47 protein-coding genes and 2 pseudogenes (1 of these 49 running past the window's edge) are annotated in these 57,671 nt (G+C 57.3%); 29 read left to right on the plus strand and 20 right to left on the minus strand.

What is annotated here, in order from left to right:
* Together P3T20_RS36355 and P3T20_RS36360 are read left to right on the plus strand one after the other, a co-directional pair.
* Positions 1-1,782, plus strand: a 1,782-nt coding sequence (locus P3T20_RS36355; RefSeq protein WP_429289438.1) for a xanthine dehydrogenase family protein molybdopterin-binding subunit, incomplete at its 5' end; no start/stop codon positions are given.
* A 139-nt stretch (positions 1,783-1,921) separates the two neighbouring features.
* A pseudogene (locus P3T20_RS36360) lies at positions 1,922-2,391 on the plus strand (IS5/IS1182 family transposase); the annotation flags it as partial.
* Between the two features lie 118 nt (positions 2,392-2,509).
* On the opposite strand, the gene P3T20_RS36365 reads toward P3T20_RS36360, so the two are convergent.
* Positions 2,510-4,273, minus strand: coding sequence for a tannase/feruloyl esterase family alpha/beta hydrolase (locus P3T20_RS36365; RefSeq protein ID WP_254368978.1), 1,764 nt, complete (start codon positions 4,271-4,273; stop codon positions 2,510-2,512).
* Positions 4,274-5,254: 981 nt separating this feature from the next.
* On the opposite strand from P3T20_RS36365, the gene P3T20_RS36370 reads away from it, so the two are divergent.
* The gene (locus P3T20_RS36370; protein ID WP_074267498.1) at positions 5,255-6,013 is read left to right on the plus strand and encodes a FadR/GntR family transcriptional regulator; all 759 of its coding nucleotides are present in this window, start codon (positions 5,255-5,257) and stop codon (positions 6,011-6,013) included.
* A 115-nt stretch (positions 6,014-6,128) separates the two neighbouring features.
* Here P3T20_RS36370 and P3T20_RS36375 read toward each other — a convergent pair whose 3' ends face one another.
* From P3T20_RS36375 to P3T20_RS36385, 3 genes are all read right to left on the minus strand, one after another.
* Positions 6,129-6,536 (minus strand): cupin domain-containing protein, encoded by a 408-nt coding sequence (locus P3T20_RS36375; RefSeq protein ID WP_429289439.1) that lies wholly within the window; start codon positions 6,534-6,536, stop codon positions 6,129-6,131.
* Positions 6,537-6,600: 64 nt separating this feature from the next.
* Positions 6,601-7,734 carry a mandelate racemase/muconate lactonizing enzyme family protein gene (locus tag P3T20_RS36380; RefSeq protein ID WP_074267500.1) on the minus strand — a complete coding sequence of 378 codons (1,134 nt, stop codon included), beginning with the start codon at positions 7,732-7,734 and terminating at the stop codon, positions 6,601-6,603.
* 35 nt (positions 7,735-7,769) lie between these two features.
* Entirely contained in the window at positions 7,770-8,876 is a 1,107-nt protein-coding gene (locus P3T20_RS36385) for a hydroxyacid dehydrogenase (protein ID WP_429289440.1), read from the minus strand.
* Between the two features lie 156 nt (positions 8,877-9,032).
* Between P3T20_RS36385 and P3T20_RS36390 the strand changes: the two are divergent.
* Positions 9,033-9,131 (plus strand): annotated as a pseudogene (locus P3T20_RS36390) (3-hydroxyacyl-CoA dehydrogenase NAD-binding domain-containing protein); the annotation flags it as partial.
* Positions 9,132-9,408: 277 nt separating this feature from the next.
* A complete protein-coding gene (locus P3T20_RS36395; RefSeq protein WP_290439562.1) occupies positions 9,409-10,230 on the plus strand; it encodes a 3-hydroxybutyrate dehydrogenase in 822 nt (273 codons plus the stop codon).
* 1,190 nt (positions 10,231-11,420) lie between these two features.
* Here P3T20_RS36395 and P3T20_RS36400 read toward each other — a convergent pair.
* From P3T20_RS36400 to P3T20_RS36425, 6 genes are all read right to left on the minus strand, one after another.
* Positions 11,421-12,899, minus strand: a complete 1,479-nt coding sequence (locus P3T20_RS36400; RefSeq protein ID WP_074267504.1) for an aldehyde dehydrogenase — start codon at positions 12,897-12,899, stop codon at positions 11,421-11,423.
* Between the two features lie 103 nt (positions 12,900-13,002).
* Positions 13,003-13,797 (minus strand): crotonase/enoyl-CoA hydratase family protein, encoded by a 795-nt coding sequence (locus P3T20_RS36405; RefSeq protein WP_074267505.1) that lies wholly within the window; start codon positions 13,795-13,797, stop codon positions 13,003-13,005.
* A 2-nt stretch (positions 13,798-13,799) separates the two neighbouring features.
* The gene (locus P3T20_RS36410; RefSeq protein ID WP_429289441.1) at positions 13,800-14,825 is read right to left on the minus strand and encodes an acyl-CoA dehydrogenase family protein; all 1,026 of its coding nucleotides are present in this window, start codon (positions 14,823-14,825) and stop codon (positions 13,800-13,802) included.
* 22 nt (positions 14,826-14,847) lie between these two features.
* A complete protein-coding gene (locus tag P3T20_RS36415; protein ID WP_074267507.1) occupies positions 14,848-16,014 on the minus strand; it encodes an acyl-CoA dehydrogenase family protein in 1,167 nt (388 codons plus the stop codon).
* 27 nt (positions 16,015-16,041) lie between these two features.
* The gene (locus tag P3T20_RS36420; RefSeq protein WP_074267508.1) at positions 16,042-17,286 is read right to left on the minus strand and encodes a CaiB/BaiF CoA transferase family protein; all 1,245 of its coding nucleotides are present in this window, start codon (positions 17,284-17,286) and stop codon (positions 16,042-16,044) included.
* A gap of 132 nt (positions 17,287-17,418) precedes the next feature.
* Positions 17,419-18,189, minus strand: a complete 771-nt coding sequence (locus tag P3T20_RS36425; protein ID WP_074267509.1) for an SDR family NAD(P)-dependent oxidoreductase — start codon at positions 18,187-18,189, stop codon at positions 17,419-17,421.
* Between the two features lie 1,688 nt (positions 18,190-19,877).
* Between P3T20_RS36425 and P3T20_RS36430 the strand changes: the two genes are divergently transcribed.
* From P3T20_RS36430 to P3T20_RS36480, 11 genes are all read left to right on the plus strand, one after another.
* Entirely contained in the window at positions 19,878-21,989 is a 2,112-nt protein-coding gene (locus P3T20_RS36430; RefSeq protein WP_074267512.1) for a hydantoinase/oxoprolinase family protein, read from the plus strand.
* Complete coding sequence (locus tag P3T20_RS36435) at positions 21,986-23,614, plus strand: hydantoinase B/oxoprolinase family protein (protein WP_074267513.1); 1,629 nt, start codon at positions 21,986-21,988, stop codon at positions 23,612-23,614. The genes P3T20_RS36430 and P3T20_RS36435 overlap by 4 nt, the downstream gene beginning before the upstream one ends.
* Positions 23,615-23,729: 115 nt before the next feature.
* The gene (locus P3T20_RS36440) at positions 23,730-24,902 is read left to right on the plus strand and encodes an NAD(P)/FAD-dependent oxidoreductase (RefSeq protein ID WP_074267514.1); all 1,173 of its coding nucleotides are present in this window, start codon (positions 23,730-23,732) and stop codon (positions 24,900-24,902) included.
* Between the two features lie 125 nt (positions 24,903-25,027).
* Positions 25,028-25,777 (plus strand): electron transfer flavoprotein subunit beta/FixA family protein, encoded by a 750-nt coding sequence (locus P3T20_RS36445; protein ID WP_074267515.1) that lies wholly within the window; start codon positions 25,028-25,030, stop codon positions 25,775-25,777.
* Positions 25,778-25,790: 13 nt separating this feature from the next.
* Positions 25,791-26,729: an electron transfer flavoprotein subunit alpha/FixB family protein gene (locus P3T20_RS36450; RefSeq protein ID WP_074267516.1), complete on the plus strand. Its 939-nt coding sequence runs from the start codon at positions 25,791-25,793 to the stop codon at positions 26,727-26,729.
* 195 nt (positions 26,730-26,924) lie between these two features.
* On the plus strand, positions 26,925-27,632 hold the full coding sequence (locus P3T20_RS36455; protein WP_074267517.1) for an SDR family oxidoreductase: 708 nt from the start codon (positions 26,925-26,927) through the stop codon (positions 27,630-27,632).
* An 87-nt stretch (positions 27,633-27,719) separates the two neighbouring features.
* On the plus strand, positions 27,720-28,040 hold the full coding sequence (locus tag P3T20_RS36460) for a pyrimidine/purine nucleoside phosphorylase (RefSeq protein ID WP_074267518.1): 321 nt from the start codon (positions 27,720-27,722) through the stop codon (positions 28,038-28,040).
* A gap of 301 nt (positions 28,041-28,341) precedes the next feature.
* Positions 28,342-29,484 carry a Re/Si-specific NAD(P)(+) transhydrogenase subunit alpha gene (locus tag P3T20_RS36465; RefSeq protein WP_074267519.1) on the plus strand — a complete coding sequence of 381 codons (1,143 nt, stop codon included), beginning with the start codon at positions 28,342-28,344 and terminating at the stop codon, positions 29,482-29,484.
* A gap of 12 nt (positions 29,485-29,496) precedes the next feature.
* Positions 29,497-29,826 (plus strand): NAD(P) transhydrogenase subunit alpha, encoded by a 330-nt coding sequence (locus tag P3T20_RS36470; protein ID WP_074262435.1) that lies wholly within the window; start codon positions 29,497-29,499, stop codon positions 29,824-29,826.
* Positions 29,823-31,277, plus strand: coding sequence for an NAD(P)(+) transhydrogenase (Re/Si-specific) subunit beta (locus P3T20_RS36475; RefSeq protein ID WP_074296375.1), 1,455 nt, complete (start codon positions 29,823-29,825; stop codon positions 31,275-31,277). Before P3T20_RS36470 ends, P3T20_RS36475 begins: the two co-directional genes overlap by 4 nt.
* Before the next feature lie 13 nt (positions 31,278-31,290).
* Positions 31,291-31,491, plus strand: coding sequence for a hypothetical protein (locus tag P3T20_RS36480; protein WP_143787663.1), 201 nt, complete (start codon positions 31,291-31,293; stop codon positions 31,489-31,491).
* A 457-nt stretch (positions 31,492-31,948) separates the two neighbouring features.
* Here the strand turns inward: P3T20_RS36480 and P3T20_RS36485 are convergent, their stop codons facing one another.
* Positions 31,949-33,109, minus strand: coding sequence for a porin (locus tag P3T20_RS36485; protein ID WP_083611622.1), 1,161 nt, complete (start codon positions 33,107-33,109; stop codon positions 31,949-31,951).
* A 369-nt stretch (positions 33,110-33,478) separates the two neighbouring features.
* Here P3T20_RS36485 and P3T20_RS36490 point away from each other — a divergent pair, with 369 nt between their 5' ends.
* Positions 33,479-33,799: a hypothetical protein gene (locus tag P3T20_RS36490; protein ID WP_429289442.1), complete on the plus strand. Its 321-nt coding sequence runs from the start codon at positions 33,479-33,481 to the stop codon at positions 33,797-33,799.
* Positions 33,800-34,114: 315 nt separating this feature from the next.
* Here the strand turns inward: P3T20_RS36490 and P3T20_RS36495 are convergent, their stop codons facing one another.
* Positions 34,115-34,954: an IclR family transcriptional regulator gene (locus P3T20_RS36495; protein ID WP_167379437.1), complete on the minus strand. Its 840-nt coding sequence runs from the start codon at positions 34,952-34,954 to the stop codon at positions 34,115-34,117.
* 446 nt (positions 34,955-35,400) lie between these two features.
* On the opposite strand from P3T20_RS36495, the gene P3T20_RS36500 reads away from it, so the two are divergent.
* The 7 genes from P3T20_RS36500 (at position 35,401) to P3T20_RS36530 (ending at position 43,370) form a co-directional block, all read left to right on the plus strand.
* Positions 35,401-36,267, plus strand: coding sequence for an NmrA family NAD(P)-binding protein (locus P3T20_RS36500; protein WP_074296373.1), 867 nt, complete (start codon positions 35,401-35,403; stop codon positions 36,265-36,267).
* A 449-nt stretch (positions 36,268-36,716) separates the two neighbouring features.
* Entirely contained in the window at positions 36,717-37,487 is a 771-nt protein-coding gene (locus P3T20_RS36505) for an SDR family NAD(P)-dependent oxidoreductase (RefSeq protein ID WP_074267523.1), read from the plus strand.
* A gap of 82 nt (positions 37,488-37,569) precedes the next feature.
* Entirely contained in the window at positions 37,570-39,258 is a 1,689-nt protein-coding gene (locus P3T20_RS36510; RefSeq protein WP_074296372.1) for a thiamine pyrophosphate-binding protein, read from the plus strand.
* 200 nt (positions 39,259-39,458) lie between these two features.
* Entirely contained in the window at positions 39,459-39,821 is a 363-nt protein-coding gene (locus tag P3T20_RS36515) for an AraC family ligand binding domain-containing protein (protein WP_429289443.1), read from the plus strand.
* 250 nt (positions 39,822-40,071) lie between these two features.
* The gene (locus tag P3T20_RS36520) at positions 40,072-40,203 is read left to right on the plus strand and encodes a hypothetical protein (RefSeq protein ID WP_253190147.1); all 132 of its coding nucleotides are present in this window, start codon (positions 40,072-40,074) and stop codon (positions 40,201-40,203) included.
* A 462-nt stretch (positions 40,204-40,665) separates the two neighbouring features.
* The gene (locus P3T20_RS36525; protein WP_074267525.1) at positions 40,666-41,835 is read left to right on the plus strand and encodes a branched-chain amino acid ABC transporter substrate-binding protein; all 1,170 of its coding nucleotides are present in this window, start codon (positions 40,666-40,668) and stop codon (positions 41,833-41,835) included.
* A gap of 335 nt (positions 41,836-42,170) precedes the next feature.
* Positions 42,171-43,370 carry a PLP-dependent aminotransferase family protein gene (locus P3T20_RS36530; RefSeq protein WP_074267526.1) on the plus strand — a complete coding sequence of 400 codons (1,200 nt, stop codon included), beginning with the start codon at positions 42,171-42,173 and terminating at the stop codon, positions 43,368-43,370.
* A 121-nt stretch (positions 43,371-43,491) separates the two neighbouring features.
* Here P3T20_RS36530 and P3T20_RS36535 read toward each other — a convergent pair whose 3' ends face one another.
* The 5 genes from P3T20_RS36535 to frmR form a co-directional block, all read right to left on the minus strand.
* The gene (locus P3T20_RS36535; protein WP_074267527.1) at positions 43,492-44,406 is read right to left on the minus strand and encodes a LysR family transcriptional regulator; all 915 of its coding nucleotides are present in this window, start codon (positions 44,404-44,406) and stop codon (positions 43,492-43,494) included.
* A 367-nt stretch (positions 44,407-44,773) separates the two neighbouring features.
* Positions 44,774-45,604: an S-formylglutathione hydrolase gene (gene fghA / locus P3T20_RS36540; protein ID WP_074267528.1), complete on the minus strand. Its 831-nt coding sequence runs from the start codon at positions 45,602-45,604 to the stop codon at positions 44,774-44,776.
* Between the two features lie 57 nt (positions 45,605-45,661).
* The gene (gfa, locus tag P3T20_RS36545; protein WP_074267529.1) at positions 45,662-46,237 is read right to left on the minus strand and encodes an S-(hydroxymethyl)glutathione synthase; all 576 of its coding nucleotides are present in this window, start codon (positions 46,235-46,237) and stop codon (positions 45,662-45,664) included.
* A gap of 74 nt (positions 46,238-46,311) precedes the next feature.
* Complete coding sequence (locus P3T20_RS36550; RefSeq protein WP_074267530.1) at positions 46,312-47,421, minus strand: S-(hydroxymethyl)glutathione dehydrogenase/class III alcohol dehydrogenase; 1,110 nt, start codon at positions 47,419-47,421, stop codon at positions 46,312-46,314.
* Positions 47,422-47,489: 68 nt separating this feature from the next.
* Positions 47,490-47,765: a formaldehyde-responsive transcriptional repressor FrmR gene (gene frmR / locus P3T20_RS36555; RefSeq protein ID WP_074267531.1), complete on the minus strand. Its 276-nt coding sequence runs from the start codon at positions 47,763-47,765 to the stop codon at positions 47,490-47,492.
* A 329-nt stretch (positions 47,766-48,094) separates the two neighbouring features.
* Between frmR and P3T20_RS36560 the strand changes: the two genes are divergently transcribed.
* Both P3T20_RS36560 and P3T20_RS36565 read left to right on the plus strand, forming a co-directional pair.
* Complete coding sequence (locus P3T20_RS36560) at positions 48,095-49,228, plus strand: aromatic ring-hydroxylating dioxygenase subunit alpha (RefSeq protein ID WP_167379438.1); 1,134 nt, start codon at positions 48,095-48,097, stop codon at positions 49,226-49,228.
* Positions 49,225-50,193, plus strand: coding sequence for a PDR/VanB family oxidoreductase (locus P3T20_RS36565; protein ID WP_429289444.1), 969 nt, complete (start codon positions 49,225-49,227; stop codon positions 50,191-50,193). Before P3T20_RS36560 ends, P3T20_RS36565 begins: the two co-directional genes overlap by 4 nt.
* Before the next feature lie 146 nt (positions 50,194-50,339).
* Here the strand turns inward: P3T20_RS36565 and P3T20_RS36570 are convergent, their stop codons facing one another.
* Positions 50,340-51,263: a LysR substrate-binding domain-containing protein gene (locus P3T20_RS36570; protein ID WP_074267533.1), complete on the minus strand. Its 924-nt coding sequence runs from the start codon at positions 51,261-51,263 to the stop codon at positions 50,340-50,342.
* Positions 51,264-51,299: 36 nt separating this feature from the next.
* Positions 51,300-52,205, minus strand: a complete 906-nt coding sequence (locus P3T20_RS36575; RefSeq protein ID WP_074267534.1) for an amidohydrolase family protein — start codon at positions 52,203-52,205, stop codon at positions 51,300-51,302.
* Positions 52,206-52,352: 147 nt separating this feature from the next.
* Here P3T20_RS36575 and P3T20_RS36580 point away from each other — a divergent pair, with 147 nt between their 5' ends.
* Both P3T20_RS36580 and P3T20_RS36585 read left to right on the plus strand, forming a co-directional pair.
* The gene (locus tag P3T20_RS36580; RefSeq protein WP_074267535.1) at positions 52,353-53,021 is read left to right on the plus strand and encodes a glutathione S-transferase family protein; all 669 of its coding nucleotides are present in this window, start codon (positions 52,353-52,355) and stop codon (positions 53,019-53,021) included.
* Positions 53,022-53,155: 134 nt separating this feature from the next.
* Entirely contained in the window at positions 53,156-54,073 is a 918-nt protein-coding gene (locus P3T20_RS36585; RefSeq protein WP_074267536.1) for a DMT family transporter, read from the plus strand.
* Between the two features lie 64 nt (positions 54,074-54,137).
* On the opposite strand, the gene P3T20_RS36590 is transcribed toward P3T20_RS36585, so the two are convergent.
* Positions 54,138-55,016 (minus strand): LysR family transcriptional regulator, encoded by an 879-nt coding sequence (locus P3T20_RS36590; RefSeq protein WP_074267537.1) that lies wholly within the window; start codon positions 55,014-55,016, stop codon positions 54,138-54,140.
* Positions 55,017-55,297: 281 nt separating this feature from the next.
* On the opposite strand from P3T20_RS36590, the gene P3T20_RS36595 reads away from it, so the two are divergent.
* Positions 55,298-57,671, plus strand: partial view of a trifunctional serine/threonine-protein kinase/ATP-binding protein/sensor histidine kinase gene (locus P3T20_RS36595; RefSeq protein WP_083611626.1) — the 5' end (the start) only. Its footprint extends 3,185 nt past the window's final position; the window shows 2,374 of its 5,559 coding nt (coding positions 1-2,374); its start codon is at positions 55,298-55,300; its stop codon lies off the right edge, out of view.

Below are 57,671 nucleotides of genomic sequence, written 5' to 3' on the forward strand. Positions count from 1 at the left end.
CCGCCTGCGCCGGAGCGGGGTGGCTATTCCCATTCGAGTGCTTTGGAATTTTGCAAGGGTGATGCGGCGTCGGCTATCGCCGCCGCACCGCTCAGAACGGGTGCCGAGTACATACAGCCGTCTCGCCACGCAAACCCGATGGAGCCGTGCGCCATCCTGGCAGTCTGGAAGGACAAGCAGCTTACCGTTTACGACTCGGTGCAACACCTGCCGGCGGTTCAAAACACGCTCGCTGCCGCGTTCGGCATCGACCCGGCGTGGGTCCGGGTGGTTTCCCCGTACACGGGCGGCGGATTCGGTGTTAAAGCGTTCGTCTGGCCGCACGAAATCCTCGCCAGCATGGCGGCCCGGGTGACGCGTCGGCCAGTCAAACTGGTGCTCAGTCGGCAGAACATGTACGACATGGTCGGATTTCAGCCGCAGATGACGCAAAACGTCGCGTTGGGTGCCAGCGAGGACGGCAAACTGCTTGGCATTGTCCACGCGGTCACCAACATCACGAGCGTTACGGAAGATTATGTCGAGTTCGGATCGATCCCGGGACGGTCCTTTTATGCATGCGATAACATTTCGACCAGCCAGAAGGTTCGCCGTGGGAATGTCGTGCTGCCGACCTTCATGCGCTCTCCATGGGACGGCCCAGGTTCATGGTCGCTCGGCTCGGCCATGGACGAACTGGCACGCACGTTGAAGGTCGATCCGCTGGAGTTGCGGCTCGCCAACTACGCTGAAACCGATCCTGAAAGCGGGAAGTCGTGGTCGTCGAAAAAATTACGAGAGGCCTATAACGAAGGCGCGCGCCGCTTCCGTTGGCAAGACAGGCCAAAGGGCGGTACGCGCGACGGACATTGGCGCATTGGCTGCGGCCTCGCCGATTGCAGCCAGGGGCAGGCGCGATTCCATACCACCGCGCGAGTACGGCTCAACGCACACGGAATGGCGCGACTGGAATCCAGCTTCTGCGACATCGGCACTGGTCCCGCCACGGTCTTTCCGCAGATAGTCGCAGAAATCCTGGGCCTGAAGCCAGAGGAAGTCAGCGTTCTGGCAGGTGACACCTCACTGCCTTATTCGGGGCCGACTTATGGCTCGGGGACGACGATCAGCACAGGCGCGGCGTTGCAGCAGGCGGCGCAAGGGGTGCGCGCGAAGCTCGCGCGGCTGGCCGGTTGGCCGACGGAAGAGGTGACCATGCGCAACGGGCACATTCTCTATGGCGAAAGGTCGCGCAGCATCCAGTCCGTGTTGGACGAGGCAGGCGTCTTTGAACTTGTTTGCGACGGCGCCTTCGACCTGCCTGGCGGGGCGCCCGTTGATATGGGTGCTCCGGAGTTTCCTGCTCGTACGTTTGGCGTGATCTTCGTTGAAGTCGCCGTCGATCCGGATCTGGGCCTGCTGCGTTTGCGGCGGGCAACAGGAATCTATAGCGCCGGCCGTATCATTAACCCTCGGACTGCGCGGTCACAGATGATAGGCGGCATCGTCTGGGGCTGGGGTATGGCGGCGATGGAGGGTAGCCACTTCGAGCCGGCTCTGGGCCGCTGGATTTCGAAAGACCTGGCCGGCGTTGCGCTGCCCGTGAACGCAGACATTCCGCCGGCCATCGATGTCGGGTTCGTCGACGAATACGACGCCAACTCCGGACCGCTCGGCGCCAAAGGTATCGGAGAACTCTGCGCCACAGGGGTTGCCGCCGCCGTCGCCAACGCGGTCTACGACGCCATCGGCGTGCGGGTGCGCGAATTACCGATCACACCCGATAAGTTGATGGGCGGTTTGTAGAAGCTGCCGGTTCCCCGATATGGACATGGGGAGCACGGAGGCCGTTGCGACCCGCCCGCCGTTAGCGACTCATTCCGGCCGAGGGCGTGCGAAAACGCATTCATCACCTAAACTGAATCAACGCATTGAGACCGGGTGACTCCAGCGATACCTCGACATGATTGAAACTGCAGACCGAACCAGTCCGACAGGTTTCGATGTGAAGACCGTGCGCCTGTACGAGACGATCGCGCTCCTGCGCCAGCACCAGCGGTGCAAGAGAACCGGTACCGTTGGCTACAACGTCCAGACGTTCCTGATACGAAGCATCATCAGATCGTCGAACACGAGGTGAAGAATATCGGAAGCGATCACGGGTAACTCAGCAGGAGGGCTTTGTCGGCGAAGAGCGCCATGGGCAAGCCGAAGCTAAAGGTGCTGGCTGACCGGGGGTACTTCAGCGGTCCGGATATCCGTGCGTGCAAACTGGCCGGGATCAAGGCGTATGTCCCGAAACCACTTACCTCGGCATCAAGGAAGAAAGGACTCTTTACCAAGCGCGACTTCGTCTACGTTGCAAGGAACGATGAGTATCGATGCCTCGCCGATCACGGGCAACAGATCGCGCATATCCAGAAGGAGATGCACGCGGTCGATGCAGGCACACCAGCGCTATAGATTGCGGCTGATGCGCGACGCGCGGCGATAACGGGCGCGGTAGCCATTCGCGCGTCGCGGCTTGCGTTCGCTATCCCTGTACGCAGGTAAACGACGTCGCGCTGTTCACGTCACCCGCGCCGTTATAGCTAGGCCACGCCGGATACTGGCACAGCGGCCGCGTGCGTCCCGGCACGCCCGCGGTATCGGTGTCCACCTGATGTACCGGCGGCGTCCCGTGCTCGACCCAGTTCTCCAGCGCCGCGAGCGAGTCCCATGACGCGTTGAACTCGGTGCCGATCCCGTGCTGCATCCCCGGAATCTCGTAGAAGCGCACGAACGACTCGACGGCGCTAAAGCCCATCGTGAACAGCAAGCGCTGATAGTAGATCTCGGTGGCCCGCGTGCTGACGGTCTGGTCCACGGTGCCGTGCGCCATCAGCAACTTGCCACCGCGTCGCATGAAGGGCGTCAGGTTCGCATCGGTCGCGTCGAGTCCCGACAGCATGCTGATCCGCCCGGACCATTGACCGGCGAGCGCCGGATTGAACGTCAGTGAATCGAAGTTCGGGTTGCCCATCACCGTGTAGCGGACGAACTGGTCGCTGATCTGTCCGTCGAACATCGCAGTGCTCTGCAGCGGATACGACGGCTGCGTCGTACCGAGCGCGAGCTCCGTGATCGTCGCCTCGAGCGGCGAACTGCTGCCCACCCCCAGATCGGCGCCATACACGTTATAGCCCGGATACTGCGTTTCGCCGTTTTCGAGCGGATACCCAAAGACGAGCGGGGTGTTCATCGTGTTGAGCGCCGCGATCTGCCGGTCCGACAGGCACGTGTCTCCCCGTGCCGCACCGCCGGCGCAGCGCAATGGCTTGCCGTCGACATGGGCCGTCGCCGGATTGAACGTCGAGTTGCACGCCTGCACGTTGCTGATCAACCCGTCCTCGACGCCGTCGAGCCCATCGCACACCTGCATCACCGCTTTCAGGAGCAGCGCGCGCTGTGCTGTGTCGAGGTACGCGCCCGGCGCGGTGAAACCTTCCGTCGCGCGCAACTGCTGCAGGCTCAGCGTCGTGAAGTCATACGCGGGGTAGAAAGCGATCACACCGTTCCAGTCCTGTGGCCAGCGCTGCGCGACGGTCAGCGCCTCGCGGCCGCCAGTCGAGCCGCCCGCGAAGTACGCCTTGTACGGATGCGTGCCGTAATGCTTGTCGATGATCACGAGCGCGGCGTCGTGCGTCTTCTTCAGGGCTTCGCCCATGAAGTTGTCGTACGCCTCGGCGTTGACGGAGAACGCGCCGTTCACCGAGCCGTTCGTCGCCTCGTGCCCGGAATCGCTCGCGAACACCGCGTAGCCGCGCGACAACGGTCCCGGCAGATTGGCCGGCGCGCTCGGCACGTTCCCGGTCACGGCTGGAATCGAGCCGTCGAACCCGCCGCCGCCGAGCATCAGGATCTTGCCGTTCCACTGGTCCGGCAACGCGACGTTGAACAGGATATCCGGGGCGGACGGATCGACCGGACGAATCGCGCCGGCCACGAGGCAGTATGACCCGGTAGCTGTCGCTCCGGTGCCGCTCGCCGCCACCTGTGTCGTTGATGTGACGATGGCACCGGTTGTCGGCAGGCCGATCTCGCGGGCCGGGATGGTCAACCCGTTTAGTTGCGGACAGCTTGTTTTTGACGGCGGAGGTGGCCCGTGTGGTCCGCATTCCGCGTCCCGGCATGGACCATCCGTCGTCTCCGAATACGTACCGCCGCTCGACATGGCGCACAGTACAAGCACACAGAATGCACCCAGCCACGACGGCGCGCGCCCACGCGTGCGCCACAGCCTGCTTCTCGAGTTCATCGTCTTGTCTCCTTCCAATGAGGCCTGAAGACGGTGCCGGACGTTGCGGCATCAGGCCCATGCCGTAGCGTACACACGACCCTTATCCATCCCGGGTCAACTGCGCGACCACCGCGTGCACCACCATCAGCAGCGTGCTGCGCGCGATTGCCGCCCGGCCCCGCATACTCGAACCTGCCGTCAACCTGATGGAAGACCTTCGACGGCCCGTCGACGTAATGCTCGAAGGCCGTCGCATTCGCACTCTCGCCGCGGTCCGGCAGAGCCCACTGGGCTCCGTTGTTGCAGGCTAAACGGCGACGGCTTGCCCAGCATGCCCGCCGCAACGCTCGCGAAGGAGACTGTTCAATACATGATAGTCGCTAACGCGTGCGGCAAGCGGCCAAGAACGGTCCGTCGGCTCTACCGTACGAATCGTCGACAATGACTGTGTCGAAACAAACCCAGGCAGGCGCACGGCGAGCGGGAGATGAACGAGGTACTCCAGCCGATATTTATCGCTGTTGCATGGATACACGATTTCGAGACGGTTGGGATGGATACACCGTAACCGGTCTTTTAACCACGTCCCTCAGAGGTTGGGAGCAGCAGACAGTGCCCATGGCATGAACGTCTTCGCGATTACGTCCGCGAACAACTTTTCCCGTGACGCATTCTGCTCTAGGAGACGCTTTGTGGAGGGACCGGCCTGCGCGCTTCTGTTTCTCGTGCCGCATCGCGTGAACCCGATCGCACAGTAGTTGAAAACTATGTGGCCGGCGGCCGGATTCCTGCGACGGCCCGCGGACTGACCAGCATGGGCAGTTAGACGCAGCGTAAGGCCTGATCTGGTTTGACCAGATTGGGCCTTACGCGTAAGCTACATGGCGCGCTGGGTGCTTGCCCTGCGAAGCGGTGCAAGGCCCGTGAATGGTGGCTGTTGCGCCAGTCCGATGCACCTAAAGGCAATAGTGCCAGTTCTGCATATTGAGCGGTGACTGCATGATGGAAAACGTTCGTCAACTCGTCCGTCTGATTCAGGAGCGTGGTTTTGGACCGGGCGACAAGCTGCCGTCTGAACGCGAGATGTCGGAAATGTTTCGCATGAGTCGTGGAGCGCTGCGGGAAGCACTCATCCGGCTGGACACTTTGCGAATCGTCGACGCGCGGCCGAAATCCGGCATTTTTCTTCGCGCCGACTCAGCCGAAACAAGCATTGAAGCGATGGTTTTATTTGCCGAGGCCGATACGCCCCTGAGCCCTGACGAGGTGATCCAGTCCGTGGAGTTGCGGCGATTGCTTGAGGTTCAGGCGGTGAGACTCGCGTGCGAGCGCCGAACCGATGCGGACCTGAACAAGCTCTCCGCGATTCTCAAACGTTGCATCGAGGCACGTGGCGACGGTCACGCACTCGCAGCACTCGACGCGGAGTTCCATCTGGCAATCGTATCGGCCACTCAAAACGACGTCTTCGTGCGCTTCGTAAACGTCTTCTATCTGATGTCGAAGAAGCGTCGCGAGGTCTACTTTTCGTCAGACGAGCATTGCCGCAAGTCGGTTGCCGATCACCGCAAGTTGCTTGGCGCGATCGCCGCGAGAAACATTGAAGAAGCCGAGACGATACTGCGGCAGCACATTAAAGGTGTTGATGTGTACTTCCGCACGTTGTTTGCAACGGAGAATGACGAAGAACAAGGTGCGGACAAACTTGCGGCGCCGGGTCGAAAGCGCAAACGTGCCGCTACGAAAGAGTTCGCCTGAGGCAACAGACCGCCTGTCAACGGGGCAGGCAGCGCGTTTCAGCCAGACTCCGCCCGCAATCTACCTGAAGTAGAGAGTGCCGGAGGTCAAATCTTATCTGGCTCTGCGGGGTCGCTCAGGGTTTTGACGCAGGGTTCGTCGCGAAATCGCTAGGTGAAACGATTTCCAGCTGTTCGAAATCGTCACTGTTGCCTAATACCTGATGTCGCACCCCGGACGGGAAATAGCACGACGATCCCGGTACAAGGCGCACAACACCAATATCTTCGAACTCGAAGTCGATCCATCCGCGAAGTACAAACACCAGTTGGAAGGTTGTTTCATGGGTGTGCCATTCTGCCTCCCCCTGTTTGCCCGGCACCGCCCGAATTACGTGCGCAGTGTAAGCGCCGGACGTAGCCTCCTTTAAGCCTGTGTCGCGATATGTAAAATATTCTCTTAATCCATGTTCGATATCCGAACCATCTGCAGCGACGTGCCGCACCGAGGTCCTGCCAACGACGGCTTGAATTTGCTCTGACATGCTTGCTCCTTCGATTGTTGGAAATAAAATGAATCGATCACGTTGACACATATTGCCGTGAACATTAAACGAAGCTAGGCCCAGTCGAGCCGCTATGGTGGCGGATAAAATCTTCGTCAACTTCAATGCCGATTCCAGGGCGCTCGCCAGGCCGTAGCGTACCTTGGTGATCAATGTCGAAACGGAAGTCGACGAGCTGATCGCGAAGCGGATTGTGAACGGAACAGTCGGCCTCGAAATATCCTGCATTGTCGATGGAACACAGTACGTGTAGCGTGGCCGCCATGTTGATGCCCATGCTCGAGTGGCAGTGGATGGGGAGTTTTTGCGCAGACGCCATCGCAGCCACCTTTAGCATCTCCGAAACGCCGCCCACCTTGGAGAGATCCGGCTGGAGGACCGTCACGCATTCTGCGTCAATCAGTTGTGCAAACTCATATCGGGTGAAGTGATTCTCGCCGGCGGCAAGCTCGAAGCGCGACATTCGTTTCGCATCCCGGTAGCTGCGATAGTCGTGTGCAGGAAAGGCTTCTTCTAACCAACGAATGCGCGCCTCTTCAAAGTACGGTGCGACCGCATAAAAGTCCGACAGTGAATACGCAACGTTCGCATCGGTAAGTATCTCTACATCTGCGAAATGCGAGCGCACGGCTCTCACGCGGTCAATATCGGATCTCGGTGAATCCCCAATGCGGAGTTTGACGGCGGAAAATCCCCGTTCAATCATGAGGGCGACCTCTTCAACCAGCGCTCCTGGATCCTGAAATCCGAGGCAGATACCGCCCGCATACGCACGCACGTCCCGCGCGGCACCGCCAAGAAGACGGTATAGAGGCCACCCGACGGCTTTGCCGCGGATGTCCCACAAGGCGATATCTATGCCGCTCATCGCCGCGGCACAAGCCGCTCCCATGCCATGCGACGCAAGCTGATAGCGGTAGATTTGCGACCAGACGCCGTTTACGTCAGTCGCGTCAAACCCGAGTACAAGTTGCTTTAACGTCGTGTTAACCAGCGTGGCGACCGCCAGATGCGCGCGCGCATGATGGGATTCTCCCCAGCCGACGATCCCCTCATCAGTTGTGACTTTCACGACGACCGTGTCGCGCTTGACCATTTTGCCAATACCGAGGCGAACTTGATGTGCCTCCGGCACGGGCGAAGTGACCGGATATGCAATGATGTCTGTGATTTTCATATTTTTTAAGTAGCTGACAGAACAGGGCTGACTGCTCAGCGTGGGGAGCGCAGATTCCAGCGCTCCAGGTAGTGGTCCCAGATTTCCGGATTGACCAGATTCGTGGGACACCGGCCATGCAAGACATCGAGCACGGCCTGCGCCGAGCCCACACTCATGCGCGCGACACTCTCCTGGGTAAGCGCTGCTGTATGGGGCGTAACGAGCACATTGTCGCGTTGCAGGTAGGGATGGTCTGCGGCGAGTGGCTCAGGTTCGAACACATCTAGCGCTGCTCCAGCGAGCCGATTTTCACTCAGTGCCTCTAGCAATGCGGAGTCGTCGACGAGACCGCCCCGTGCGGCGTTGATGAGATAAGCCTGTGGTTTGACCAGACCAAGAAGTTGTGCATTGACCAGATGTTGCGTGGACGGCAGGAGCGGTGCGTGTAGCGTAATGAAATCGGACTCGCTGAACACGCTCTCAAGAGACGTCTGTACGATGAAATCAGGTAACGTGGCTTGGGTCGCGACGTCGTACCCGAGCACTCGCATGCCGAAACCATGGTGCAGTGCTGTTGCGACACCGAGACCGATGCGTCCAAGTCCAACGATCCCCACGGCTCGGCCCCGAAGTTCCAAGCCGTGATACGCCTGCCTGACGGACCAACCCTCGCGTTTGAGCAGGCCGGGTATGCGGTGAAAGTCGCGCGCAAGCGCGAAGAGCGCGCCGACTACATGCTCCACCACCGCCTGCGTATTCGAGTCTGGAAGATTGGCAACAGGAATGCCGGCTTCAGTCGCCTGACTAACCGGGATGAAATCAAGCCCGACGCCGTGGCGCACAATAGCCTTTAGTCGCGCGGCCTTCGTAAATATGTCATCGGGCAGGCGAACGCGCACGATCAGCGCGTCGATATCCGCCATGTATCGTCGCAGCGTGTCCGCCCGGTCATCTGGTGGAACTATCAGCTCGCACAAAGGAGCCAGCATTTCAGACCCGAGCGGATCGATTTTGCTCGTAGAAAGAACGCGAAACTTGCGATGCATGTTTATCCCTCGGTGAAGCCGCAGAAAAATGTCCTCGCACGCAAATATACGTTGTCCCATTTTTTGCCATATCTGGTACAACCAGATGGTAGTTTCAAAAAACGGCGAAGTCAATTTATCGCCCCAATCCCCTCAGGCCTCGACCCACGGACGAATCGTTGCAATCCATGCAATGTATCAGCCTGACCCGGGAAATCGAAAATTGACCTCTCAGGTCCGACCATGTAAGTTCTGGTACAACCAATATGGGGCGTGCGAAAGGAAATTGCCATGCAACGAAAAGTGGGGGTGGTTGGCTTGGGCGCGATGGGAAGGGGAGTGGCCACCTCCCTTTTGCGGGCGGGGTTTGACGTTTTCGTCAAGGACCTCGGCCTGGTCCAGCAGATAGTGAGAAGCGCGAATTTCAGCGCGGTACTCGCCGAACGTGCTTTCGGGCTTTTCCAGTCAGCGGCCGATGCTGGGCACGGGGCTGATGACGATACCGCCGGTAGTCCAGATGTACGAAGGCGCCCGAACGCCCGTGTAGCGGCAAGAGGTGCATTACGATCGGGCGGATCGATTTAGTCTTTACGTCTCACGCACCGCAATTCCGATGCAAAGTGACCGCAGTGGTCTGTACGCACTGCAATGCCGGGGCGATATCCCCATGTTTTCCCACTACTGTCTAACACTGCATATGAAAATTTCTGATTCCAGATTCCTCGCAGGCAAAGCGGCCGTCGTTACCGGATCGACGAGTGGCATCGGGCTGGGAATTGCAACCGCCTTGGCCCGTGCGGGTGCGAACCTGGTGTTGAACGGATTCGGCGACGTTAAAGAAGCCGTTGCCACGGTCGAAACGTCGGGCGTGAACGTCGTGCATCACGCCGCTGATATGACGAGGCCGGCCGAAATCGAAGCAATGATAAATTTTGCAGTCCAAACGTTTGGCGGTGTCGACATACTGGTCAACAATGCCGGAATCCAGTTTGTCGAGCGGATCGATTTGTTTCCTGTGGCAAGCTGGGATTCAATCATCGCCATCAACCTGAGTTCGGCATTTCACACAATGCGGCTCGCACTACCAGCGATGCGCGAACGGGGTTGGGGACGGGTCATCAATATCGCGTCGGTTCACGGCCTTGTCGGCTCTGTTGGGAAATCTGCATATGTAGCAGCAAAGCACGGCGTCGTTGGATTGACAAAGGTCGCCGCGCTGGAAAGCGCACGCTCAGGTGTCACGGTGAATGCTATTTGCCCCGGTATGGTGTTGACACCTCTATTGCAGAAGCAAATCGACGATTTCGCTGTGCGTGAATCGCTGTCGCCAGACGAAGCAAGTGCGAGATTTCTTGGAGAAAAACAACCCTCTCAGCAATTTGTAACTCCTGATCAAATCGGCGATCTCGCCGTATTCTTGTGCTCCCCATCCGCCAATGAGATGCGAGGATCCGCGCTGCAAATCGATGGCGGATGGAGCGCGCAATAAGGTCGCATCGAAGCGCGCATGTCATGCCACAAAATTCCGCGATGCTTCACGTCTCCCGGGTGCACTCTTCGAGACTGAAAACAAACGACTCGTAGGGTCATCCGGTGACGTGTCTCAAACCCATTTCGCACGTGCGGTTTGAGGAGACACACGCGTCGGCCGTATTCATCTCCACGTATGCATCTTCTTCCCTTGTGGCCGAGGCTACGAGTTCCGGATGTAGCCCCTCTGTCACCCACGGCGCCGCAGCAGGTAGCGCCAATCGGAATGGCAACCTCTTGCGCCACGACCGCTTCACCACTCGAGTCTTCCGCCTTCGGCGGAAGAAAGTGGATCACAAGGGCCTCGCTGTCGATCCGCTCCCACATCAGCGACTGGGGCAGTTTTGCACGGGTGCTAACAGTTAGTTACCGGTTTAGGAATTCCTTTTCATGAGTAATAAAAATACACTGCGGAGGAGATACGGTCACTTTGACAACCGGAGATAAACAGGGCCATCGAGTTGTGGGCGATCAAGGCGACAATCGATCCGCTGATAAAAAATGGTGATCAGGAATCCATAAAAGTTTAGATTTAAAAAATGCGACTAACATTACCCATACTTTATGCTATCGCGCTTGCGGGATGCGCGACCAGCTCGGACGTAACTTCGACAGAGCACGGGCACTGGGCCGTGTCGGCGCGCGGCAACCTTAACTCGGAATTTATTTCATGGGCAAGTGTAAAGAATTCGGCCACGGGCCGTGCCAAAGCGTACTGTAGTAGCCAGGGCAAGCAGGTGAGGGAAGTCGACACATCCACTGACGGCATGATGCGTTTATCGCGTGACCAGGTCACAGTCGTCTTTGACTGTGTTTAGGTAGCGCGCGGCGGCCCTTGACGTCAGTGCCACACACTTCCCGTTGCTCGCGGTCTATCGCCACGTGAAAGGTCTGGCCCTTGTCATCGAGGTTACCTCTTCCGGCCAGGTCTGATTCAAGGGGCGCAGCCGTTATATTTCATTGACTCGCGCAGGCCGTACACGCAGCCAGAAGTCGTATCCATCAAAATGAGCTCATCGTAGGAAGGGGTACTTCAGCATCCGAATCCCGGGAAGCTGTTCGAGCCCATGTCGTTTCGCGGTTGGCTAGGATCACTCGCCATCTCGAACTGATGAACTGGGTCTCGCGTGCAACCTGGTCTCACTAGATTCAGCGCAATATGAACGGGTTTGTCGTCTTGACGCCGCTGTTGATCCAGACACTCTTGGTTTGTAGGTATTCCCTGATCGCGTCGATACCGTTCTCACGGCCCAGACCGGACTCTTTGTATCCCCCAAATGGCGACATGTAGCTGACAGCGCGATAAGTGTTCACCCACACGATGCCAGCTTGAATCTTCTCTGACATGCGAATTGAGCGACCGATGTCTTTTGTCCATACCCCCGAACCCAAGCCGAAACGGACGTCGTTTGCGATCGAAACGGCCTCGTCCTCGTTCTTGAACTTGATAACAGAGAGAATCGGGCCAAAGACTTCTTCCTGTGCAATGCGCATACTGTTGCTGACATTTCCGAAAATGGTAGGCTCAACGAACCATCCATTCCCACATTCAGGCGCGGTGCCCGGCTTGCCGCCCAGCAGCAGTGTCGCACCATCCTGCTTTGCTATATCGATATAGGAGAGGACTTTCTTATACTGCGGTCGAGTGGTCACGGGGCCAACTTGTGTATCCGGGCTTGACGGATCCCCCATTCGCGCAGTGCGAGCGAGGGTCAGCAGCCTATCTACAAATTCGTCGTAAATGCTTTCCTGAACAAGAAGACGTGATCCAGCGATGCACGTCTGACCCGTTGCCGCGAAGATGCCGGACACCGCACCGTTCACAGCATCTTCGAGGTCCGCATCCTCGAATACGATATTCGGAGATTTACCGCCGAGTTCAAGGCTGACGTGCTTGAACTGACGTGCCGCTGCTTCGTTAACGGCTCTGCCGGTCGTCTCGGCACCGGTGAACGTGATTTTCTTGACCAGCGGATGTTCGACCAGGGGGGCTCCGACATCGGCGCCAAAGCCGGTGACGACGTTGATTACTCCCGGCGGAAAACCAGCTTCCTCGAACAGCTTCGCAAATTCAATCGTTGAGACGGATGTGAATTCCGATGGCTTGATGACAACAGTGCAGCCCGCAGCAAGTGCGGGAGCGATTTTCCAGGATGCCAAAAGGAGAGGCGAGTTCCATGGCGTGATGGCGGCAACCACGCCCAGAGGTTCATGACGAGTAAAGTTGAAAAAGCCCTTTTTATCGAGCGGAATAACGCTTCCCTGAATCTTGTCGGCGAGGCCGCCAAAGTAATAGTACCACTGCGGGATGTACTGGCATTGGGCATACATCTCGGCCATGAGTTTGCCGTTATCGCGTACCTCAAGTTCGGCGAGCCGCCTGGCGTCGCGTGCGATCAGGTCACCAACACGGTGTAGCAGCATGCCTCGTTGACTTGCAGACATTTGCGCCCATGGCCCTGAGACGAATGCGGCGTGAGCCGCATTCACGGCATGATCGACATCAGTGCGGCTTCCTCTGGCGACCTCTGCCCAGGCTTCACCTGTAAAGGGGTTTTCTGTTTCGAACCATTCGCCGTTCACCGAAGCGCGGGACTCACCATTGATGTACATTTGGTAACGTTGCATAACTTCTTCTCCGTATGAGATGGCCCCTTGCTCAGTGTGTCGTCGCGGGGACTTAGCGATAGTAAATTTGCACTTGGCGGTTATTTCTCGGCGTACGCAGAGGTCACTCCGGGAATCGAGGGGCGCGTTTCTCGATGAACGCCGTCACTGCCTCGCGGTGCTCCGGTGACTTGTGCGCCAGGGCCTGCATAGTCGCCGACATTTCGAGTATCGTATCCAGTCCACTATCTTGACTTTCGCGCATCAGCCGTTTGGTCATTCGCAGCGTTGCCCCGGGGTGGCGAACGATTCGGGCAGCAAGCTTTTGGGCCGCTTCCAGCAGGTCCTCCGATGAAACGACCTGAGAAACGAGGCCAATCCGTAGTGCCTCATCGGCGCTGAGCATGTCGCCAGTGAAAGCCATTTCGGCCGCGCGAGAACGACCGATAGTTCGGGTCAACAACCATGCACCGCCATCCCCCGGAACAATTCCGACCTTGATGAAGCTCTCGGCGAAAGTTGCTCTCTCCGAAGCGATGCGGATATCGCACATACAACTAAGGTCGCAGCCAGCACCAATGGCTGGGCCGTTCACTGCGGCAATGGTTGGGACATCCAGACCGTAGATGGCGCGCGTGAGGCGCTGTATTCCGGTGCGATACTCGATTGCGATCTGCGCTTGAGTGAGCTCGTCATCGAAATATCGCCGCATGTCCTTGAGGTTACCCCCGGAACAGAACATACCGTTATATCCGGTAATGATGACTGCCCGTATGGACACGTCGCTGTTGATCCGATCGCATTCAGCAAGAAACTCCGGTATGGCCGTATTGCCCGTGAGCGCGTTGCGCGTGTCTGGCGCATTCATTGCCAAGGTAAGCACTGCACCGTCGCGTGTGACTTCAAGAAAGTTGGTCATGGTCATAACTCACTGGTTGAGTCGGCGTACGACGCACTGGGCGGAATTGCGTTTCGAACAAAATCGAGAGCAGAATCGTTGCCACCAAGCCAAGCCGCGCCGATCTCGGCATACCAGGCCGTTTCGGCTCCGAATGCGCGACGCCACGCGTGCAACCTGCGCGTGTATAGATTCAGGTCGTGTTCAGCCGTAATGCCGATTGCTCCATGGACGGCGTGGGCGATACTGGCAGCAGTAGCTGCGGCCTGACTCGCGTAAGCTTTAGCTATTGCGACGCCGCTGGCGATTGGTGTCGCACTCGACGGAGAACACGCCAATCGGGAAGCCATTCGTGCTGCAAAGGTCAGTTCTGCCAATACACTGACCTGTTGCTGGATTGCCTGAAACTTGCCTATGGGGCGACCGAACTGTGAGCGTTCGTTTGCATGGGAAATCGTCATTTCCAGCACTTTTTCCAGCGCGCCGGAGATCAACAGCGCGGTGACAGCGGCACCAGAAATTCGCGTTCCGTTGCAGAAAAGAGGGATCGAGCGAGGCCGCTTTGACCACGTCGCCGACGCGTCGAGACTTCCCTCAATGCCGTCACTTTCGACATCGGCGGCTTCAAGTGACCACAACTGGCAAAGCCCGCTTTCCTCCACCATGATCCATTCACTGACGTGACCGAACGGTACATTGTCACAATGGAACACGTCTCCGGTGTGCCTGACAGCGCTTGCCGCAATCGTAACGGGGCCCGCGAGCGTCTCGAGGTTTTTGCGGTCGAGCAACGCACGCACGAGCATGGTGTACGCCAAAGGCACGGGAAGGGCATATCGGCCGCATGCAGCAATCAGTGGTGATGCATCGAGCAGCGATAGTCCGGCGCCGCCGGCGCTCTCGGGCACTAGCAGGTCTGCAAAGGCGCTCTCGGTCAGCGCTTCCCAGAGGCCGGAAAAGCTTTCTCCTGACTCGATTTGCCGGACGGTACTTGCCGGGCACTCGCCCGCGAGAAGGCGATCAAATGAGTCTGCAAAAATATCGTTCATGCGAGGTCTCCTTCCGGCAGATTTAGCGCAGACCCAAACCACGGGCAATCATTCCGCGCAAAATCTCGCGCGTACCGCCCCGGAGAGAGAACGAGGGCGCGACGTGTGTGATGTATGCGAGTGTCTGAAGCAACTCCGGGGATGGCGGCCCGTCGTGTCCGGTTCTGCTGTCTACTGCCGACACGAGGTCGGCGATCACAGCGGGCACTAGCTGTTCGAACTCCGTGCCGAGGTCTTTCGTCAACGCGGCCACGGTCGCCGGACTTTCACCTGCCTGAAGTTTCGCGACGATTGAAATGGACATTGCCCGAAGCGTGACAAGCGAACTCAGAAGTCGGCCTGCTGCGACGTATTCGAGACGATCGATTGCTCCACACCGCCGCAGATAGCTAGCCCACTCATTCAGCAGCACGATGCTGGAATAGATCCGTTCAGGACCGCTGCGCTCAAAGGCCAGTTCGGCGGTCACCTGTCGCCACCCATCCCCTTCTGTTCCAATGAGGGCGTCTCCGCCAAGATGCACATCGTCGAAAAACACTTCACAGAAGTGGCTGTCGCCTGTTAGATCCCTGATTGGCCGCACGACCACCCCTGGAAGCGAAAGATCGACAATGAGCTGCGAAAGACCTTTCTGGCGGTCCTCCGGCGATCCCGAGGTCCGCACTAGTGCGATCATGTAATGTGATCGATGCGCCTGCGTTGTCCAGATTTTTTGCCCAGATAGAATCCAGCCGTCACTCGTGCGGCGTGCCTGGGTACGGACACTCGCCAAATCGGATCCAACATTGGGCTCGCTCATGCCGATGCAAAAGAACGCTTCGCCTCGGCTAATGCGGGGCAGATAAAATTGCTTCTGGGCTTCAGTTCCGTACGACAAGATGAGCGGGCCGCTTTGACGGTCGGCAATCCAGTGGGCACCGACCGGTGCCCCCGCGTTAAGTAGTTCTTCTACAAGAACAAAGCGAGAAAATGCACCCAGTTCTGCGCTTCCGTAGCTGCGCGGCAACGTTAAACCGAGCCAGCCACGGCGGCCCAAGGCTCGACTAAATTCTGCGGAGAAGCCCATCCAAGAGCGGGCACGTTGGTTCGCCGGAACATTCATGAGGTGCTCGGCCAGGAAGGCGCGAACCTCGCTGCGTAAGGCTTCCGCTTCGTCCGGGAGACAGACATAGTCAAGTGATTCGATCATGGTTTCACCGTCGGGTTTGGATAGTCCTCAGATAACGTTTTCGGAGGTGAGACGGGCCAGCACTTCAGGGGTGAGATTGAGGACCGTTGAAAGCACGTCGTTGGTGTGCTCGCCCAGGAGGGGCGGGGGCAACCGATATTCCACGGGCGTGTCCGACAGCCGCACCGGGCTGGCAAGGAGGGGGAGAGGCCCCGCCTGGGTATGCTCCATTTCGATTTTGAGGTTGCGGTGGATGACCTGAGGATCGCGGAATACGCGATCAAGCGTGTTGACGGGTCCACTTGGCACACCAGTCGATTCGAGTTGGGCGAGCCAGGTGTCTGTCGTACGTTGAACGGTAATGTCGCGCAGGGTCTGGACTAGCTCGTTGCGATTCGCGACGCGAGCGGCGTTAGACGCGAAGCGACTGTCGGACAGCAGTTCCGGCCGTTCAAGCACCGCACAGAGCTTTGCAAACTGGGTGTCGTTACCGATAGCCAGGATCATGTTCCCATCGGCAGTCGGAAAGTCCTGGTAGGGAACTACGTTCGGGTGAGCGTTGCCGAGGCGTCCTGGAATGACACCGCCATGAAGGTAGTTCATAGCCTGATTAGCGAGGCAGGCCACCTGGACATCGAGCAGACTCATGTCGATGTGCTGACCGCGACCCGTGCCGCTCCGGGCGGCAAGTGCACCCAAGATTGCGATGGCTGCATATAGCCCGGTCATAACATCCGTCAAAGCCACGCCGACCTTCATCGGGCCACCACCCGGCTCGCTATCGCCATGACCGGTGATGCTCATCAGGCCACCCATGGCCTGGATCAGAAAGTCATAGCCTGGCCGAGGCGCGTAGGGGCCAGTTTGTCCAAAGCCAGTAATCGAGCAATAGATGAGACGTGGATTAATAGCGCTTAGGGACGCGTAGTCGAGACCGTACTGCTTGAGGCCACCTACCTTGAAGTTCTCGATAACAATGTCCGATTTCGCTGCTAGTTGCCTCACAAGCTCCTGACCTTCGGGGCGGGTGAAGTCGATAGTGACGGACTTCTTGTTGCGATTCGTGCACATGAAATAGGCCGACTCTCGGGTCAGTTCGCCGTTTGCGTCCTTCACGTAAGGCGGCCCCCAAGTGCGCGTGTCATCACCAGTATTGGGACGCTCAACTTTGATGACTTCTGCACCCATGTCTCCAAGCGTCTGAGCCGCCCATGGACCCGCCAACACGCGCGACAGGTCTAATACTCTAATCTCAGACAATGCACTGGCCATTTTGTCTCCTCCGTCCTTCATACTCAGTATTGAAATTTTCTGCTTTGGCTGCGAGCTACCTGTTGCGTGGCTTCGGACATCATGGTGGCGCTCCCTTCCTGTCGGCAGACCGTCACGTCAACATGCGTGTCAGACGACAGTGTCTAGCCACTGTCAGCAGGTGTAGTTGAGACCCATACGGCCGCCATCTGCGAAGATGATTTGTCCGGTGATATAGGATGACTCATCACTCGCGAGGAACACGGCGATCGAGGCCATTTCCTCCGGTTGGCCGAGCCTACCCATCGGTGTGCGTGACATGATCTTCGCCATGGCTTCTTCGGACGACAACACGGTCGATCGCACGAGCTCAGTTTCGATGGTGCCAGGACCGATTGCATTCACGCGGATGCCATGAGGAGCTAGCGTGACCGCCATGTTTCTCGTCAGCTGGTTGATGCCGCCCTTCGAGACGTTGTAGACCAGGATGCTGGGAATCGTCATGACGGAATTGACCGAGGACATGTTGATGATCACCCCCGTGCTCTTATTGGCCAGAAGGTGGCGTGCCACTTCCTGACTCGCCACAAATGCCGATTTCAGATTGACGTTGAGCGTCCGGTCATATTCCTCTTCGGTGATGTCAAGCAGATCCTGCGGCGTTGCCACGCCTGCACTGTTAAGCAGAACATCGATGGTGCCCATCGTGTCAATAGCCGACTTCACCAGTTCCCGGACCTGTTTCGAATCACCCGCATCTGACACGAAGAAGCTTGCCTTATAGCCGGCCTCCTGAAGTTTTTCAGCGAGCGCAAAGCCGGCCTGGGCGTTGATATCGGAGAAACAGACTTCTGCTCCAGCAGCGGCAAATCGTTCTACACACGCCTTGGCAATGCCCTTCGCACCCGCAACCACGAGTGCCTTTCTACCTTCGAGGGATTTCATCTTCGTGCTCCCGATTCGGTGAATTTTCCTGTCGCGGGTCGCGACGACTCGACTGGAGGTTCTCGGAGTCGTTGTCGCGAAAGTTTCTGGCAGAGAATATTTCGCAATGAATTTGTTCTCATGCGAGACTAATGGTCTGAATGGAGAACAGTCTATTTCACCCAATCAGGGATGTCAACGCGCAAGAAATGTGCGGCGTCGACGCGGGAAACGCGGGCACCCGATGTATGGTGGGGAGGAGTGCGAGACAAAGGACCACGACGAGACCGTGGGGCAGGGTCATTACCAGGGCGGGTAAACCGCAGGCGCGGGAGTCTGATAGCGGAAAAAGCGGTAGCGGGGTAGCTGTTGACGCACCGCTAGGGCATATCCAAAGCCAGCGTGTCCTGAAGGAAGCGGATACGTAAGGAATGTCCAAGGAATATAAACACTCGGTTTTGAAGGATTCAAGCTGGCGTCTGCCGTCGTTGCCCACCGACGGTGTCCGGAAGTCGCGCAACCCGCGATGGATGCGCGTACCCGTCGCTAACCAAGCGTAGATCGCGGTTTCCGACACCTCTTGCCGCGATGTGGCTCTAGCGATGCAGTGCCTTTGCCCTAGGCGGCGATTGGTGTGGTTGACACCCGACGGCGATGTCTTTCGGTGGGAGTGGTTTGGATGCGTTCAGGATTGGGGATTTCATATCATGAAATTTATCGGCATCTTGAATTATTACTTCGCACTCCTCTATAAATGCCACGCGCATATAGGTTGCCGAAAGTCGTTTTAGACGGGACTCTGGCGCCAGTCCGACAACCCCACCGCGGCCCCTAACAAAAGCCAGACCAGGACTGTCCGGATCTCCGGGCATTGGTGCCTTGTTTTGTCAGTCGAATCGGCCCGCCGGGGTAGCGTGCCAGCCACAACGCTGTCACGAGCGGCGCATCTATGTGCGCTCGAGTCGTATTCTAGGGGTATCCCCCTGACGCTGTATCTACCGCGAGGCCATATCGTCACAACGTTAGGGTTTGCGCTGACCTTTACAGAATTTAGTTGTTTTCAGAAAAATTCCCCGCCTATAATTGAATTGTGGTCCGATATGAAACTTATGGTCCGAATACGGAACATCATCGTCGGTACTCACGAGGTAGGCCGCATCGTTCCGAGCTTGAGCTTGAGCCCGCGCTTTCCATTGACCATCAGGCTATTCGAGGGATTCGCAAAATGTCCGAGTTCTCGCAATTCCGCAGGCGACTTTTGGTCGTTGGCGTCGCGTTATCAGCGCACTCCGATACGTAAGTTTCCTGCCCCGAGTTGAAAATTGGCAGTTGAAGGAGACGAAGGTGAATGTAGCAGCGAGATCATTGCGTTTGCAGGTCGAGAAATGGCTTGTGCCGACTCTTTCGACACCGGTTCGGGTGACCCGATTCAGTCGCACGCGCTCGAATCAGAGGTGCTATGTGCGTGTCGAAATACTCCGACCTGCAGGCTCGGTTGGACTCTTTTTTTTCAGGCACGACGACGGCGCATGGTGTGTGTTCCCGCCTGAGACCGGACGCGTGGCGATGCGCTCGGCGCCATGAGCTATCCGGTAGCGGTGACTGTACGACATGCATTCGCGTGGTGGTTCTCGAAGCCAGTATTGACGTGAGTACATGCGCTTCAATCGCGAGCTTTTGAGAGTCAGCCAACCTATTAAGGGCATTACATGAGCACGAAAGACAGAAAATCTCGCGTGAGATTGTCATCTGATATAGGCGGTACTTTTACAGACATCGTAGTGGAGCGTGATGGCGAGCGACTCACAAGCAAGGTGCTGACGACGCCTGGCGAGCCGGAGCGAGCAGTGATCGACGGCACACTTTCCTTGCTCGCGGAGCATGAAATCTCCCCGTCTGACGTCGATCTTTTCATTCACGGAACGACACTCGCGACCAATGCGATTATCGAGCGCAAGGGTGCATTGACCGCTGTTATCGGCACGGAAGGTTTCAGGGACACCCTGGACATCGCCGACGAAGGACGCTTTGATCAATACGACATTTTCATCGACAAACCCGCGGCGCTGATTCCGCGGTCGCGTCGATTCACAGTGATTGAGCGTGTCAACGCGCGCGGCGACGTCGTATTGCCACTTGACGACAAGTCGGTTCACGCATTGGCTCCCGAGCTCAGGCGTATGGGGATCAAGAGCGTCGCGGTTGCGTTGCTGCATTCGTATGCCAACCCGCAGCACGAACAGCGCGTTCGGGAAATCCTTGCAGAACAGTGTCCCGACATTGCCGTCACTCTCTCGTACGAAGTTTGTCCCGAAGTGCGCGAATACGAACGGACCTCGACAGCAGTTGCAAACGCCTATGTGCAGCCGCTGATGGCGGGGTATCTGCAGCGGCTCGGAAAGGAGCTCGTAACACGTGGTTTCGATTGCCCGGTGTACCTGATGACGTCGGGTGGTGGCCTGACGACCCTTGAGACTGCCGCACGTTTCCCGATCCGCCTGGTGGAGAGCGGTCCGGCGGGCGGTGCCATCCTTGCGTCGTACGTTGCGGCCCAATGTGACGAGCACAAGGTCGTCTCGTTCGACATGGGTGGTACCACGGCGAAGATCTGTCTCATCGAAGATCAGAAACCTCAATCGTCCCGCACCTTCGAAGTCGACCGCGCAGCGCGATTCCTGCGTGGTAGTGGACTGCCGTTGCGCATTCCCGTGATCGAAATGATAGAGATCGGTGCAGGGGGGGGGTCCATTGCCCATGTCGACACATTGAAGCGCATTGCGGTCGGGCCCGAGAGCGCAGGCTCCGAGCCGGGGCCCGCCTGTTATGGTCGCGGTGGAGAAGAGCCAACGGTCACGGATTCGAATCTTTGCATCGGTCGAATCGATCCCGATCGTTTTGCTGGCGGCAAGATGAAGCTCTATCCGGACCGCTCGGCAGCCGCCCTGACACGAGCGATCGGGCAGAAGCTCGACCTTTCCGTGCACCACTCGGCCTACGGTGTCCTTGAAATGGTCGATGAAAACATGGCCAATGCTGCACGAGTGCACTCTGTGGAACGCGGCAAAGACATCGCGACACATACGATGATTGCCTTCGGCGGTGCGGCACCCCTGCACGCGGCTCGTCTTGCCGAGAAGCTGGGAATGAGAAGGGTGATCATCCCGGCAAACGCCGGTGTGGGATCTGCGGTCGGGTTTCTCCGGGCGCCGATTGCTTTCGAGGTCGTACGAAGCCGCTACATGACGTTGTCGACATTCGATGCGGGTCAGGCCAATCGACTCATCGACCAGATGCGTCAGGAGGCCAGTGCAGTTGTGCGCGCCGGTGCGGGCGACAGCGAACTTGTGGAAGTATGCGAAGCATTCATGCGCTACAAGGGCCAAGGACACGAGATCGTGGTGCGTGTGCCGGCGCGCGAGTTGACGGCAGGCGATGCGGAGTCGCTTAGAGATGCTTTCGAAAAGGAATATATCGCATTGTTCTCGCGTGCAATTCCACACGCAATTGTCGAAATACTGACTTGGACGTTTTCGGTTAGCACGATAGCGGAAAAGCCCGATATCACGCGAAGGGGACCGGTGACGGCGACAGAGGCAACACCGGTCGGTGAACGAACCCTGTTCGACCCGGACTCGGACAAATCGATCACCGTTCCGGTCTATGCGCGAGAACAGATGGAAGTCGGCAACACGCTTACTGGGCCGGCCATTATCGCTGAATATGAGACGACGACGTTCGTGCCAGCGACCTTTAGCGCGTCCGTCAACGATCGACTCTGCATTGTGCTCGAGAAGAGCGTCTCCCAGGGAGAGTCAAGATGAAATCGGAAGTCAGGCAAGGTGGACTGTACGAGATCCGCCGTCAGATCATGTGGAACAGACTGCTGGCGGTCGTCGAAGAGCAGGCGCAGACGCTGCTGCGAACTGCGTTCAGTACGATTGTGCGCGAGTCAGGAGACCTCTCGGCAGGCGTATTTGATCTTCAAGGACGCATGCTGGCGCAGGCTGTGACGGGTACCCCTGGCCACGTCAACTCAATGGCCGAATCGGTTGGCCACTTCCTAAAGGCGTTCCCCGCAGATAGCATGAAGGCAGGGGACGTATATTGTACGAACGATCCATGGAAGGGAACGGGCCACCTGAATGATCTCGTGGTGGTGACGCCAGCCTTCCACGACGGCACCTTAGTCGCATTGTTCGCGTCGACAAGCCATCTGATGGACATTGGGGGAATCGGGACGGTTCCAGACGGGACAGATGTCTTCATGGAAGGGCTTGCAGTGCCATTCATGAAGCTTTTTGACGCGGGTGTGCTCAACGAGACGTTGATGGCTATTTTCAAAGCCAACACACGTACACCGGTCGACACGGAGGGAGATATCTATTCCCTTGTGAATTGCAATGCAATCGGTGCGCGGCGGCTTTCGGACATGATGCGGGAGTTCAACCTGGACAGCCTTGACGAACTCGGCCGACATATTCTCGAAAGCTCGCGTGCCGCGGTGCTGGCCGCAGTCAAGGAGCTGCCGAAGGGGTCATGGACAAGCTCCATGACGATCGACGGGTACAGCGAGCCTGTTACGTTGACTGCGAGGACGACGATCACGGAATCGGGAATTGCTGTTGACTTTGCCGGCTCCTCGCCAGCATCGGGAAAGGGCATCAACTGCCCGATGTCCTATACCAAAGCTTATGCAATTTTTGGACTGTCTTGCGCGGTTGCGCCGCATATACCTAACAACGCGGGCTCACTATCCTTGTTTGACGTAGTTGCGCCAGAAGGTTCTATTGTTAATGCGCTGAAACCTTCACCCGTAGCGTCACGGCACATTGTTGGCCAGATGCTTCCTGATGTCGTGTTCGGCTGTTTGCACCAGGCGATTCCCGACCGCGTTCCCGCTGAAGGAACATCGTGCATTTACCTTATGACTTTCCGTGGACGCGACGGCGGTAGCAACGGCGCTTTCGCCAGTAGCATTGTGACAAACGGTGGCGTCGGCGCGCGTCCGGGTAAAGACGGGCTAAGTGCGACTGCGTACCCAAGCGGCGTTAAAGGCACGCCGATCGAGATTGTGGAAACCACGACGCCGTTGATGTTCTGGAAGAAAGAGCTGCGACCCGGTTCCGGGGGGGCAGGTCAATGGCGCGGCGGTAACGGCCTCGATATCGAAATCGAGAATATTTCTTCCAGCCCTATAGAACTTCTGGCTGCTTTTGACCGGATAGAACATCCTCCTCGTGGCCGTAACGAAGGTCAGGACGGTGCAAGCGGATACCTTGGCATGCGTGACTCTGACAGGGTGATGGCAGGAAAGGGAACGCAGGTCATCCAGCCCGGCGAGGTTATTCAATTACGCACGCCGGGTGGCGGGGGCATTGGAAACCCGAAGTTGCGGGACAAAACCGCAGAACGGCTCGACGTTGAAAACGATCTCGTGATCCGGTAGTGGCCTTGGTAGACGAGTCGGCGACTCGCTGTCTCTTGCGCAATAGGGGACGGCTGATCGCAATCGCCCACGTAATCCGGAATCACCACTTAGTTAGCAATAGGAGGAAGCGAAAGTGGCTCAGAAAGTCGTAATCATTGGCGGCGGAGTGATTGGCAGTGCAGTGGCCTATTTTCTATTGGCGAATGAACCCGGCCTCTCCGTCACGGTCCTGGAGCGCGATCCGAGCTATGCTCGCTCGTCTTCTGCGCTTTCTGGATCCGGGATTCGCCAGCAGTTTTCGACTGCGGTGGCTGTTCAGATGTCGGGCTTCGGGCTCGAATTTCTTCGGTCCATGCCAGAACTTCTTGATGTGAACGGATCGAAACCGACGGCCAGTCTGCATGAAGGCGGATATCTGTTTCTTGCGGGTCGGCAGGGGGCCGATGTCCTGCGAGAGAACTGCGCAATGCAGAATAGTCTTGGAGCCAACATTGCGTTTCTGGATTGCAAGGGCCTGGTTGAGCGGTTTCCGTGGCTGAACGTGGACGATCTGGAAGCGGGTTCGTACGGGGTCTCAGGTGAAGGCTGGTTCGATAGCTACGGTGTGCTTCAAGCACTAAGGAAAAAGGCCCAGGCGCTAGGTGCCCGCTACTTTCCATTGGAAGTTGTCGCTGTGCGTAGGCAAGCTCGCCGGGCCACCGGAGTCGCGACGTCCTCCGGCGAGGAGTTTGAATGTGACACGTTGGTTAATGCAGCCGGGCCGTGGGCTAGAAACATCGCAGCGATGCTCGATATTGATCTCCCTGTGCACGCGCGCCGTCGGAGCATTTTCAACGTTTCATCCCCTGCTGTCCTAGAACGCGCTCCTCTCCTGATTGACCCTACTGGCGTCTGGTTTCGACCCGAAGGCAACGGTTACCTTTGCGGTATCGCACCCAAGCCAGAGAATGACCATGATGATTTGCCCCTGCACGAAGTAGATCACGCACTTTTCGACGAGATCGTGTGGCCCAAACTCGCAGAACGGGTTCCCCAGTTTGAGGCGCTCAGAGTCGAGAGTTGCTGGTCTGGCTATTACGAGTACAACGTATTTGATCAAAACGCCATCATCGGATACCACCCCGATGTCGAGAATTGCGTTTTTGCAAATGGTTTCAGTGGTCATGGTTTGCAACATGGACCTGCAACGGGACGTGCTGTGAGCGAGCTGATCAGAAATGGTCGCTATACAACGTTGGATGTTTCTTCTCTCGGTTGGTCCAGGGTGTTGGAAAACCAACCGATTGTCGAGAAAAACGTCGTGTGACAAGCATCCGGATATAAGGGGAAGACACGCGCTGACGGCGCGAAACGCCGTCAGCGCGTGTCTGGACGCGTACTTGCGGAGAGCGACGCTGCGATTCAGTCGTGTGCGGCGATGAGAGGACATACATGAAAGTATTGGTGCCGGTGAAGAGAGTGGTCGATTACAACGTGAAAGTCCGGGTGAAATCGGATGGCACGGGCGTCGACATTGCGAATGTAAAGATGTCGATGAATCCGTTCGACGAGATCGCCGTGGAAGAGGCGGTGCGTCTGCGGGAAGCGGGCGTGGCGACCGAAGTGATCGCTGTGTCGGCGGGCGTGACGCAGGCGCAGGAAACGTTGCGCACGGCGCTCGCGATCGGCGCGGACCGCGCGATCCTGATCGAGTCGTCGGAAGAACTGCAGCCGCTGGCTGTCGCCAAGCTGCTCAAGGCGCTGGTCGACAAGGAACAGCCATCGCTGATCATTCTCGGCAAGCAGGCCATCGACGACGATTCGAACCAGACTGGTCAGATGCTGGCTGCCTTGGCGGGGTTGCCGCAGGCGACATTTGCATCGAAGGTTGTCGTGGCGGATGGCAAGGCAACCGTATCGCGCGAAGTGGACGGCGGTGCGGAAACGCTGGCGCTGACGCTGCCGGCTGTGGTCACCACGGATCTGCGCCTGAACGAGCCGCGTTACGTCACGCTGCCGAACATCATGAAGGCGAAGAAGAAGCCGCTGGAGACGCTCAAGCCGGAAGACCTCGGTGTTGACGTGACCCCGCGCCTGAAGACGCTGAAGGTTGTCGAGCCGCCGAAGCGCTCCGCTGGCGTGAAGGTCGCCGATGTGAAGACGCTGGTCGAGAAGCTCAAGACCGAAGCCAAGGTGCTGTGAGGAGACGGACGAAATGACGATTCTGGTAATTGCGGAACACGACAACGCGTCGCTGAAGGCTGCGACGCTGAACACGGTGGCAGCGGCAGCCAAGATTGGCGGCGATGTGCACGTGCTGGTGGCAGGTCACAACGCGCAGGGCGCGGCCGACGCTGCAGCCAAGGTCGCAGGTGTCGCCAAGGTGTTGCTGGCCGATGCGCCGCAACTCGAAGCAGGCCTCGCGGAAAACGTCGAAGCGACGGTGCTGAACATTGCGAAGGACTACTCGCATATCCTCGCGCCGGCTACCGCCTACGGCAAGAACATTGCCCCGCGTATCGCCGCGAAGCTCGATGTCGCACAGATCAGCGATATCACCGCCGTGGATTCCGCCGACACGTTCGAGCGCCCGATCTACGCAGGCAATGCGATCGCAACGGTGCAGTCGAGCGATCCGGTCAAGGTCATCACGGTGCGCTCCACCGGCTTCGACCCGGTAGCAGCAGAAGGCGGCAGCGCAACGGTCGAGAAGATCGAAGCCGCAGCCGACAGCGGCCTGTCGCAGTTCGTGAGCCGTGAAGTCACGAAGCTGGACCGTCCAGAGCTGACGTCGGCGTCGATCATCGTTTCCGGTGGCCGGGGTCTGGGCAGTGGCGAGAACTATACGAAGGTGCTCGAGCCGCTGGCGGACAAGCTGAACGCGGCACTAGGTGCCTCGCGTGCCGCAGTGGACGCCGGCTTTGTGCCGAACGACTATCAGGTGGGCCAGACGGGCAAGATCGTCGCGCCGCAACTGTACGTCGCCGTGGGCATCTCGGGTGCGATCCAGCATCTGGCCGGCATGAAGGACTCGAAGGTCATCGTGGCGATCAACAAGGACCCGGAAGCGCCGATTTTCAGCGTCGCCGACTACGGTCTGGTGGGAGACTTGTTCGACCACGTCCCCGAGCTCGTCAATCAGCTGAATTTGTAAACGGCCCACAGCGATTCGAGTGTGTGCAGCAAAGCGCGAAATCTCAAATGATCAAGTTGAGCTTGGACTGTGAATTTGCACGAAGATTTTGACCTTACCAGCCTCACTGAAAGCCGAACCATGTCTTAAGGAGACACGTCGATCTTCCACGGGCGCATCGTGCGTGAATTCCCAAACTATCTACAAGGAGGTGGTATGAGTGCCGAAAAAGTTGCTATCGTCACAGCTGCGGGTAAAGGCATGGGGGGGGCGATTGCGCAGGAGCTCGCATCCAGCGGTTATCGGGTGGCCCTCATGTCACCGTCGGGCAGCGCGGCGAAACTCGCTGAAGAACTGGGCGGTTTCGGTCTATCTGGCTCGGTTACAGAGGACGCTGACATTGATCGGCTGGTTCGGGAAACGCTTAACAAATACGGACGAATCGATGCGGTTGTTAACAATACTGGTCACCCTCCGAAAGGCGACCTGCTGACTCTTACCGATGACCAGTGGCGCAGCGGTCTTGACATCATCTTGTTGAACGTCATCCGTATGCTGCGGCGCGTTACACCGGTGTTCGAATCACAAGGAGGCGGCGCGGTCGTTAATATTTCCAGCTTTGCCGCTGATTCACCGCTCCAGATCATGCCAGTTTCTTCGACGCTGCGAGCAGGGTTGAGTGCGTTCACGCACCTGTACGCGGAGCGTTACGCGGCGAAGAATATTCGTATCAACTCTGTACTGCCCGGCTACGTTGACAGTTGGGAGGACGCCCCGAAAGAATTTGTTGCTGGCCTGCCGGCAGGGCGACTCGGCACCGTCGAGGAAATCGCCAAGACAGTTGCCTTTCTGCTGTCAGAAGGCGCGGGGTACATCACCGGACAAAATATCCGTGTCGATGGAGCGCTGGTTCGAGCCCTGTAAGATTTCGTGCAGCGTGACATTCAGAAAAAGGTTGGCGCGCCCTGCCAGCCTTCTGTGTAAAAACCGGTTATATAAGGATATTTCAGAATGCCAGACGATAAGCAATACGAAGGAGTATCAGTAGTAAAGCGGGCGAATGTCTTCGGCGAAAAATGCGTTTCGCACACGGTCATCTTTGCAGATGGGACGAGAAAGACGCTCGGTGTATTCCTTCGTGGAAAACTGACGATTCCTTCAGTAGTGGATGAGGAACTCGAGATCCTGGCTGGTCATTGTTCGGTTCGACAAAAGAATCGCGCTGAGTGGACCGAATATCGTGCGGGTGATTTCTTTGAAGTCCCGCGCAACAGCTCGATCGAGGTAAATGTATTTGAAACGGTCGAATATATCTGCAGCTTCCGTGATTGACGGTTGCTCTCTGCTTGAAGGTGGACCGCGGTCGCTGCTTCTGCGCTGATCATCGGCGATCCGTTGTGTTGACACCAGAAAGGATGGACGTTACGACTCAACGTCAATGATAGGGTCTGTAGAGCTGACGGTTCGAGGTCGCTGTCTTACGGCTTCGTTCCACCATACCGCCTAGATACGTTTCCCCAAACCCTAATGTGCAATTGGACGTCGGCCTATCCAGTAGGCGGGCAACGGCCGTTGACGTGGAACGTGCCCGATGACCAGGCACGCCGATTTAAGGCAATGAGTAGAGGAATGTATGCACATAGGAGTGCCAGCCGAGACGCGAGCGCACGAATCACGCGTTGCCGCCACCCCCGAGACGGTCAAGAAATACGTATCGCAGGGCCACCGGGTCACGATCCAGAGCGGCGCCGGAACTGGCGCCAGCTTTCCTGACGAGGCTTTCAGCGCGGTAGGCGCGGAGATCGTCGATGCAGCCACCGCCTTTGGCGCCGATCTCGTCCTCAAGGTCCAATCGCCGACTGAGACCGAGCTGCCGCATCTGAAACGCGGCGCGGTGCTGGTGGGCATGCTCGATCCTTTCAATGCCGACAACGCGGCGAAGCTCGCAACGGCTGGTGTAACGGCCTTTGCGCTGGAAGCCGCGCCGCGCACGACCCGTGCGCAGAGTCTCGACGTGCTGTCGTCGCAAGCCAACATTGCCGGCTACAAGGCCGTGCTGCTCGCCGCCGATCTCTACCCCCGTTTCATGCCGATGCTGATGACCGCCGCAGGCACGGTGAAAGCGGCGCGTGTGCTGATTCTCGGCGCCGGCGTGGCGGGTCTGCAGGCGATCGCGACCGCCAAGCGCCTGGGCGCCGTGATCGAAGCTTCGGACGTGCGTCCGGCGGTGAAAGAGCAGATCGAATCGCTCGGCGCCAAGTTTCTCGACGTGCCGTATGAGACCGACGAGGAGCGCGAGGCCGCACAGGGCGTGGGCGGTTATGCTCGGCCCATGCCGCCGAGCTGGCTCCAACGCCAGGGCGCTCTCGTCCACGAACGCGCCAAGCAGGCCGATATCGTCATCACGACCGCGCTGATCCCCGGCCGTCCTGCACCGACGCTGATCTCGGTCGAAACCGTGCAGGCCATGAAACCCGGTTCCGTGCTGATCGACCTGGCGGCTGGCCGTGGCCCCGAGTACGAAGGCCAGCGCGGCGGCAACTGTCCGCTCACCGTAGCGGACAAGATCGTGACCAGAAACGGCGTGCAGATCGTCGGCTTCACGAACCTGGCCTCGATGGTGGCCGCCGACGCCTCCTCGCTCTACGCACGCAACCTGCTCGACTTCCTGAAGCTGATCATCAACAAGGAAGGCGCACTCAACATCGATCTCGCGGACGACATCGTCGCGGCCACGCTGCTGGCCCGTGACGGCGAAGTCACGCGCAAGGCATAACTGGAGCCCGCGATGGAAGTCATCAACCATACGGTCATCAACCTGATCATCTTCATCCTGGCGATCTACGTGGGCTACCACGTGGTCTGGAACGTCACCCCGGCACTGCATACGCCGCTGATGGCCGTGACCAACGCGATTTCCGCGATCGTCATTGTGGGCGCGATGCTTGCGGCCGGCCTGACGGTGGGCGGCACAGGCAAGTTCTTCGGGACCCTGGCGGTCGGGCTGGCAGCGGTCAACGTGTTCGGCGGCTTCCTCGTCACCAGGCGAATGCTGGAGATGTTCAAGAAGAAAGAGCCGAAGAAGCTCCCCGCAGCGGCAAAGGAGAAGGCGCAATGAGTCTGAACGTCGTCACGCTGCTTTATCTGGTTGCTTCGGTCTGCTTCATTCAGGCGCTCAAAGGGCTCTCGAATCCGAAGACCGCGCGCATCGGCAATACGTTCGGTATGGCCGGGATGGCGATCGCGATCCTCACCACCATCGCGTTGATCCTCAAGCAGGCGGCCGGACTCGGCTCGAATCTCGGACTGGGCCTCGGGCTGCTGTTCGCGGCGCTGGTGGTAGGCGGCGCGATCGGAGCGTTCGTCGCCGCGCGCGTCGAGATGACCAAGATGCCCGAACTGGTCGCCGCCATGCACTCGCTGATCGGTCTCGCGGCCGTGTGCATTGCCTATGCGGTGGTCTCGGAGCCGTCGGCGTTCGGCCTCGTGGATCCGGACAATCCGATCCCGGGGTTTCTGCCGTACGGCAACCGGATTGAGCTCTTTATCGGTACCTTCGTCGGGGCGATTACGTTCTCCGGTTCGGTGATTGCGTTCGGCAAGCTCTCGGGCAAATACAAGTTCCGCCTGTTTCAGGGCGCGCCGGTGGTGTATCCGGGTCAGCATCTGATCAACCTGATGCTGGCGATCGGCATGATCGGCTTCGGCGTGATCTTCTTTCTGACGCAAGCGTGGCTGCCGTTCATCATCATGACGCTGATCGCGTTCGCGCTGGGCGTGCTGATCATCATCCCGATCGGCGGCGCGGATATGCCGGTGGTCGTGTCGATGCTCAACTCGTATTCGGGCTGGGCGGCGGCGGGCATCGGGTTCTCGCTGAATAACCCGATGCTTATCATCGCAGGCTCGCTGGTGGGGTCGTCCGGTGCGATCCTGTCGTACATCATGTGTCACGCGATGAACCGCTCGTTCTTCAACGTGCTGCTGGGCGGTTTCGGCGCGGAGGCGGGCGCGGCGACTGCGGGCGGGGCCCAGGAACAGCGGCCGGTCAAGTCGGGTTCGGCCGAGGATGCGTCGTTCATGCTGGGCAACGCTGAAACCGTGGTGATCGTGCCGGGGTATGGTCTGGCCGTGGCCCGCGCACAGCACGCGCTGAAAGAACTCACGGACAAGCTGACCGAAAAGGGCATTGATGTGCGGTACGCGATCCACCCGGTGGCGGGCCGCATGCCGGGGCACATGAACGTGCTGCTCGCTGAAGCCGAAGTCTCCTACGACATGGTCTACGAGATGGACGACATCAACAGCGAGTTCGGCCAGGTGGACGTGGTGCTGGTGCTCGGCGCGAACGACGTGGTGAATCCGGCGGCGAAGAACGATCCGAAGTCGCCGATTGCGGGCATGCCGATTATCGAGGCGTACAAGGCGCGTACGGTGATCGTCAACAAGCGTTCGATGGCGGCCGGTTATGCGGGTCTCGACAACGATCTGTTCTACATGGACAAGACCATGATGGTCTTCGGCGATGCGAAGAAGGTGATCGAGGATATGGTGAAGAGTGCTGCTTAAAAGGAGTCCGGCTATGAATGAGAAGTCAATGACAATGCCGGTAAAGAATCTTGGTGAAAGCCGAGCGGGGTTAGGGGCAGATGAGCAACTGAGCGGAGAAGGGGATGTAGCTATGCCGGCTACCAAGGAATATTGTTCGACGTGGGCATGGGTCAATACAACGGGATGGTATGACTGGATGGACTGGCATCACCCGTATCTGCTAACTGAATGACCACTATCTTCGCATCTGTTTTGCGGTTTTACCGCTGCTGATTTCGAGTCCTGTTAGCGATTTCGACGGCGTGCTTCAGCGTTATCGCTCGCGATCCCGATCGACCGGGTGGCCTACCGGCCATTGAGCCGCGATGAGATTGTCGGGACCGAGATGATCTGTCAGTTGCTGTACGGTCTCGTGATGGTCCTCATCACGCAGTACCGCTCGGACGGCACATGTTTTGGTATCCATAATAAAGTTAGTCAAACGTGCAGGGTTTGATGGATCAGCTCGCCCACCGGTGTGCCCAATCTACCTGTTTAAACACAGCTGTGAACCGCGTTACAGACAACGGTTGGTTCTCCATCGCGACCCTGCTTTAAAGGGACTCGCGTCGAAACGCCGGCGTCGCTTCTGCTCGGGCTAAAGCAGATCCGCGACGTCGGTGCTGGGTTCAAGTTGAGAAATTTGTCTGTTAGAACAGGTGATAAATGCCGATTCGGACCACCGATTGGTGGTTGTTAGTTGATGCATCGCCAACTGCACCGTCGAGGATATCAGCCACGCCGGCGCCGCCAACTGCCTTCTGCCATACGGCCATCGCGTAGAGAGATGTGCTTTTCGAAAGTGCGTAAGACGTCGCAAGCCCGACTGATTGATAGATTGGAACCTGTCCGCTGTAGTTGACCTTGCCGTGGGTGTACGTATAGGCGCCACCAACAGAAAACGCCGGGCTGATCGCGTAGCGTACAAACGCTTCGTAATTGTCGAAGCGCACTGAGCTCGTCGTGCCGTTCGCATCTTTAAAATTCGTATCGCTGAAATCCAGGCCGAGCGTTGTGTTACCGATCAGATAGGACACCCCAGCGCCCACGATTTGTTGACTGGCCGGCTGTCCGACGTAGCTGAAGGGGCCGGTCGCACCGATCCCCGCCCCCGTTGTATTCGGCACGTAGTCACCGTCCGTGAGGAGGGCGCCTGGATCCTTGATGTATTCGTAAGCGCCGCCAAAATTAAATTGACCGAAAGAGTAGCTCGCTCCAAGGCCCCAGAGTCCGGTCGTGCTCCGCCCGACGGCATTGGTGTTTGAGAACGAATACATCCCGCCAAACGTTACGCCAGCGATCTTCGGGCTAGCATATTTGATTGCGTTGTCTACACGGAACGAGTTGTCCGTATTGTCGATATCGCCCGAATGGACGAACGGGCCGCCAAATTGGCCACCTGCTGTCATAGGCTGGAGGAAATCGACAACGGGATCGTACTGGCGCCCGAACGTAAGCGTGCCGTATTTGTCGTCTGACAATCCGACGTAAGCCTGCCGTCCGAATTCCAGTCCCCCCTGTCGCATCTGGCCATTTTCGACGCTGAAACCTGCCTCCAGCTTGAAAATGGCGCTGAGCCCTCCGCCGAGGTCTTCGCTCCCCTTCAGTCCCCATCGGCTGCCGTACACGCCATCGTATGTGCCGTCTCGCATGCGCCAAAGAGAATGCCCTCCGCTGTTGGTTACGTAGTCGAGACCTTCGTCGAGTGCGCCATAGAGAGTTACTGTGGACTGTGCCTGCGCACTGAGTGTGAAGAATGCGCACGAGAGCGCAATTGCAGAGATCTTTAAGTTGACTGAAGAATTACTCACAGCGGTCTCCTATTCCATGGTTGGTTTTCACTCAAACGACGATTTAATTTGTATAACTAATCAAAACTCTGACTGGACAGTGACTTCAATGCCCCGTGTCGGCATCTGTTCGTCAAGCCCGGTGCCTCCTGTCCATGTCGTCGATTCTGCATATCAATAGACCTCACCGGGTAACCAATTGTGAGGAGCGGCTTGCAATGCGGGAAACTCCGGACATTTTGCAAATCCTTCGCACGTCAATCCATGAACGGGAACCGTGACTTGAGCATTTAGCAAGGTGGCCTGTTCCTGGAGCCTCGATTTCATGGTCCGATATCAGAACACGCGTTCCATAGGAGACCTTGACTTGATTATAGCCATCGGTTTTTTGTGAAAACAAATAATTTCGTCGAACTGATCGCAAACCCTGATGCCGGTGTCTCTTATATGCAGCTTCGCGTGGGGCCATATGTGGTGATGAGCACAATCTCGGCACCCATCTCGCGCGCAATGCGCACTGACTGGATTGCCGGGTCGACCGGGGTTAGGGCGATTGGTATGAGCGTGAAGGTAGAGATGGCAGTGCTCGAACCGATCTTCGAAGAGCATCTTCTACCTGCGCAGTGCGCTTTAAATTTGGGCCGGGCTGCTCAGCGGGCGTCAATCAAGGTGGAGGAACGGCTGTACGGAGGGAAAATGGGACGTTGTTGACGCTGATATAGCGGACTACTTAGTAAGTGATCGGCCCGACGTGATGTTGTCGCTGACTAATGTGCTATCACGCCTGGAGATTGATCGGCTTTCTGGCGGGGGCGTAAAGGAGGCAGATGGTCACCAATGCGCTAAAACGGAGTCGGGTGCCCTTGGTCGGGCCGAGAGGTCTCGCATCCAAGCAAAATTCGCCCGCGGGCGACGTGGCTCGAATTTCTTAAAAAGTCGACTCTAAAGGGACACTGGACCCATCTGACTCAATCTGGATTGCAGGTTTACTTAAATGCCTCGAAGCTTTCCGGCGCAAGGGGCGACTTAAGCGTCAAGGCCGCGACGGCCAAGAAGCTCGGAAATTTCGTTCGCGGACTGGACTAACAGATTGGTGATGTTCTGTATGTCGGCAAGCATTCGAGCGTTTGGACCACCGACGACCAGCGCCGCCAAAACCTCACCACTTGACTCAAGGATCGGCGCAGCGATCCCATATACATCGTTGGCGGAGCCGAGGTCTGCTGTATCGAGTCCGGACTCAATAACCTTAGCGAGTAAGTCCTTTAGCATGGACTTGCTTGTAACCAATTTCGAGGCGGGGTCGATCCGGACAGTCTTTACGTAAGCGTCCTGCTCAACCCGAGCCATATTTGCCAGGAGCAATCGCCCCGCAGAGGACGAATAAAGTGGTCTTCTATCCCCAACCGACACCATAAATCGCACTTCCTTAGGGCTATCGGCCTTGGCGATATAAACAATGTGTTGCCGGTCTTGCGTGAAATGAGCGATCAGCACAGTCTCACCTGAAGCAGCGGCAAGCGCTTCAATTGTCGATTGAGCAACCTCGGGAAAGCGGCGGTGAGCGACAACCGCTGATGCAAGCTTGAACGCTTCCAAACCTAAAGTGTACGTTCCCTGGACGTTTTTTACGTAGCCGCTTTCGGTAAGAGCCCGCAACAGCGTCAGAAGGCTTGTCTTGGGGGTGGAAGTAAGTTCGCATAACTTACTTAAATTTGCACCTTCGCGCAAATCGGCCAAGAGTCGCAGGACGTGGACTATCCGCGCGGCAGCTCGCGGTGACGGGCGACGCTCCTTCACCGAGGTACTTCCAGTTGCTTTACTCATGCTGATAAATGAATTTTGACTTGGTGTGGATACTGGCATTGCACTCTGAAACCGATCGGGAGGCATACCGCTAAAGTCGCGTTTCCTCAAGGAAGCGAAGACGTCTTGTCGTTCAACGCCCCGCGCCGCTTCCCGTGCCCCTCTAAAGCTTCTGGATGCCTCAAGACTGGTTGAGTCTTATGACGAGATCCGAATGTTTCGGTTTCCATATAGCACATCTCTATCCGCTAAATGACCAATGCAATCCTTCCTCGCGTTGACATCAAAAGAATGCAGCAATAGAATTGTCCCAATTCAGACTATAGGTCACATATCGGACCTTGTCAACAAAAACGAACCAGGTATTTCACCTCGGACACTACGCTTCCAGCCCTCCAGATCTTTGCACGGTTCACTTCGGGGAGCCACGTCGGCGCGAAGGAACACCGGACGGCTTGTACTTCAGTGCGGCTCCATCATGATTATCCACGCGAGGAGGATGAGCAGTGTATGCAATCACGGGAATCACCGGTAAGGTCGGTAGCGCGCTGGCCCTCGAACTTATAGCGGCAGGTCTCCCCGTGCGAGGGATCGTGCGTGACATCGCACGAGCCGCTTCGTGGACGGAGCGCGGTTGCGAGCTTGCCACTGCCCGCATGGACGACGCTACCGCGCTCGCCGCCGCGTTCGATGGCGCGGTTGGCGTTTTCATCCTGCCCCCTTCGGAATTCGACCCCACACCGGGGTTCCCCGAGGCGCGCGCAGTTAGCGACGCCGTATCCGCCTCGATTCTGAAGGCGCGGCCCGAAAAAGTGGTTTGTCTGTCAACGATCGGTGCGCAAGCTAGTGAGAGCAATCTGCTCACACAACACACGATGATGGAGCAGGCGTTGCGCACCATGCCTGTGCCGGTAGCATTCCTGCGACCGTGCTGGTTCATGGAAAACGCCGCGCGGGATGTCGCGTCTGCTCGTGACGATGGCGTCATCGCCAGTTACCTGCAGCCGCTGGACAAGCCCTTGCCGATGGTCTCCATCAGAGATGTAGGCCGCGTTGCGGCTGAACTGCTCCAGCAAACATGGAGCGGCGTGCGTATCGTCGAACTCGAAGGTCCACGCCGAGTGAGCCCTAACGACCTCGCCTTGGCCTTTGCCCGCGTGCTTCACCGCCCGGTACGCGCCGAAGCCATCGGCCGGGACACCTGGGACGCGCTGTTCCGCTCGCAAGGCATGAAGCATCCGCTGTCACGGATACGCATGTTCGATGGACTCAACGAAGACTGGATTGATTTCGAAAATCACCCCGATGAAATCATCCGCGGTCAGATTGAACTGGATGCGGTTCTCGGCGCGCTTGTGCCACGTCCGGCGTGACTGAAACCAGCTGAGCGGCAAGGGTCGCGACACATTCCCCGTCAAAGCCACTTCTCGATAAGTGTTGCAAACGAACGTGAACGAGGTTGCACTGCACTCCAACCCGCTCAACACGAGTTCCGCCTTGGGTCTGCTTCCCTCATTAACACCTCCTGAAATACCTGCCGTTCATCTCACGGTATTAGGTGACTTGAATAACCCAACGAAACCTGGACGCCCACCTCGCACGACTACCGTGGGCTGGCCAATCCCCACAGCCAGGTTTCGTTGACATCAAAGAGTTGGAACAATAGAATGGTCTTCATACGGACGTAATGTCCCATATCGGACCAATGCAGGGCGGCGTAGCGGAACGTAGGCTGCGGTCACTTTAGTATTGGTGGGCTTGCATCTTAAGTAGCGTCCGCGCGTAGGGTGCCAGCACTTCTCACGAATCGGGGAGTACGCAAATGAAACAGCTCGAAGGCAAGAAGGCACTCGTAGTTGCAGGTGCGAATGGCATCGCGCGAGCGTGCGTAGAGCGATTTGCTTTGGCAGGCGCTGAAGTCTGCTTTTCAGATATCAACGAGAATTCTGGTGAGGCTCTCGCAAACGAATTGCAGCGACAAGGTTTCAAGGCGACGTTTTTCCCCTCCGATGCGGGTGATGCGAAGCAGGTGCGGGCCTTGGTGCAGTCGTCGATAGATACCATGGGCGTAGTTGACATCTTGCTCAACAGCGCAGGGGTAGCAACACCGCAGGATCTGCTCGAAATCACCGAAGAGGTATTCGACCGCACCCTGAACATCAATCTCAAATCGGCGTTCATCGCGAGTCAGGAAGTGGCGCGCCACCTGCTTTCAAGAGAAAGCCCTGGTGTCATCATCAATATGTCATCAGTCAATTCCGTGATGACGATTCCTTCGTTACTTGCTTATAACGTTTCGAAGGGCGGAATTAACCAGTTGACCAGAAATATGGCGGTTACGCTCGCGTCTCACGGCATCCGCGTGAATGCGATTGGCCCTGGCACGATTGAAACTGAGCTGGTGCGAAACACGGTGCTGTCGTCCCCGGACGCCGCGGCAAAAATCATGTCTCGCACACCGATGGGCCGCCTTGGCAAGCCAGAGGAAATTGCATCTATTGCTCTATTTCTTGCGAGCAATGAGTCTTCGTACATTACAGGGCAAGTCATCTTTGCAGACGGTGGCCGAATGGGCCTCAACTATACCTGCTGAAGCAGCGCACTCCCGATCTCAAACACCCTGAAGCAGAACACGATCCCTAGCGTCTCACACAAACTGTATCGGACGGCATTTCATGCAATGTTCTCTTTCAACGCCGCGAACTGGCGGGCAAATCCTCATTGATCAGCTGGTACTTCACGGTGTCAAACACCTTTTTTGCGTTCCCGGCGAAAGCTATCTTGCCGCTCTTGATGCACTGCATGACGCGCCCATAGAGGTTACGGTTTGTCGGCAGGAGGGAGGTGCCGCCATGATGGCGGAGGCACATGGAAAACTTTCGGGACGACCCGGAATCTGTTTCGTTACACGTGGGCCAGGAGCCACTAACGCCGCGGCCGGCGTTCATATCGCGCAGCAGGACTCCACCCCGATGATCCTTTTCGTCGGCCAGGTCGAACGCAAAACCCGCGGCCGCGACGCTTTTCAGGAGGTTGATTATCGGGCGACGTTTGGACACCTTGCGAAATGGGCTACAGAAATCGACGATCCTTCCCGGATCCCCGAGATTGTGCTTCGTGCATTCCATGTAGCGACTTCTGGTCGGCCCGGACCTGTAGTGATCGCGCTGCCCGAAGATATGCTTGCAGAGACAGCCATCGCATTAGATCCTCAACCGTTCACGCCGGTCGAGACGTTGATCGGCGAAGCGAACGTTGCCACGCTCGATGCACATTTGCGGGCGGCCGAGCGCCCCGTCGCGATTCTCGGAGGCAGCGGTTGGGACGCCGAGGCTGTGTCCAACTTTGTCCGATTTAGCGAACGATATGGCCTCCCTGTAGCGGTTTCGTATCGTCGGCAGATGCTCTTTCCGGCAACACATCCCAATTTCATCGGCGATCTTAGCTTCGGAGCGAATCCAAAGCTGGTGGCCCGGATAGAAGAGGCAGATCTCGTATTGCTGATCGGCACCCGACTGTCCGAAGCAGCGAGTCAGGGTTATACGCTTTTACGAATTCCGACCCCTGCGCAAAATGTCATTCACGTGCATCCGGACACTAACGAACTGGGGCGCGTTTATCAGCCGACACTCTCCATCAACGCATCGCCGAGGTCCTTCGCCGCCGCGGTTGCAAGGCTGGCCACCCCTGAGCAGCCGTTATGGGCGTCTTCCACGCAGCTTGCGCGTACGAATTACGAAGGATGGAGTGACCTCAGCAGGATCCAGTCTCCGGGTGAACTCCAAATGGCGCGGATCATCGAGTTTCTCCAAAAAAGACTTCCCGCTGATGCGGTTATTTGCAACGGCGCGGGAAACTACTCGATCTGGGTGCATCGCTTTTACCGGTTCAGCGAGTTCGGAACGCAGCTCGCTCCTACATGCGGCTCCATGGGCTATGGCGTACCCGCAGCGGTCGCTGCGAAACGTGTTCACAGTAACAGAACCGTCGTTTCATTCGCTGGCGACGGTTGCTTTCTGATGCACGGGCAAGAATTTGCGACCGCGGTGCAATATGAACTTCCCATCATTTTTATCGTGGTGGATAACAGCATGTACGGCACGATTCGGATGCATCAGGAGAAAAACTATCCTGGCCGGGTTGTCGCCACCACATTACGTAACCCGGACTTCGCCGCATACGCGCAGGCTTTCGGAGGTTATGGCGAACGCATCGAAACCACCGAAGAATTTGAAGGCGCGTGGGATCGGGCATACGCCTCCGGAAAGCCCGCGATCCTGCACTGTCTGATTGATCCCGAAGCAATTACTCCTTTCGCAACTCTTAGCTCATTTCGCGAAGCTGCACTTGGTGCTTCAAAATAAAAGCAAGGTCGCAGAGCGAGAAGACATCGAATCGACAACAAAGGGGATGAAATGACAGGAGCACTATCCGTCAACAGCCCCAGGTATGAAGGCCGTTCGCGTTTCGCAATTACGGCACGGCTGTTTTGCTTCCACTGGAAGATGAAAAATCGTCCTTTTGCAAACCCTCGGCGACTGTGTACAGCCGCTCAACGATGGAGATGTCCATGTCCGAAGTCATTCATTTTCAACGTGACACTGTGTCCTTCGAACCGTTCGGCGAACAAGGTAGCGGATCCGCGTCGATCGCACGCCTGGTCGGTCCTGAACTAAGCAAAACCATGGGTGCGGGTCTCGCGCGTTTCGACAATGTCTCTGTCGAATGGACGGTCCACTACGACGAATTGATTTTTACGCTTGACGGGGCTTTTACGCTGCGCGTCGGTGAGCATGCCTATGAGACAAGACCGGGCGATGTGCTTTGGATTCCCGCAGGTACGTCAGTTCGTTACGAAGGCCGCGGCGCGACCATTTTCTACGCGCTTGCGCCGGTGGACTGGCGCGAGCGGAGCAACCTGACCTAAGCATCTGTCCACCGCTTTCAGATTTCAAAATATCATCGTCGCTGGTGATGTCGCGAGTGAGATTGCAGTCGCTTATTTTTTGGCGTGAGGCGAGGCTCTGGAGAGGTGGGGAAAATATAAAATGATATGCAGTACGTAGGAGTATTAATCATCAAAAAATAGCAAATAAATATGGTGAAAAATGTATGTCTCACACTATCTTTTTGCGGATGGAATGAGGAAGACACTCGGCGTTCTTTTGCCCGGATTAATGACGCTTCCGGCGACTGTTGACGATGTAATTGAGGTATTGGCTGGTCATTGCATGGTTAGGGCGGTCGGTAGAAATGATTGGAGCGAGTATCGCGCCGGGGGTTCGTTTAGTGTTCAACGCGAGAGCTAGATAGATGGGACGGTGTTTGAGACTGTCGATTATGTATGCAGCTACGATGATCGAAAGGTCTGACAGTACGGTCATGGTTCTGCCGCGACGGTGGAGTTCCACGGGAACGGCTGAGCCGTGACGGAATTGCGGAAGAGGACGCAATCAGGATTCCGTATGGAATACCTCCCGAAACGCTGCGTCGAAGCTTTCGGTGCGCCCCATGGTTCGTAGAGAACGCCACGCGTGATGCTAAGTCGACGGCAGAGACGTCCGGGCCAGTGCGAGGTGCAGCACTAGGGTTTGCGCTAAGTACGCAGATTTTTGTTCTTTCTAAAAAAGATCGGGGTCTATAATTAGGCTGTGCGTCCGATATGAAACCTAGGGTCGCATATGGGACCTTGAGCGGGTCCGTAGCCCCGTTTGCTCAATCTGAGACTCAAACGGACTTCCCATATTCAGGATCACCGAGGACTCGCAAAAATGTTCAAGTCGCTAAAATTTCGTATGCGGTGTCTTGCAGCCAGCTCCGCACTTCTTGCTCATTCTCTCTTTTTGTCCGCCTACGCGAACGCGCAAGAGACGGTTGTTCAGATCGGGTTAGTGGCGCCTATGACAGGCCCCTATGCTGGCTACGGCAAAGACTGTGAAAACTCCGCGCGGCTCGCTATCGACGAAGCCAACGCGAAGAAGCTGTCGATCAACGGGAAGCCCATCAAGCTGCAACTGGTCTCCGCTGATGATCAGGGCGATCCTCGTATTGCTGTTCAGGTCGCTCAACAATTGGTCGACGAGAAAGTTGTTGCTGTGATCGGGCACTTCACCTCTGACACTACACTTCCCGCTTCACGAATCTACTCAAAGGCTGGTATTCCAATGATCTCGCCAGCTGCGACTAACCCGAGCATTACCCAAGGGGGGTTGTCGACGGTGTATCGGGTTATGCCGACCGATGCACAAAATGCCGGCACGGCTGGTAGATGGGCCGCGACAGCGGGCAACGCGAAGCGGATTGCAATCTTGGACGACCGCACTGCCTTCGGGGCTGGGGAAGCTGACGAGTTTGAAAAGGCGGCGCGGGCTAGCGGCGCAACGATTGTCAGCCGCGAATACACAAACGATAAGGCAGTGGATTTCAGCGCCCAGTTGACGAGAATCAAGAGTACAGGTGCAGATCTGCTATTTTTCGCAGGAAGTGGTGACACGCCTTCTGCCATGGTCGTAAAGCGCATGCGTCAGCTTGGAATGAAGGCGACGTTCGTTGCGGGCGGCGGCGTCGCAGATGCAAACTTTATCAAGATCGCTGGCGATGCTGCGGAAGGCGCATTTGTTTGGGACTACGGTTTACCGCTGCAATCGCTGCCGAACGGCAAAGAGTTTGTTGCGAAATACCGAAAAACCTATGATATTGACCTGCTCCCCTATGGCCCGTTTAGCTATGACGCAGCCAGCGTGCTGATTCACGCCATAGAAGCAGCCAATTCGACGGAGCCGGCCGATATCAACGCAGCAATCAAGAAAATCCAGTTCACTGGGATCACCGGTCCTATTGCCTTCCTTGCCAATGGCGATATCAAAACAGCAATTTCAACACTTTACCAAGTGAAGCAAGGTCAATGGGTCGTTGTGACATCAACCAACAAAGGTGTATGAAATTTAACAGTATGGGGCCATGATCCGGCGGCTGGAAGGGACAGTTTCTTATGAGCTGTAGCAGGTCAGTGAAAACCTGTCGGTCTATCAAGTAGTGGACGCGTGATTGAGATAGGGCAGCGGCCATTGCTTGTGTAGGTCTCGTTACGCGTATTGCTGTGGTCTCAGATTGCAGACCTGGCCGCGCCATAAGCGAAGTTGGTTTTGAATGGGCGTTTTGAAACACTGGACCTGACTTCGCCTGGATAGCCACGTGTGTTGAACAACAAGCCAACCGTTGAGAAGAACTTGATCTCATTCTTCAGTGATCGCGATGCATGGCTTCGAGGAAAAAAATGTACGATTTTGCGCCAGTTTTTAAACAACCAACGGGTTCCCCCATCCGCGAGCTTTCAAGATATCTGAACCAACCGGGAATGATTTCGTTTGCAGGCGGAGTTCCAGCGAGTGATCTGTTCGACGTCCACGGATTTAAACGCGCGAGTGAAATAGCGTTCGAAAATCCAGTGGCGTGCCTGCAGTATGGTGCGACCGAAGGAATGCCCGCGTTAAAGGAACAAATTCTCCGGTTTGTGGAAGAAGATGATATTAGACGCGACGATTCGGAGGTTATAGTCACCACGGGGTCTCAACAAGGGTTCGATCTCCTGTTGCGAGCATTTGTGTCGTCTGGTGATGTGGTTTTTGTCGAAGAGCGTACCTATCCCGCCACGTTGCAAGCACTAAGGCTGCAACAGGCCTCGGTCACCGGAGTCGCTGTGGACAGCGACGGACTGGATACGGTTGCGCTAAAACTACTCCTCGAATCGGATACTCTAAAGGCAAAGCCGAAATTGCTCTACGTCGTGCCTTCGTTTTCGAATCCAAGCGGACTTACGCTGAGCCTGGAGAGAAGGATCGAACTGCTTGAACTGGCTGTTAAGCATCAGTTCGTAATCGTGGAAGATGATCCGTATCACGGGTTGCGTTTTGATGGTGAGCCTATCCCTTCCTTGCTCAGTCTCTCAGGTCGCGTCGAAGGTGCTCGAGACTGGGTGGTCCATCTGGGGAGTCTGTCTAAGATATCGGCGCCAGGCTTGCGGGTGGGATGGACAATCGGACCGGCTGATATCGTGCGCAGATGTGTCATTGCGAAGCAGACCGCCGATCTATGCAGCTCCACCTGGATGCAGGCCGTTGCAGCCGAGTATCTAAAAAGTGGGGCTCTCAGACCTCATCTGAAAAAAATTGCTGACGAGTACGGGAAGAAGTGTGATGTGCTGTGTGACTTACTAAAGCAGGAATTTAGTGACGGCATCGTCTTTGATCGCCCAATGGGCGGAATGTTTCTGTGGGCACGCTTGCGATCCGGAAGTGATACCTCGGCGCTTCTTTCTAAGGCGATTGCAAATGACGTTGTTTACGTTCCAGGAAGGGTGTTTTTTGCTGACCAGCCCGACATTTCGTCACTGCGTTTGTCGTATGCCGCTCCGGGCGAAGTACTGATCAGGGAGGGGGTGCGGCGGCTCAGGCGCGCTTTCGAAGGTTCGCTTTAACACGCACGCAAGCCTCGTAGTCGTAGGTCTGGCCGAGTGCGAGGAACAAATGAGCCTGCTGGCAGACGTTAGTGAGGCAGGGATAGCAGCTCTGCTCAAAGCGCCGTACAGACATGGCGGTTCAACGAGGGTTACCGACGATCGACGAGATAAAGTCGAGGAACGCATTCGTCTTCGCGGGCATATGATTTCGAGAGGGATACAGCACATAGAGAGGCCAGCGTTCGTCGCACCAGTCGGGGAACAGATTGACAAGTCGCCCACTTGCAATCAAGCCTTCAATGCCCAGCTCCATGACCTGGGCGATACAGTATCCAGCCAAACATACCGCATGCATCGTACCTGCATCATTAACCATTAATTGGCCTTCGGGATAAAGCTCCATTTGCGTGCCATTGCGATGGAACTCCCATTTAAATGGCAGGCCTGTCTCAGGATTCCGATATCTCAGGCAAATATGTGAGGAGCCACGCAACTCATCGGGGCTACGCGGGCGGCCGTGCTCTTTCAGGTAAGAAGGCGACGCCACCGTGAGTATTCGTGTTTCGAGCAACTTGCGAGCTATCATGGACGAGGACTTCGGCTCGCCGAAACGGATGGCGAGATCGAAGCCCTCAGAGACGGTGTCGCCGAGTTGGTCGCGTGTGACCAGGTCAAGCTTGAGTTCGGGATGGGCTTTGAGGAACTCGCTTAGGCGTGGTCCAAGAATAAGGTTTGAGAAGAAAGGGTGAACGTTCACTCGCAGACGTCCACGCACGGTCTCCTTGCTGCAGGCAGCTGACTCAGCGGCCTCCTCCAGTGCGGTGAGCAGCGGCACCACCTGTTCGTAAAGGCGACGTCCCTCGTCCGTAAGGGTTACGGAACGAGGATGACGGTCGAACAGACGCGCGTCAAGCCGACCCTCGAGTCGCGCGATCGCACGGCTGACGCCGGGCTGCGACATATTTAGCGCCTCAGCGGCGGCAGCAAAGCTGCCGCTATTGGCCACTGCAGCAAGTACGCTCATCCCATTGAGGGTTCGCTCGTCGAAAGCCATATGGCTTCTCCTGTCGGTGGTATCTTTTCGCAACAGCGATGGTAGCGAAAAGCGAAGGCCTATTGATAACGCATTCCAAGAGACAAGACGGAAGTGTTGTCATTGCCATATCGTGCCGCGCTTGCACTACGTGCCGGTATGCAGATACGGGAGCGAGTGAAACGCGCCTTAATGCCGTCTGAACTACCTATAGCCTCAAAGTATCGGAAATGAGACCGCCGCAAAAGTCCGGTGCGACTTTGACCGAGGGATCACGATGAAAAGGTAACTCATCGGTGCCATAACATGTCAATAATGTGTTGGGTCGTACTACGACCAGCATCGTCTCCATGTGTCAGCGTCCGACAATTCTGCGGGTGTAAATCGACTATCCATGGAGAGCTTTAGCATGAAACGCAATATGATTGCCAATGAAGGTAGTGATGAAGTAGTAGCTATGATCGAATCCAGGATAGAGCCTAAGTGTCAGGGGATGGCCGACTGCTTCACAGGAAGCCTTTAACAGATGAGGTTTGAGCTGAGTCTCAAGAAATTCATCTGCAGCGCCTTGATCAACCAGTAGCGGAAGCTTCTCTGCCGCGGACCTGACGAGGTCGCACGCATCGTATTGCCTCCATGCTGTACGGTCTGGACCCAGGTACGCCTCGAATGCTTTCTTGCCCCATGGCACCTGGGCGGGAGCGACGATCGGCGAGAATGCCGAAACGCTGCGATAGCGGCCCGGATTGCGCAGCGCCACGACGATTGCACCATGGCCGCCCATCGAGTGTCCGCTTATGGAGCGGGCTTCTGAAGCAGGGAATTCCGATTCGATCAATTCGGGAAGTTCCGTGACAACGTAGTCGTACATCCGGTAGTGGGCTGCCCAAGGTTTCTGGGTTGCATTGACGTAAAAGCCTGCACCTTTTCCAAGGTCATAACCCATATCGTCAGCAACCTGTTGCCCGCGAGGGCTGGTGTCCGGAGCGACTATGATGACGCCATGGCGACTCGCGTATTGTTGAGCTCCGGCCTTCGTGGTGAAATTCTGCTCGGTGCAAGTCAAACCGGAGAGCCAGTACAGTACGGGTAGTTTTTTCCTGGATGCCAGCGCCGGGAGAAACACCGAGAAGTTCATTGAACAGTTGAGCGAGGCCGACTCATGCCGGTATACGTCCTGCCATCCGTCAAAACAGGCACGGTGTTCTATCCGTTCCATTGCGACTCCTATAAATAGCGGACGGATCGGTATGAACGATCCGCCCTGGCTTTTTTGCTACTTCAGCACACCACTGCGCTTTGCGATGTGCGCGGCTATCGCGTCCATTAGCGGAGGATTGAGTGCGTCGTGCGGTGCGAGCCCAAGCTCGGTAAGTCTGGCTCGAACGTCATCCATTTGTTCCGGCTTTGCGCCGCCACCTTCGATCACCGACGAGACGAATGCCGCAAAACGTGGCTCCTCCCAACCTTTGTCGTTGGACAGTTCGGTGTGCACGAAGTCGAGACCGTAGAAAGGATGGTCGCGGTTCTCGATCCGACCATACATGTGAGTTCCGCACGCCTTGCAGGCATGGCGCTGGATAGCGGCGTTCTCGTCGACTACCTGCAGCTTTTCCGGGTGAGCCGTGACTTCGACCTTGTCTCTCGGGACGACTCCCACTACCGAAAAAGCGGCGCCAGCGGGTTTCCAGCACTTGGTGCAACCACAAGCATGGTTGTGTGCCACGTTACTGGTTATCCGGACTTCGACTTTGTCCTTCTGACAATTGCAATGGAGGGTACCGCCGGCGAAGCCGGGTGTACCCTTCTTGATACCGGTATCGACTGATGGGTGGATTGCCACAGTGCTCATTTTGAATTCTCCAATGTTTTCAGAATAGGAATCGGCGCAACAACGCTACGCCAATGACTGCGCACGGTCGTGTCCTAATAGTTGATCACGGTGCGAATCGACATGCCGTCGTGCATCAGGTTGAATGCTTCGTTTATCTGATCAAGCGGCAATCTGTGCGTGACAAATGGGGCGAGCTGGATGTCACCTCGCATGGCGTCTTCCACCATGCCTGGTAGTTGTGAGCGCCCCTTTACGCCACCAAATGCTGTGCCTTTCCATGTACGGCCTGTCACCAGTTGAAACGGACGCGTCGAGATTTCCTGACCGGCCCCCGCGACGCCGATGACTATGGACTGTCCCCAGCCACGGTGCGCGCACTCCAGCGCGGCACGCATGACCTTGACGTTGCCGATGCATTCGAACGAATGATCGACGCCCCAGCCGGTCATTTCGACGATCACCTGCTGAATCGGCCTTTCATGGTCTTTCGGGTTGACACAATCGGTAGCGCCGAAGGCTTTCGCGAGATCGAACTTCGAGGGGTTGGTGTCGATCGCAAAGATGCGCCCGGCCTTGGCCTGACGCGCTCCCTGAATTACTGCAAGGCCGATTCCACCAAGTCCGAACACGGCGACACTGTCACCCGGTTGAACCTTCGCGGTGTTGTGCACCGCGCCGATACCCGTCGTTACACCGCACCCCAGCAGACAAACCTGTTCATGGTTGGCAGCGGGGTTAACCTTCGCCAGCGAGACCTCGGCGACTACGGTGTATTCGCTGAAGGTTGAGCAGCCCATGTAGTGGTAGATCGGCTGGCCGTTATAGGAGAAGCGGGTTGTACCGTCGGGCATCACACCTTTGCCTTGGGTCGCACGCACGGCGACACACAGGTTCGTCTTTCCGGATTTACAGAACAGGCATTCGCCGCATTCGGCCGTGTACAGCGGAATCACGTGATCGCCAGGTTTGACAGATGTGACGCCTTCGCCGATTTCCACGACGACGCCTGCACCTTCATGCCCGAGCACGCAGGGGAACAGGCCTTCTGGGTCGTCGCCCGACAAGGTGAAGGAGTCTGTATGGCATACACCCGTGTGAGTGATCTTTACTAATACTTCGCGTTTCTTTGGCGGTGCAACATCGATCTCGACGATCTCAAGGGGTTTTCCTGGCGCGAATGCAACTGCAGCACGTGATTTCATGACAGCTCTCTCAATTGGACGACGAAGACAGGCGATATGAGTATCTGGACGGACTGGGCTGCACATCATCACCGCAGGTAGGTGCGAACGAGATTGATAACGCCGTTGATCGATGCATTGGCGCCGTCCTGGCGGTTGGTCGCGTTAGAAAACTCCTCGCGCAAATGGCTTTCAAGCACGCAGGCCATCAGGCCATTGATCGCGCCGCGCGCTGCGGCGATCTGCTGCAGAATCGCCGCGCACTCAGCACTCGCCTCCAACGCCCGCTCAAGCGCTTCGACCTGCCCACGCAAGCGTCTGACGCGGGTAAGCAGAAAATTTTTTTCCTGGGGTGAATGCGGCACATGACCTCCGTTAGATACTGGGCGTGAGTATGTGGTATTGCCACCGTCTTTCTTTATCTCAACGTCCAGCTTTCTAAGGACGTAAGTGAAAACTCCAGGCTCGTGACGACTAACAGGTTTGTTGCTGAGACCTATGCGGAGAGCACGGTGTAAAACATAACGGACTTCGGGAAAGACCTGGGCAACGCGTTAGACGATCCGATAAGCGTTCGGCCGGACGCAGGTCTAGTATTGATACATAGGATTAACCGGCGAAATTTGTCCGGACAATGCTTGAAACGCGAGGGGCGCTTCCTCGCACGAATAGATCAAATACAGGAGATAGCGTGATGTCGACCGTACAAAAGAACCCTGTCCAACTCGAAGTTGTCGGTTCTGATTCGAAGGAGAACGGGCAGCCGAATACGCGGTTTTTGCAGAACGTCTGGTACTTTGCCGCGTGGTCTGCGGATGTCTTGCAAGAGCCTCTCGAACGGCTCATCATCGACCAACCCGTCGTTTTGTTTCGTACCTCCGAGGGTGAGGTGGCGGCTCTGCGAAACGTGTGCCCGCACCGCTTTACTCCGCTTAGCATGGGCACAGTGGTTGGCGACACCATCGAATGCCTCTATCACGGTCTGCGATTCGCACCTTCGGGGCAATGTGTTCACAATCCCCACAGTGCGACCATTCCCAAAGCGGCTTGTGTCAGGCGCTACCCGGTGGCGGAGCGCGACGGGATCGTGTGGATCTGGATGGGCGCAGCCGAACTCGCCGATGAGTCCACCATTGTTCGTTATCCGGAGTTGAATCAACCCGAAAAGTTTACGTACACCCGTGGGCAAACGATGGAGATGCCCTTGAATTATGAGTTGATGACAGACAACCTGATGGATTTGAGTCACGTTGCCTTTACGCACAAGAATACCTTGGGTTCTGATGGGCTCGTCCCTGGTCAGACGGAAGTACGTGAGGATGGCAACTCGATATGGAGCATGCGGATGGCGCCAAACACAAAGCCCGCGCCATCCTTTTCGATGTCAGGTGGGTGCTCGAAGGACGACGTCGTAGATTACTGGCTGGACATCCGTTGGGATGCGCCAGCGAACTTCTATCTCACATCTGGGCACGCACCGGCCGGACAGGGACGTTATCACGGAGCTCAGATTGATTCCTTGCAGGTAGTGACGCCGTCGAGCGCTAACCGGTGTTACTACTTCTTTATACATCTGCGTAACTATCGTCGCGACGATGATGCCATGACGCACGAACTGGCGGAGTTTATCCGTCAGGCGTTCGCCACGGAGGATGAGCCAATGATCGCGAGCGTCCAGAGGAATATGGACGGTCGCACGCTAGAAGAAATGAAGCCGGTGCTGCTGACATGTGACGCAGCTGCAATGCGGGTCCGCAGGGCGCGCGAGCGGCTTCTGGACCTTGAGGCGAAGAGTGATAGTGATGGGATGGTGGAGCGTCGTAAATGAATGATTCGTGGATTGAAGTAGAAGTTTCGGCCAAGGAACTCGAGGCGGATGGCGTTGTCCGTCTTGAGCTGGTGGACAGGGAGGGCGGGGAGCTCCCCGGGTTCACGGCTGGCGCACACATCGATGTCGAAGTCGCACCTGACCTGATAAGACAATATTCGCTTTGCAACAGTCCGCGCGAGCGCCATCGCTACGTGATCGGTGTGCTGCGGGAGCCGTCATCGCGTGGCGGCTCACAAGCTGTGCACGACAGCATTCAGGCCGGTCACACAATCCGGATCAGAGCGCCGCGTAACCACTTCGCGCTTGATCCCACTGCAAGCCGCTACATCCTGTTTGCAGGCGGAATCGGCGTGACGCCGATACTGGCCATGGCCGAACATCTCAGTGATTCGGGAAAGCCCTTTGAGTTGCACTATTGCGTGCGCACGGCAGCTCGTGCCGCCTTTGTCCGGCGCATGACGAAATCGTCATTTTCGGCTCATGTGCATCTTCATTTTGATGACGGGCTTCCAGAACAACGGCTTGAGATCCGGCAGGCATTGGGGAGTTCGGACGACGACGCGCACGTGTATGTTTGCGGACCTGCGCCGTTCATTGGATATGTTCTGGAGAATGCGCGCGAACGGGGTTGGCCAGAAGCGCGGCTGCATCGAGAGTTCTTCGCTGCATCGACATCAACCGCCGCGTCTGCAGAGGAATCCTTCGAGGTACAACTAAGCAGCACGGGGCAGATCCTCACGGTTCCTGCGGATCGAAGTATCGTGGAGGTTCTGGGCGAAGCCGGTGTCGCTCTGGAAGTCAGCTGCGAGCAGGGGGTCTGCGGAACGTGTCTGACGCGGGTGTTGCAGGGCGAACCCGATCATCGGGATGTGTATTTGACGGATGCGGAACATCTTCGCAACGACTGTATGACAGTCTGTTGCTCCCGCTCGAAAAGCGCGAGACTCGTTCTCGACTTGTAGGCACCGGACCGGCACGTCATCGGGTGTATTGATTGATGGTCAGACGCGTCAACCAGCGTCGCTATGAACGCGGCGCGGGTCTCATGAATCCACACTGGAATGGGAGCCACACGACCCTCGTCGCCGACGCTAGCCGTGTCCGATTGTCATCTGTCCACTCGCATTCGACTATTGGCCTTTGCATATTCGACCAGGTGCTCCGACAAGTTTTTCACAAGCGTCGGCAGCGTGTCGGGCGGTTGCGTCACCAGGCTTACCTCGCGTATGGCCCAGGGATCTTCGAGCGCGATATAACGTATGTTCATGCTCTTCACGTAGCGCTCCACTGAGGAAATCGGCGCGATGCCGATTCCGACGCCCGCCTCGACCATGCGGCACATGGCCTCGAAGTTGCTGACCTGCACTCGAGGCCGGAAATTCCCGCCGGATTGCGTTGCCACGCGCGCCATGAACCGGTGTAGGGCTGTGTCGCCCGGCAAAGCGATGCAGGAAAGCCTGAGCGTCTCGGTGAAAGAGATCGAAGAGACGCGCGCCAGTTCGGAAGAAGGCGGCAAGATGACGACCAGCCTGTTACTGCCGAAAGGGCGGGCCCACAATTCGCCCGTTCCGACCGGACTGGACACGACGCCGATATCCGCCTCGCCGGCAGCGACCGCCCGTACGATATCGTCGCTGAGTGCCTCTCTGAGCTCGATCTCCACGTCCTGGTGCTGCGCTAGGAATCCGCTGAGCGCCTGGGGCATGAATTCGGTCATCGAAGTCGTGTGCGCGTAGACTTTCACCTGACCCCGCAAGCCACGGCTGAAATCGCGCATGTCGAAGCTTAGGTGCTCCATCTGCTGTATGATCTGCTGCGCATGCGCAAGCAGTGCCCGGCCAGCCGCAGTCAGCGTGGCCCCCTGAGGCGTGCGATTGAGCAGCCGCGCACCAACCGTGGCCTCCATGTTCCTGATCCGCGTGGACGCGGCGGCGGTGGAAATGGCGCTGCGGCTGGCACCTTGAGTCAGGCTGCTAGCATCGGCGATATGGATGAAGAGTTGTAGATCGAACAGATCCAGACGTAGGTTCATGGCGCATCATGATACCGCGGTGAATGAATCATTCGCCTACATGTCGCCATTCAGTTCCAACCGATAAAGGCGTCGCGCGTTTCCACGGAAGAGGCCTTCCACCTCGTCGGCGCTGTAATCTTCGAAATATCGGACATAGTCTTGCCAGACTTCCCGATAGGGCGTGACGATACTCTCCACGGGGTAGTTGCTGGCAAGCGCACACCGGCCAGAGCCAAAAAGATCAACGGTATAGTCCAAAATGGGACGTATCGAATCCAGCGTCCATGCGGTGTCGAACATGCCGAACCCGGATATTTTCACCGCGACATTAGGTAGCTGGGACAGCTTCCGCATGTTCTTGCGCCAGAGCGCATGGCGTTCGGCTTGGTTTGCATAGGGCATGCCGACGTGCGTAAGAATAAATTGCGTGTCTGGGTGCGCGCGCACCAGCCGGACCACGTCTGCTCCCTGTTCGGGGAAGAATTGCAGATCGAAGGTCAGATCGAATTCCTTGATCAACCGAAAATTGCGTTGCCATACCGGGTCGTGCAGTGGGTCGTAGGCGGGCGACGCGTCGAGCCGCCGATGCAAGGCCTGGCGGACGCCCCTGGTATTCCTGAATGCACGATGGCCTTCGAGGACTGCACGCACATCAGGCGCCGCCAGATCGACATTGCCCACGATGACCTGAGGGACCCCTCCGGAACGAACGACATCGTCGGCTACACCTTGCAGCCAGCGGGTTTCGCGGACATGGTCAGAAGGATCGTGCTCTGCCTGGATATGCACCGCAGCAAGCAATTCGAAATCCTCTGAGTCCAAAAGAAAATCCGTCACCAGATAGTTACGCCGTAACGAGCAGTAGTCCGGCACGACCGAAGATCGATTGCCGTCGTTTAGCCACGGGTAATAGTTTTCCTTCAAATCCCACAAATGGAAATGTGCATCGATGATTTTCATTCGAGCCAGCTCGTATGTTGAACACCCGAACATTGTGCGGACAGGTCGCTGCGGCTGGCAATCAGGATTGCATTAACACCGTGTTAGGGATGCGTTGACGGGGGCTTTTAAAAATACTGATAGTCACTTTTCCTCTGGAGCTACATCATGCGTGTTCGATTTCGTTCGCGCCAAGGCATCATGCAGCTATTCGCAACCCCCGCATCGCCCTGGGTCCGCCGGGTCATGATTTGCATCATCGAACTGGGCATCCAGGACAAAGTCACCACGATCCAAACCCGATGGCCGCACTCGTGGGGAACGCACACCGTGCCATTCACGCCCGAATTCGGCCAGGCTACACCGGTTGGCCGCATCCCCGCGCTGGTGACGGATCAAGGGCTGAGCCTCGCGGATTCGATGGTGATCTGCGATTACCTGAACGCTGAGTATGGTCAATACCGGCTGCTTCCTCAGGCAGGCGAACGCCGGTGGCGCATCCTGTCCCAAGTCGCCATCGCGAACGGCATACTCGAAGCGCACATCAGCCGGCGCGCGGAACTGCTCCGCGATCCGGCGGGACGATCCGCCGCTTTCCTCGAAAAGATGAAGGTCCGGGCACAGCGCTGCTTCGTGGCGCTGAATGAAGACGCGGTGGATTTCGCGCCAGAACCGGATCTTGCCCAGATAACCATTGCCGCTGCTTGCGGGTTTTCCGATTTCCGCTATCAAGGCGATCAATGGCGCGCGACATCTCCCCACCTTGCGTACTGGTATGAAAACTTCTCACAGCGTTCTTCCATGGTGCTGACAAGACCCGCGGAGACCCCGCAATAGCCCTCCCGAGTCTCCGATAAAAAATGGCAGCAAGGTTCTACATCAGGAAATTCTAAACAGTCACGATGCCTCGCGAGCTCTCGTTCGCCGCGGACACCATTTTCCAATTTCCTTATTTCAGGAGACGTTCCGCCATGTCTGCCCCGTATTTCCTGTTTCCTTTCGTCGCGATACTGCTATGGGCTGGTAACGTGATGGTTACGAAGCTGGCGGTCAACGCCATCGATCCGACGGCTATCACGTTCTGGCGACTTGCTTTTGCTGTTGCATTGATGAGCACGTTTGTTCAGAAGCCGGTGTGGCGCAGCCGCGCCGTGATCGTGCCGCAATTGCCAAGACTTGCGATTCTAGGTTTTCTCGGCATGGCGCTGTTTCAATGCCTGGCATATCAGGCAGCGAAAACCACCACCGCGACCAGCATGGCGGTCATCACCTCGCTTGTGCCACTTCTGACTATGCTTCTCTCTGTGCTGTTTTTGCGCGAAGCCCCGACGGTGGGCATGCTATGCGGCGGCCTTCTATCCTTGGTTGGTCTTGTCTACCTGGTCAGTTCAGGAAACCCGGCGGCGCTTCTCTCAGGCGGCGGCCACGTGGGTGATCTGCTGATGCTGATTGCGGCTCTTGCTTACGCACTGTACGGCGTGTTGCTCCGACGCTGGAACGTCGGCCTACCGTCATGGCAGTCGACCTATTTGCAGGCAATCGCCGCGCTGGGCTTCATGCTGGTTTTCGAATTTCGGCTACCGCTGCACGCGGCGCTCCCGAATCGGGCGAGCGTACCGTTGATCGTATATGCAGGCATGTCTGCTTCCGTCGTACTGCCGTATTTGTGGATGCAGGGAGTCAAACATCTAGGCGCTAACCGCTGCAGTATGTTTATTAACCTGCTACCTGTCGCGACAGCCGTCATCGCGGTTGGCTGGTTCAGAGAGCATTTGCATGCATATCACCTCCTCGGCGGCGGAGTCACTCTTTTGGGCGTATTGCTGGCACAGATGATTCGCCGACCGTTGCTGATCGGCTGCCGCGCGACTCACAGGCCAGCGAAATGAGGTAAGTGGGAATCCGTAGACCTGGCGCGAATGCATGCTGGACACGCAATCGCCGGACGCGATATCAAGGCCTAAAATGTTGGATGAACTGATCGAGTGCGGGGTTTTTAGCGTCCGCGCTCCATACGAATTCAACTTCATAGGTGCTGGACAGGTCTGGATGACTGATCAGTTGAGCATCAGGCGGGCAGCTGTACTCTGATACATCCGGCACAATCGAATATCCCATGCCCGCAGCGACGAACCCCAAGATGGTGGAAGTATCGACCGCCACTTCTACCAGGCGCGGCACGAACCCCGCTCGCTGGCACTGATCAATCCAAAAATCGTAGTGCGACGGTGCGTTTTCGCGAGCGAACCAGATACAGGGTTCATCTTTGAGTTCGGCAAGTGTAGCTGGCGGCTTACGGGCAAGATTGCTTTGGCGCGGCACCGCGAGCATCAGCCTGCCGCCAAATATGGTGTGCCCAAAAAATGCTTTATCGCTTCGATCCCTAAGCGCGAGAAATCCGCCGTCGAGACTGCCATCAGCAATTTCCTCGATCTGTTTCATAGCGAGTACCGGCTCAAGCGTAACGGCTATATTGGGATGAGTCGTTCTGAACTCGCGTAGTAGTCGCAAGATTGAAGGGTGCCAACTGTAGCTGGCAGATACCCCGATTCGGAGAGCGCCAAGTTGACCGCTTGCTATTCGCGAGACCCGCTCAGTCGCCATCTGTAGGTCATCAAGCAGGCGTGTTGCGTCTACGACAAGCTGTCGTCCCGCCGCAGTGAGTTCAACACCTCGAATGCTGCGGACAAAGAGAAAGGCTCCTAATTCTTCTTCCAGATCCCTGATTTGGCGGCTCAAGGCTGGCTGAACGACGTGCAAGTGTCTCGCGGCCTCGGCAACGCTGCGATGCTCGGCGACGGCGAGAAAATATCGTAAATGGCGAAATTCCATGAGGGACCTCGTTCCCCTATACCTCAAAAGCATAGCATCAATTTTTAAATAGTATTTTTGTTGCTTTTGTCATCCGGTTACCCTAGTGCAGATCAGAAATTTTCCACAGAAATCTACCATCGTCGACGTCGAACCCGCGCGTCGATTGGGCTATGCACCTCCCTGGGTGATTGGCCCCCTCACGATGCTCACACTGGTTTCTCTGTGCCTGTGTTTCGGGCACTAAGGGAAAACGCAACGTACCGGTGTAGGCAAGTCGCTGGCGTCACAAAGGAGAGGGTGTGGCCATCGCGAACTGTCAGATCCTTGAGCGGGTCTGCGCGACAGCGGGCTCCGACCTCTTCCGTGGACGCTCCGCGGATGGGTCGACGGTACTGTTGAAGTTGCCTGCGGAAAACGCCGACCCAGTCCAATTCGCTCTGCTGAAACGCGAACACCTCCTGCTGCAATCTTTAAACGTCGCGGGGATTGCGAAACCGCTCACGTTAATCGATGAGCGAATCGGCCCGGTGCTGGTGCTCGAAGACTTCGCCGGCGAGTCGCTCGAAGCCGTTTTGGGTCGTGCGCCGCGAATGGACCTGCCTGTTTGCCTGCGTATCGGCCGTCATCTGGCGGATACGTTCGCGGGTATCGATGCCGCGCAGGTTATCCACCGCGATATCCGACCCGCCAATCTCCTCGTCGAGCCTGGCACTGGCCGGGTTCTACTGGTGGATTTCAGTATGGCGACGGCAAAGGAAGCCAGCACCGTCCCGACGAGGGAGGTCACCGCCCCCGCTGGAGATTGGGCTTACGTGTCCCCCGAGCAAACGGGCCGCATGAATCGTCCGGTTGATTATCGGACCGACTGCTATTCGATGGGTGTAATGCTCTATCGGATGCTGACCGGCCAGCTGCCATTTCAGGCGAACGACCCGCTGGAATGGACGCATTGCCATATCGCCCGTATGCCGATACCACCGACGGGGATCACGCCCGAGGTGCCACAGCCGGTGTCGGATATCGTGATGAAGATGCTGGCCAAGCTACCAGAAGACCGCTACCAAAGCGCGCAAGGCCTGAAGGCCGATCTCGATCGGTGTCTGGTGCAATGGCGGACCTCGGGTCAGATCGAGCCGTTCCCGCTCGGCAGGGAAGATATCCCGGTACGTTTCCATGCCCCGCACAAGCTCTACGGGCGGCGCCACGAAGCAGCGAGGCTGCTAGGCGCCTTCGAGCGGACGGCGGCCACCGGCGAGGCCATGCTGGCGATCGTCTCCGGGTACTCCGGCATCGGCAAGTCGACGCTGGTCGAGGCGTTGCGCAGGCCGATTGTGGCGAACCGTGGTTACTTCATTTCGGGCAAGTTCGATCAGGGCCAGCGCTATTTTCCTTATGCTGCCATCATCAAGGCGTTTCGCGAACTGGTGCAACAACTACTGGCGGAAAGCGAAGCGCGCGTCGCCGGCTGGCGGCAACGGATCCAGGCCGCGGTCGGCACCAATGGCCAGCTTATTGTCGATGTGCTGCCCCAGGTCGAGTTGATTATCGGCGCGCAATTGCCGGTGTCGGCGTTGCCGCCGACCAAGGCACAAAACCGGTTCCGCGTGGTGTTCCGGCAATTCGTCATGGGGTTCGCGAGCGAGGCACATCCTCTGGTTCTCTTCCTGGACGATCTGCAGTGGATCGATCCGGCTAGCCTGACGCTCGTCGAGGACCTGATCACACACCCGGACACACGCTATCTGCTGCTAGTGGGTGCTTTTCGTGATAACGAAGTGAGTGCCACGCACCCGTTGATGACGAGCGTCGAGAGGATCCGCCAGAATGGCACATCGGTGAACGAGCTTCAGCTCGCGCCGCTGTCGGTCGTGGATCTGAACCGGCTGGTGGCCGACACGCTCCGTGCACCATCTGCTGCCGCCTGCGAACCGCTCACGCGGCTTGTTCGCGAGCGCACAGGGGGCAATCCGTTCTTCTTTATCCAGTTCCTGGATGTGCTGCACCAGGAGGGGTTGCTGCGGCACGATGCGCAACACCGGGCCTGGCGGTGGAACCTGGATCAGATCAGGGCTAAAAATTTTGCCGGCAACGCCGTCGACCTGACGGTGGGTAAGTTGCGACAATTGAGGGTCGCGGCACAGGAAACCTTGCGACTGGCGGCATGCCTCGGCAACACTTTCGACCTTCGCCATGTCGCGCTGGTCAGCGGCAATTTGGCGTTCGCTGCATGGCAAGGCGTGAGGGAGGTCAAGGTCGAGGTCGAGCAAGCCCTCGCGGCCGCGGCGCGCGAAAATCTGATTGTGCTTGCCGACGGCACCGGCAAGTTCCTGCATGATCGGATCCAGCAGGCCGCCTACGCGCTGATTCCCGACGCGGAGCGCGCCGGCGTCCACCTAAGCATCGGTCGCGTGCTGCTGGCCAACCTGACTGCAGACGAACTTGCAGAGCATGTGTTCGATGTCGCGAACCAGTTCAATCGGGGCGCAACCCTGCTCACCGGGCATGATGAGAAAGTGCAGATCGCGGCGCTCGACCTGAGTGCCGGGCGCCGGGCTAAGTCCTCGGCAGCTTATGCGTCTGCGTGCGTGTACCTGGCGGCCGGCATGGACCTGCTCGACGACGGCAACTGGGTCAGCCACCGTGACCTGATGTTCAGTCTGCGGCTCGAACGCG

This window comes from Paraburkholderia sp. GAS206C (assembly GCF_050435645.1).
In the GTDB taxonomy this organism is placed as follows: domain Bacteria; phylum Pseudomonadota; class Gammaproteobacteria; order Burkholderiales; family Burkholderiaceae; genus Paraburkholderia; species Paraburkholderia phenazinium_B.

Bases quoted from the DNA above. Each gene is read 5' to 3' on its own strand.
- P3T20_RS36530 (WP_074267526.1), top strand. From the start codon at position 42,171: ATGTACGATTTTGCGCCAGTTTTTAAACAACCAACGGGTTCCCCCATC.
- P3T20_RS36370 (WP_074267498.1), top strand. From the start codon at position 5,255: ATGATGGAAAACGTTCGTCAACTCGTCCGTCTGATTCAGGAGCGTGGT.
- P3T20_RS36580 (WP_074267535.1), top strand. From the start codon at position 52,353: ATGCGTGTTCGATTTCGTTCGCGCCAAGGCATCATGCAGCTATTCGCA.
- P3T20_RS36525 (WP_074267525.1), top strand. From the start codon at position 40,666: ATGTTCAAGTCGCTAAAATTTCGTATGCGGTGTCTTGCAGCCAGCTCC.
- P3T20_RS36450 (WP_074267516.1), top strand. From the start codon at position 25,791: ATGACGATTCTGGTAATTGCGGAACACGACAACGCGTCGCTGAAGGCT.
- P3T20_RS36410 (WP_429289441.1), bottom strand. From the start codon at position 14,825: ATGAACGATATTTTTGCAGACTCATTTGATCGCCTTCTCGCGGGCGAG.
- P3T20_RS36510 (WP_074296372.1), top strand. From the start codon at position 37,570: ATGCAATGTTCTCTTTCAACGCCGCGAACTGGCGGGCAAATCCTCATT.
- P3T20_RS36495 (WP_167379437.1), bottom strand. From the start codon at position 34,954: ATGCCAGTATCCACACCAAGTCAAAATTCATTTATCAGCATGAGTAAA.
- P3T20_RS36585 (WP_074267536.1), top strand. From the start codon at position 53,156: ATGTCTGCCCCGTATTTCCTGTTTCCTTTCGTCGCGATACTGCTATGG.
- P3T20_RS36460 (WP_074267518.1), top strand. From the start codon at position 27,720: ATGCCAGACGATAAGCAATACGAAGGAGTATCAGTAGTAAAGCGGGCG.
- P3T20_RS36520 (WP_253190147.1), top strand. From the start codon at position 40,072: ATGACGCTTCCGGCGACTGTTGACGATGTAATTGAGGTATTGGCTGGT.
- P3T20_RS36415 (WP_074267507.1), bottom strand. From the start codon at position 16,014: ATGATCGAATCACTTGACTATGTCTGTCTCCCGGACGAAGCGGAAGCC.
- P3T20_RS36475 (WP_074296375.1), top strand. From the start codon at position 29,823: ATGAGTCTGAACGTCGTCACGCTGCTTTATCTGGTTGCTTCGGTCTGC.
- gfa (WP_074267529.1), bottom strand. From the start codon at position 46,237: ATGAGCACTGTGGCAATCCACCCATCAGTCGATACCGGTATCAAGAAG.
- P3T20_RS36575 (WP_074267534.1), bottom strand. From the start codon at position 52,205: ATGAAAATCATCGATGCACATTTCCATTTGTGGGATTTGAAGGAAAAC.
- P3T20_RS36505 (WP_074267523.1), top strand. From the start codon at position 36,717: ATGAAACAGCTCGAAGGCAAGAAGGCACTCGTAGTTGCAGGTGCGAAT.
- P3T20_RS36435 (WP_074267513.1), top strand. From the start codon at position 21,986: ATGAAATCGGAAGTCAGGCAAGGTGGACTGTACGAGATCCGCCGTCAG.
- P3T20_RS36420 (WP_074267508.1), bottom strand. From the start codon at position 17,286: ATGAAGGACGGAGGAGACAAAATGGCCAGTGCATTGTCTGAGATTAGA.
- P3T20_RS36445 (WP_074267515.1), top strand. From the start codon at position 25,028: ATGAAAGTATTGGTGCCGGTGAAGAGAGTGGTCGATTACAACGTGAAA.
- P3T20_RS36375 (WP_429289439.1), bottom strand. From the start codon at position 6,536: ATGTCAGAGCAAATTCAAGCCGTCGTTGGCAGGACCTCGGTGCGGCAC.
- P3T20_RS36535 (WP_074267527.1), bottom strand. From the start codon at position 44,406: ATGGCTTTCGACGAGCGAACCCTCAATGGGATGAGCGTACTTGCTGCA.
- fghA (WP_074267528.1), bottom strand. From the start codon at position 45,604: ATGGAACGGATAGAACACCGTGCCTGTTTTGACGGATGGCAGGACGTA.
- P3T20_RS36365 (WP_254368978.1), bottom strand. From the start codon at position 4,273: ATGAACTCGAGAAGCAGGCTGTGGCGCACGCGTGGGCGCGCGCCGTCG.
- P3T20_RS36560 (WP_167379438.1), top strand. From the start codon at position 48,095: ATGTCGACCGTACAAAAGAACCCTGTCCAACTCGAAGTTGTCGGTTCT.
- P3T20_RS36380 (WP_074267500.1), bottom strand. From the start codon at position 7,734: ATGAAAATCACAGACATCATTGCATATCCGGTCACTTCGCCCGTGCCG.
- P3T20_RS36425 (WP_074267509.1), bottom strand. From the start codon at position 18,189: ATGAAATCCCTCGAAGGTAGAAAGGCACTCGTGGTTGCGGGTGCGAAG.
- P3T20_RS36430 (WP_074267512.1), top strand. From the start codon at position 19,878: ATGAGCACGAAAGACAGAAAATCTCGCGTGAGATTGTCATCTGATATA.
- P3T20_RS36405 (WP_074267505.1), bottom strand. From the start codon at position 13,797: ATGACCAACTTTCTTGAAGTCACACGCGACGGTGCAGTGCTTACCTTG.
- P3T20_RS36395 (WP_290439562.1), top strand. From the start codon at position 9,409: ATGTTTTCCCACTACTGTCTAACACTGCATATGAAAATTTCTGATTCC.
- P3T20_RS36400 (WP_074267504.1), bottom strand. From the start codon at position 12,899: ATGCAACGTTACCAAATGTACATCAATGGTGAGTCCCGCGCTTCGGTG.
- P3T20_RS36550 (WP_074267530.1), bottom strand. From the start codon at position 47,421: ATGAAATCACGTGCTGCAGTTGCATTCGCGCCAGGAAAACCCCTTGAG.
- P3T20_RS36515 (WP_429289443.1), top strand. From the start codon at position 39,459: ATGTCCATGTCCGAAGTCATTCATTTTCAACGTGACACTGTGTCCTTC.
- P3T20_RS36565 (WP_429289444.1), top strand. From the start codon at position 49,225: ATGAATGATTCGTGGATTGAAGTAGAAGTTTCGGCCAAGGAACTCGAG.
- P3T20_RS36470 (WP_074262435.1), top strand. From the start codon at position 29,497: ATGGAAGTCATCAACCATACGGTCATCAACCTGATCATCTTCATCCTG.
- P3T20_RS36455 (WP_074267517.1), top strand. From the start codon at position 26,925: ATGAGTGCCGAAAAAGTTGCTATCGTCACAGCTGCGGGTAAAGGCATG.
- P3T20_RS36590 (WP_074267537.1), bottom strand. From the start codon at position 55,016: ATGGAATTTCGCCATTTACGATATTTTCTCGCCGTCGCCGAGCATCGC.
- P3T20_RS36570 (WP_074267533.1), bottom strand. From the start codon at position 51,263: ATGAACCTACGTCTGGATCTGTTCGATCTACAACTCTTCATCCATATC.
- P3T20_RS36465 (WP_074267519.1), top strand. From the start codon at position 28,342: ATGCACATAGGAGTGCCAGCCGAGACGCGAGCGCACGAATCACGCGTT.
- P3T20_RS36480 (WP_143787663.1), top strand. From the start codon at position 31,291: ATGAATGAGAAGTCAATGACAATGCCGGTAAAGAATCTTGGTGAAAGC.